This window comes from Streptomyces sp. 796.1, assembly GCF_047525675.1.
GTDB lineage: Bacteria > Actinomycetota > Actinomycetes > Streptomycetales > Streptomycetaceae > Streptomyces.
Genome location: NZ_JBLIWA010000011.1, coordinates 57,221 through 114,891, shown reverse-complemented (window position 1 = coordinate 114,891; position 57,671 = coordinate 57,221). Strand labels below are relative to the sequence as shown.

At 72.1% G+C, this 57,671-nt stretch carries 39 protein-coding genes, 1 tRNA gene and 1 pseudogene (2 of these 41 running past the window's edge); 27 read left to right on the top strand and 14 right to left on the bottom strand.

Translation table 11 applies throughout. The features are described from left to right. Positions 1 to 846, top strand: the 3' portion of a protein-coding gene (locus ACMA1D_RS10080) for an ABC transporter permease (RefSeq protein WP_414723528.1). Its footprint begins 336 nt before the window's first position; only the last 846 of its 1,182 coding nucleotides appear in the window; its start codon lies off the left edge, out of view; the stop codon is at positions 844 to 846. A 434-nt stretch (positions 847 to 1,280) separates the two neighbouring features. Here ACMA1D_RS10080 and ACMA1D_RS10075 read toward each other — a convergent pair whose 3' ends face one another. Continuing rightward, on the bottom strand, positions 1,281 to 1,955 hold the full coding sequence (locus ACMA1D_RS10075) for a Crp/Fnr family transcriptional regulator (RefSeq protein ID WP_030027155.1): 675 nt from the start codon (positions 1,953 to 1,955) through the stop codon (positions 1,281 to 1,283). A gap of 273 nt (positions 1,956 to 2,228) precedes the next feature. On the opposite strand from ACMA1D_RS10075, the gene nth reads away from it, so the two are divergent. The 3 genes from nth to ACMA1D_RS10060 all read left to right on the top strand — a co-directional run bounded on the left by nth (position 2,229) and on the right by ACMA1D_RS10060 (position 5,623). Further along, positions 2,229 to 3,053 (top strand): endonuclease III, encoded by an 825-nt coding sequence (nth, locus tag ACMA1D_RS10070; RefSeq protein WP_414723527.1) that lies wholly within the window; start codon positions 2,229 to 2,231, stop codon positions 3,051 to 3,053. 524 nt (positions 3,054 to 3,577) lie between these two features. After that, positions 3,578 to 4,411, top strand: coding sequence for an NUDIX hydrolase (locus tag ACMA1D_RS10065; protein WP_414723566.1), 834 nt, complete (start codon positions 3,578 to 3,580; stop codon positions 4,409 to 4,411). A 12-nt stretch (positions 4,412 to 4,423) separates the two neighbouring features. Continuing rightward, entirely contained in the window at positions 4,424 to 5,623 is a 1,200-nt protein-coding gene (locus ACMA1D_RS10060; RefSeq protein ID WP_414723526.1) for a MarP family serine protease, read from the top strand. Positions 5,624 to 6,252: 629 nt separating this feature from the next. Here ACMA1D_RS10060 and ACMA1D_RS10055 read toward each other — a convergent pair. The 6 genes from ACMA1D_RS10055 to ACMA1D_RS10030 form a co-directional block, all read right to left on the bottom strand. Then, positions 6,253 to 6,438, bottom strand: coding sequence for a hypothetical protein (locus tag ACMA1D_RS10055; RefSeq protein WP_349994400.1), 186 nt, complete (start codon positions 6,436 to 6,438; stop codon positions 6,253 to 6,255). Positions 6,439 to 6,832: 394 nt separating this feature from the next. Further along, on the bottom strand, positions 6,833 to 7,768 hold the full coding sequence (locus ACMA1D_RS10050; protein WP_414723525.1) for an alpha/beta fold hydrolase: 936 nt from the start codon (positions 7,766 to 7,768) through the stop codon (positions 6,833 to 6,835). Then, positions 7,765 to 8,229 (bottom strand): phage holin family protein, encoded by a 465-nt coding sequence (locus ACMA1D_RS10045; RefSeq protein ID WP_414723524.1) that lies wholly within the window; start codon positions 8,227 to 8,229, stop codon positions 7,765 to 7,767. Before ACMA1D_RS10045 ends, ACMA1D_RS10050 begins: the two co-directional genes overlap by 4 nt. Before the next feature lie 103 nt (positions 8,230 to 8,332). Then, positions 8,333 to 9,727 (bottom strand): Na+/H+ antiporter NhaA, encoded by a 1,395-nt coding sequence (gene nhaA / locus ACMA1D_RS10040; RefSeq protein ID WP_414723523.1) that lies wholly within the window; start codon positions 9,725 to 9,727, stop codon positions 8,333 to 8,335. Positions 9,728 to 10,116: 389 nt separating this feature from the next. Further along, entirely contained in the window at positions 10,117 to 12,078 is a 1,962-nt protein-coding gene (acs, locus tag ACMA1D_RS10035) for an acetate--CoA ligase (protein ID WP_414723522.1), read from the bottom strand. Between the two features lie 481 nt (positions 12,079 to 12,559). Next, complete coding sequence (locus ACMA1D_RS10030) at positions 12,560 to 15,208, bottom strand: bifunctional SulP family inorganic anion transporter/carbonic anhydrase (protein ID WP_414723521.1); 2,649 nt, start codon at positions 15,206 to 15,208, stop codon at positions 12,560 to 12,562. 474 nt (positions 15,209 to 15,682) lie between these two features. On the opposite strand from ACMA1D_RS10030, the gene ACMA1D_RS10025 reads away from it, so the two are divergent. Next, positions 15,683 to 17,116, top strand: a complete 1,434-nt coding sequence (locus ACMA1D_RS10025) for a hypothetical protein (RefSeq protein ID WP_414723520.1) — start codon at positions 15,683 to 15,685, stop codon at positions 17,114 to 17,116. Here ACMA1D_RS10025 and ACMA1D_RS10020 read toward each other — a convergent pair. Next, positions 17,097 to 18,086 (bottom strand): ATP-binding protein, encoded by a 990-nt coding sequence (locus tag ACMA1D_RS10020; protein ID WP_414723519.1) that lies wholly within the window; start codon positions 18,084 to 18,086, stop codon positions 17,097 to 17,099. The two genes, ACMA1D_RS10025 and ACMA1D_RS10020, sit on opposite strands and share 20 nt — an antisense overlap. 102 nt (positions 18,087 to 18,188) lie before the next feature. On the opposite strand from ACMA1D_RS10020, the gene ACMA1D_RS10015 reads away from it, so the two are divergent. After that, complete coding sequence (locus tag ACMA1D_RS10015; protein ID WP_414723518.1) at positions 18,189 to 19,034, top strand: oxidoreductase; 846 nt, start codon at positions 18,189 to 18,191, stop codon at positions 19,032 to 19,034. A 369-nt stretch (positions 19,035 to 19,403) separates the two neighbouring features. On the opposite strand, the gene ACMA1D_RS10010 is transcribed toward ACMA1D_RS10015, so the two are convergent. Next, positions 19,404 to 20,261 carry an HAD family hydrolase gene (locus tag ACMA1D_RS10010; RefSeq protein WP_414723517.1) on the bottom strand — a complete coding sequence of 286 codons (858 nt, stop codon included), beginning with the start codon at positions 20,259 to 20,261 and terminating at the stop codon, positions 19,404 to 19,406. A gap of 453 nt (positions 20,262 to 20,714) precedes the next feature. On the opposite strand from ACMA1D_RS10010, the gene ssd reads away from it, so the two are divergent. From ssd to ACMA1D_RS09975, 7 genes are all read left to right on the top strand, one after another. After that, positions 20,715 to 21,824: a septum site-determining protein Ssd gene (gene ssd / locus ACMA1D_RS10005; RefSeq protein WP_414723516.1), complete on the top strand. Its 1,110-nt coding sequence runs from the start codon at positions 20,715 to 20,717 to the stop codon at positions 21,822 to 21,824. Next, the gene (locus ACMA1D_RS10000) at positions 21,821 to 22,978 is read left to right on the top strand and encodes a TadA family conjugal transfer-associated ATPase (protein ID WP_414723515.1); all 1,158 of its coding nucleotides are present in this window, start codon (positions 21,821 to 21,823) and stop codon (positions 22,976 to 22,978) included. The genes ssd and ACMA1D_RS10000 overlap by 4 nt, the downstream gene beginning before the upstream one ends. Then, positions 22,975 to 23,985 carry a type II secretion system F family protein gene (locus tag ACMA1D_RS09995; protein ID WP_414723514.1) on the top strand — a complete coding sequence of 337 codons (1,011 nt, stop codon included), beginning with the start codon at positions 22,975 to 22,977 and terminating at the stop codon, positions 23,983 to 23,985. Before ACMA1D_RS10000 ends, ACMA1D_RS09995 begins: the two co-directional genes overlap by 4 nt. 338 nt (positions 23,986 to 24,323) lie before the next feature. Beyond that, positions 24,324 to 24,836 (top strand): type II secretion system F family protein, encoded by a 513-nt coding sequence (locus ACMA1D_RS09990; RefSeq protein ID WP_414723513.1) that lies wholly within the window; start codon positions 24,324 to 24,326, stop codon positions 24,834 to 24,836. 164 nt (positions 24,837 to 25,000) lie between these two features. Continuing rightward, on the top strand, positions 25,001 to 25,138 hold the full coding sequence (locus ACMA1D_RS09985) for a DUF4244 domain-containing protein (protein WP_414723512.1): 138 nt from the start codon (positions 25,001 to 25,003) through the stop codon (positions 25,136 to 25,138). Positions 25,139 to 25,235: 97 nt separating this feature from the next. Then, positions 25,236 to 25,562: a TadE family type IV pilus minor pilin gene (locus tag ACMA1D_RS09980; protein WP_414723511.1), complete on the top strand. Its 327-nt coding sequence runs from the start codon at positions 25,236 to 25,238 to the stop codon at positions 25,560 to 25,562. 70 nt (positions 25,563 to 25,632) lie between these two features. Continuing rightward, entirely contained in the window at positions 25,633 to 26,250 is a 618-nt protein-coding gene (locus ACMA1D_RS09975; protein ID WP_414723510.1) for an Rv3654c family TadE-like protein, read from the top strand. Here the strand turns inward: ACMA1D_RS09975 and ACMA1D_RS09970 are convergent. Continuing rightward, positions 26,210 to 29,023, bottom strand: a complete 2,814-nt coding sequence (locus ACMA1D_RS09970; protein ID WP_414723509.1) for a DEAD/DEAH box helicase — start codon at positions 29,021 to 29,023, stop codon at positions 26,210 to 26,212. The genes ACMA1D_RS09975 and ACMA1D_RS09970 overlap by 41 nt on opposite strands. Positions 29,024 to 29,077: 54 nt before the next feature. Between ACMA1D_RS09970 and bldG the strand changes: the two genes are divergently transcribed. From bldG to ACMA1D_RS09910, 12 genes and pseudogenes are all read left to right on the top strand, one after another. Next, positions 29,078 to 29,419: an anti-sigma factor antagonist BldG gene (bldG, locus tag ACMA1D_RS09965; protein ID WP_055472740.1), complete on the top strand. Its 342-nt coding sequence runs from the start codon at positions 29,078 to 29,080 to the stop codon at positions 29,417 to 29,419. Between the two features lie 139 nt (positions 29,420 to 29,558). Continuing rightward, positions 29,559 to 30,002, top strand: a complete 444-nt coding sequence (locus ACMA1D_RS09960) for an ATP-binding protein (protein ID WP_414723565.1) — start codon at positions 29,559 to 29,561, stop codon at positions 30,000 to 30,002. A 1,285-nt stretch (positions 30,003 to 31,287) separates the two neighbouring features. Beyond that, positions 31,288 to 33,696 carry a sodium-translocating pyrophosphatase gene (locus ACMA1D_RS09955; RefSeq protein ID WP_414723508.1) on the top strand — a complete coding sequence of 803 codons (2,409 nt, stop codon included), beginning with the start codon at positions 31,288 to 31,290 and terminating at the stop codon, positions 33,694 to 33,696. Positions 33,697 to 34,416: 720 nt separating this feature from the next. Beyond that, positions 34,417 to 35,043, top strand: a complete 627-nt coding sequence (locus tag ACMA1D_RS09950; protein ID WP_414723507.1) for a small secreted protein — start codon at positions 34,417 to 34,419, stop codon at positions 35,041 to 35,043. A 570-nt stretch (positions 35,044 to 35,613) separates the two neighbouring features. Continuing rightward, positions 35,614 to 37,200, top strand: a complete 1,587-nt coding sequence (locus tag ACMA1D_RS09945; protein ID WP_414723506.1) for a methyltransferase — start codon at positions 35,614 to 35,616, stop codon at positions 37,198 to 37,200. A gap of 585 nt (positions 37,201 to 37,785) precedes the next feature. After that, positions 37,786 to 37,983, top strand: coding sequence for a hypothetical protein (locus ACMA1D_RS09940; protein ID WP_349994786.1), 198 nt, complete (start codon positions 37,786 to 37,788; stop codon positions 37,981 to 37,983). 263 nt (positions 37,984 to 38,246) lie between these two features. Further along, the gene (gene topA, locus ACMA1D_RS09935; protein ID WP_414723505.1) at positions 38,247 to 41,141 is read left to right on the top strand and encodes a type I DNA topoisomerase; all 2,895 of its coding nucleotides are present in this window, start codon (positions 38,247 to 38,249) and stop codon (positions 41,139 to 41,141) included. Between the two features lie 450 nt (positions 41,142 to 41,591). Then, a pseudogene (gene tmk / locus ACMA1D_RS09930) lies at positions 41,592 to 45,593 on the top strand (dTMP kinase); the annotation flags it as partial. 1,205 nt (positions 45,594 to 46,798) lie between these two features. Continuing rightward, positions 46,799 to 48,136, top strand: coding sequence for a DNA polymerase III subunit delta' (locus ACMA1D_RS09925; protein ID WP_414723504.1), 1,338 nt, complete (start codon positions 46,799 to 46,801; stop codon positions 48,134 to 48,136). A gap of 594 nt (positions 48,137 to 48,730) precedes the next feature. Further along, positions 48,731 to 50,278 carry an alpha/beta fold hydrolase gene (locus ACMA1D_RS09920; RefSeq protein WP_414723564.1) on the top strand — a complete coding sequence of 516 codons (1,548 nt, stop codon included), beginning with the start codon at positions 48,731 to 48,733 and terminating at the stop codon, positions 50,276 to 50,278. A 126-nt stretch (positions 50,279 to 50,404) separates the two neighbouring features. Beyond that, positions 50,405 to 50,478 (top strand) — tRNA-Thr (locus ACMA1D_RS09915). Positions 50,479 to 50,758: 280 nt separating this feature from the next. Next, positions 50,759 to 51,889 (top strand): DUF5954 family protein, encoded by a 1,131-nt coding sequence (locus ACMA1D_RS09910; protein WP_414723503.1) that lies wholly within the window; start codon positions 50,759 to 50,761, stop codon positions 51,887 to 51,889. Between the two features lie 60 nt (positions 51,890 to 51,949). Here the strand turns inward: ACMA1D_RS09910 and ACMA1D_RS09905 are convergent, their stop codons facing one another. The 4 genes from ACMA1D_RS09905 to ACMA1D_RS09890 form a co-directional block, all read right to left on the bottom strand. Then, positions 51,950 to 52,687, bottom strand: a complete 738-nt coding sequence (locus tag ACMA1D_RS09905; RefSeq protein WP_414723502.1) for a hypothetical protein — start codon at positions 52,685 to 52,687, stop codon at positions 51,950 to 51,952. A gap of 194 nt (positions 52,688 to 52,881) precedes the next feature. Next, complete coding sequence (locus ACMA1D_RS09900) at positions 52,882 to 53,277, bottom strand: STAS domain-containing protein (protein ID WP_414723501.1); 396 nt, start codon at positions 53,275 to 53,277, stop codon at positions 52,882 to 52,884. A gap of 142 nt (positions 53,278 to 53,419) precedes the next feature. Continuing rightward, positions 53,420 to 55,357 carry a SulP family inorganic anion transporter gene (locus ACMA1D_RS09895; protein WP_414723563.1) on the bottom strand — a complete coding sequence of 646 codons (1,938 nt, stop codon included), beginning with the start codon at positions 55,355 to 55,357 and terminating at the stop codon, positions 53,420 to 53,422. Continuing rightward, the gene (locus ACMA1D_RS09890) at positions 55,354 to 55,695 is read right to left on the bottom strand and encodes a metalloregulator ArsR/SmtB family transcription factor (protein ID WP_349992122.1); all 342 of its coding nucleotides are present in this window, start codon (positions 55,693 to 55,695) and stop codon (positions 55,354 to 55,356) included. The genes ACMA1D_RS09895 and ACMA1D_RS09890 overlap by 4 nt, the downstream gene beginning before the upstream one ends. Positions 55,696 to 55,942: 247 nt before the next feature. Between ACMA1D_RS09890 and ACMA1D_RS09885 the strand changes: the two genes are divergently transcribed. Beyond that, a complete protein-coding gene (locus ACMA1D_RS09885) occupies positions 55,943 to 56,302 on the top strand; it encodes a zinc ribbon domain-containing protein YjdM (RefSeq protein ID WP_414723500.1) in 360 nt (119 codons plus the stop codon). A 933-nt stretch (positions 56,303 to 57,235) separates the two neighbouring features. After that, positions 57,236 to 57,671: the 5' portion of a DJ-1/PfpI family protein gene (locus tag ACMA1D_RS09880; protein ID WP_414723499.1), read on the top strand. 275 nt of this gene lie beyond the right edge of the window; 436 of the gene's 711 nt are visible here — the first part of the coding sequence; its start codon is at positions 57,236 to 57,238; its stop codon lies beyond the right edge, outside the window.

The window sequence follows — 57,671 nt, the reverse complement described above, 5'->3', positions numbered from 1 at the left end:
GTGGTGCCCAGGGAACGAGCCGCCGGGGTGACCACCCAGGCGGCCCGTACGGACCTGCTCCGTGCGCTCGGCGGCAAGGTCGCCAAGGGGACCTGGCTGAACCCGGCCAGCGAGCACCTGCCCGTCACGGTCCTCGGCGCGGTCGCCGCCGAGCGCCTCGGCATCACCGAGCCGGGCGAGAAGATCATGCTGGACGACGAGTACGTGGTGGTCATCGGCATCCTGCGGCCGATCGAACTGGTGCCGAACCTGGACCGGGTGGCGATGGTCGGCTTCCCCGCGGCCGAGAAGTACTTCCACTCCGACGGCCACCCGTCGACGGTCTTCGAGCGTTCCCCGGACGGGACGGTGGAGGACGTACGCGCCGTCCTGGCCCGTACGGTCAGTCCCGGCGCCGAGAGCCACGTCAAGGTCTCCCGGCCGTCGGACGCGCTCGCCGCGAAGGCCGCGACGGACGAGAGCCTGACCACGCTGATGCTCGGGCTCGGCGCCGTGGCGCTCCTGGTGGGCGGCATCGGGGTGGCCAACACCATGATCATCTCGGTCCTCGAACGCCGTCAGGAGATCGGCCTGCGCCGGGCGATCGGTGCCACCAGGGGCGCCGTCCGGCTCCAGTTCCTCACCGAATCGCTGCTGCTCTCCGCCCTGGGCGGGGCGACCGGCGCCGCCCTCGGCACCGCGGCCACCCACGCCTTCGCCCGCGCCCAGGGCTGGACCGCGGTGGTCCCTCCGTGGTCCATCGCGGCGGGCATCGCGGCCACCCTCGTCATCGGCGTACTGGCCGGTCTCTACCCTGCGGTCCGCGCCTCCCGCCTGCATCCGACGGTCGCCCTGGCAGCGGCGTAGACGGGCTCGGGCCGCTGCGGCGACCGGGGCGCCGGGACGGGTGTGGCGGGCGTGGTCTGCGGGGCGCGGCGCGCGCGTGCGCCGGGTCGGTACGGGCCCGCCGCGCGCGCTGGGTCGGCCGCGTACGGGATCGGCCGTGCGGGACGCCAGCGACGCTGGTACGGGCTCGGCGCGCGCAGGGGTTCAGCACGGGCCCGGCCCGTACGAGATCGGCCCGAACGTCCCGCGCGTCAACGCCCCACCACCCGTCAACGCCCCACCCGTCAATGCCCCACCCGTGACCGTCGGCCGGGCGGGGCGGAGGTTTCGACCGGCGCGGTGTGCGAACGCGTAAGGCGGCCCGGTGCGGCCAACGCATCAGTCGGCCCCGGCACCGCAAACGCATCGGGCGGCCCGGAGCCGTACTCGGCCGGGCCGCCCGTGGCGAAACTCGTTCAGCGGCTCCGCTTGGCCAGCCGCTCCACGTCGAGCAGGATCACCGCACGGGCCTCAAGCCGCAGCCAGCCGCGGCCGGCGAAGTCGGCGAGGGCCTTGTTGACGGTCTCCCGGGAGGCGCCGACGAGTTGGGCCAGCTCCTCCTGCGTGAGGTCGTGGACGACGTGGATGCCCTCTTCGGACTGCACGCCGAAGCGGCGCGAGAGGTCCAGGAGGGCCCGGGCCACGCGGCCGGGGACGTCGGAGAAGACCAGGTCGGACATCTGGTCATTGGTCTTGCGCAGCCGGCGCGCCACCGCACGCAGCAGCGCCGTGGCCACCTCGGGCCTGGCGTTGAGCCAGGGCTGGAGGTCGCCGTGGCCGAGGCCGAGCAGCTTCACCTCGGTGAGCGCGGTCGCCGTGGCGGTGCGCGGGCCGGGGTCGAACAGCGACAGCTCGCCGATCAACTCGCCGGGGCCGAGCACGGCCAGCATGTTCTCGCGGCCGTCGGGCGAGGTGCGGTGGAGCTTCACCTTGCCGTCCGTGACCACGTACAGGCGGTCGCCCGGGTCTCCTTCGTGGAAGAGCGCGTCACCCCGCGCGAGGGTGACCTCCCCCATGGAGGCGCGCAGCTCAGCGGCCTGCTCGTCATCGAGCGCCGCGAAGAGCGGGGCGCGCCGCAGAACGTCGTCCACGAGATCTCTCCTTGTCGACATGCACAGGGGACCGTCGTCCCCATGATGCCGGACGGTAAAACAGTGCGATCAATCACAAGTTTGACGCACCGGCATCAAGGACCCTACGGCAGGGGTCCGATCGTGCAGTGGTTTTCCTGCGCTCGGGGCGGATGTCGGTGGCTGGCCTTACGCTGGCCGAGTGTCCAATACGCCGGTGAGAGCACAGGGCAAGGGGTCCGTCGGGCCCTCCGTCGGAGGTAGGGGAGTCCGTCCGCATCAGGTGGTTCTGCTGTGAGCGAACAGTCCTCGACCCCGGTAGCGAAAGCCGCCAAAGCCGTGAAAGCGGGCAAGCCCGAATCGCACCTCGCCCTGGTCCGTCGCGCCCGGCGGATCAACCGCGAGCTGGCCGAGGTCTATCCGTACGCCCACCCGGAGCTCGACTTCGAGAACCCGTTCCAGCTCCTGGTGGCCACGGTGCTCTCGGCGCAGACCACTGACCTGCGGGTGAACCAGACGACGCCGGCCCTCTTCCGCGCCTACCCGACGCCCGACGAGATGGCCGCCGCCGATCCGGAGGCGCTGGAACAGCTCATCCGGCCGACCGGCTTCTTCCGGGCCAAGGCGCGCTCCCTGCTCGGCCTCTCCGCCGCGCTGCGGGACCGTTTCGACGGCGAGGTGCCCGGCCGGCTCGACGACCTGGTGACGCTGCCCGGGGTCGGCCGCAAGACGGCCAACGTCGTTTTGGGCAATGCGTTCGGAGTGCCTGGCGTCACTGTCGACACCCACTTCGGCCGGCTGGTGCGGCGCTGGAAGTGGACCACCCAGGAGGACCCGGAGAAGGTCGAGACCGAGGTCTGCGCGCTCTTCCCGAAGAGCGACTGGACGATGCTCTCGCACCGCATCATCTTCCACGGCCGCCGCATCTGCCACGCCCGCAAGCCCGCCTGCGGCGCCTGCCCGATCGCCCCGCTCTGCCCGTCGTACGGGGAGGGCGAGACCGACCCGGAGAAGGCGCAGAAGCTGCTCAAGTACGAGATGGGCGGCCAGCCGGGGCAGCGCCTGAAGCCCCCGCCCGACTTCCCGGGCAAGGCCGCCCCGGCGCTGGGCACGCCGTGACCGGCTCCGGCGGCGCCGTCGGCGGTGGGGCGACGGGCGACCGGCCGGCCGGCGACGACGCCCCGTACGGCGCGCTCCCCGCGCCCTCGCCGCACGCCCCTGCCGCCCCCCGTCCGGCTGCTGCTGACAGGCCCCGAGCGGGGTTCCAGACGCCGTCCCGGGCGGCGCCCCAAGCCTCGCCCCAGGCGTCGTCCCCCGTGCGCGGTGGCGCGGGCGCGGCGGCCGACCGCGGCACGGGCCCGGATGGGGCGAGCGGTGCGGTATCCGCCAGGGCGAACGGAGCGGCTGGTGGCGCCGCAACCGGTGCGGCCGGTGGTACGGCAACCGGCGCCGCGAGCGGCGCGGTGAGCGGTGCGGAATTCGGCGTGGCGAACGGTGCGGGGAACGGCGCCACGAGCGGCGCGGAAGACAGCGTGGTGAACGGCGCGTCCCACCGCGCACCGAACGGCGCTGCGCACCAGCCGGGCGCCGGGCACGGCCCCGCCCGCCCCGCGCCACCGCAGCCCGCCGCGGACGGCGCCCGGCTGGCGTACGGCGCGGGCGCGGGGCGTGCGGCTGGCGGCGAGGGCGCCGGCGGCGCGCCGGCGGTCCACGTCACCGAGCAGGGCCTGCCGGACTGGCTGCGCCCGGTCGCCGAAGCGGCCCGCACCATAGAGCCGCACCAACTCAGCCGCTTCCTGCCGCCGAAGAACGGCTCGGGCCGGCAGTCGGCCGTACTGGTCCTGTTCGGCGAGGGGACGGCGGCGGCGCAGACCGGAGAGCCCGCGCGAACCGGCGCACGCGCAGCGGACCCCGTACGCCCCGGCAGCCCCGCTAATCCCCATGCCCCCGGCGGTCTCCACGCCCCCGGCGGCCCCGAACTGCTCCTCATGGAACGCGCCGGCACGTTGCGCTCGCACGCGGGGCAGCCCTCCTTCCCCGGCGGCGCGCTCGACCCCGAGGACGGCGACCCGGCGGGCGACGGCCCGCTGCGCGCCGCGTTGCGCGAGGCGGAGGAGGAAACCGGACTCGACCCCTCCGGCGTGCAGCTCTTCGGCGTGCTGCCCCGGCTGTACATCCCGGTGAGCGAGTTCGTGGTGACGCCGGTCCTCGGCTGGTGGCGCCGCCCGAGCCCGGTCGCGCCGGTCGACCCGGCCGAGACGGCGCGGGTGTTCACGGTCCCGGTGGCGGAGTTGACGGACCCCGCCAACCGGGCCCTGGCGCTCCACCCGAGCGGCCACCGCGGCCCCGCCTTCCTCGTCGGCGGCGCCCTGGTCTGGGGTTTCACCGCCGGAGTGATCGATCGCATCCTGCACTTCGCCGGCTGGGAACGGCCGTGGGACCGGGACCGCCACGTCCCGCTGGACTGGCGTGCGTGAGACGGTGACTTCGTGAACGTGCTGGACATCCTGCTGCTGGTCGCCGCCGCCTGGTTCGCCGTAGTGGGCTACCGCCAGGGCTTCGTCGTCGGCGTGTTGTCGGTGACCGGTTTCCTCGGCGGCGGCCTGGTCGCCGTCTACCTGCTGCCGGTGATCTGGGACCAGGCGACCGACAACGCCGCGCCCGGCTCCTTCGGCGCGCTTTCGGCCGTCGTGATCGTGATCCTGTGCGCCAGCGTGGGGCAGGCGTGCACCACCCACCTGGGCAACAAGCTGCGCCGCCACATCACCTGGCAGCCCGCGCGCGCCATCGACGCCACCGGCGGTGCGCTGGTCAACGTGGTGGCGATGCTGCTGGTCGCCTGGCTGATCGGGTCCGCCATCGCCGGCACCTCGCTGCCCACGCTGGGCAAGGAGGTCCGCAACTCCAAGGTGCTGCTCGGGGTGGCCCGGGTGGTTCCCGAGGAGGCCAACACCTGGTTCGCCGACTTCAGCTCGGTCCTCGCGGAGAACCGGTTCCCGCAGGTCTTCGCGCCGTTCGCGGAGGAGCCGATCACCTCCGTACCGGCCCCCGACCCGAAGCTCGCGCACAGCCCCGTCGTCGACCAGGCGCGCCGCAGCATCGTCAAGGTGGTGGGCACCGCGTCCGGCTGCGGCAAGGTTCTTGAGGGCACCGGCTTCGTCTACGCGCCGCACCGCGTGATGACCAACGCCCACGTCGTCGGCGGCGTCGACGAGCCGACGGTGCAGATCGGCGGCGAGGGCCGGCTGTACGACGCGGAGGTCGTCCTCTACGACTGGAAGCGCGACATCGCCGTGCTCGACGTCCCCGCCCTGCGCGCGCCCGCGCTCCGGTTCGCCGAGGGCGACGCGGGCAGCGGCGACGGCGCGATCGTGGCGGGCTTCCCGGAGAACGGCGACTTCGACGTGCGCGCCGCCCGCGTACGCGGCCGTATCGAGGCCAACGGCCCGGACATCTACCACCGCGGCACCGTCCGCCGCGACGTCTACTCCCTCTACACCACCGTCCGCCAGGGCAACTCCGGCGGCCCGCTGCTCACCCCCGAGGGCCGCGTCTACGGCGTCGTCTTCGCCCGCTCCCTGGACGACGCGAACACCGGCTACGCACTGACCGCGAGCGAGGTGCAGCAGAACATCAAGGAGGGCCGCACGGCCACCACCCAGGCGGACACGCAGGGCTGCGCGATGTAGCGGAGGCGGGGCGCGGCGCGGACCTTTCCGGAGCACGGGGCTCGCCCGGCCCCGCTCGCGCGGTGCCGCCTGGGCGTACGGTCCCGGAGTCTGGGCGTACGGTCCCGGTCCAGACGTCGCCCCGGAGCTGGGGCGTACGGCCCTGGCCCAGACGCCCGTGCGCCGGAGCCGGGGCGTACGACACCCGCCCCGCGCGCACGGCGACGGGATTCCGCGGGCCCCACCGCCCTCGAAGGCCCGGCCCGAGCAACTCCCCGTACGCCGGCGCGCAAGGCCCGGAACACGAGGCCAAGTACGGCGTGACCCGGCGCGCCGAGGCCAAGCACGCGAGGCTCAGCACGCGTGACCCGGCACGCGCGGGCCACGGCCGTAACCCGCCCCGTACGGTCCCGTACACCCCGTCAGCCCGCCGCGCCGCGCGCAGCCGCGCAGCCGTGCACGGGCGGACGCAGATGTCCGCAGATGCACACCGACGTACGCTCGCGTGCGCCCGCAGCCCGGCCCCGCAGGCAGCACAAACCCCTGCGGCATGAGCGCCGCGAGGCGTGCGCCGGGCGGCAAGGGGTGCGGGGGAGCGGGCAGCGGAGGTCACCGCGCGCCGGGGCGGGTGGACCGGGTGCCGGAGGGTGCTAGCGGCTACGTGGATGGCGCAATCGCGCCGACACCCAGCGGGCGCGGCGTCGAATGATGCGGGGAATGCCGATATGAGGGTCGTGCCCCGGTGCGTGTCCGGAGCCACCTCGCTCGGAGACGGTCAGCGCGGCGTCGGGGCCGCGGTCGTTCGCTGCGTCACGGTAGTCGTGCGTCCAGCCCATACCCCGGACTCTGCCCCTGGCCCAAGGTCGGTAATCACCTGCGGGTCCGTCAATTGGCCTATGCGAGCGGCAAGTGGAAGCCGCTGGCCACAGCCCCGCCGCGGTATCTGGCCCGAGGCCCGACCCGGTGCCGGGAAGGGACGGTGCGCCGGCGCACACCAGCGCTTCAGCAACCCGAACGGCGCACGGAAACGCTACCCGGTGCGCTCGCCCCGCGTACCCCTCTTGGGCATCTCCGCTTCGACAGCCCTTCCGAAAACCCGTCAGGCCCGCGGCGCGCCCACCGGCCGGCGCTCGAACCCGCGCCCGTGGTGGGGCGCACGCCCGGCGCCGCCCCGTACGGGCCCGCCCGCGCACACACCCGCGCGGGCCGGGCAGCGAGGCATCGGCCGCGTCAGCGGTCGGGCTCGGGGTCCTGCAACCAGTTGATCAGCTCGGCCGAGAACGCCATCGGGTCCTCCTCGGGCGGGAAGTGGCCGAGCCCGTCGAAGAGCCGCCAGCGGTACGGCGCCTCGACGTACTCCCCCGAACCCGCCGCGCTGCGCACCCGGGCCACCGGGTCGAGCGAGCCGTGCAGATGCAGGGTCGGCACCCGGATCGGGCGCTTCATCCGCCGGTAGAACTGCGCCCCGTCGGGACGGGCCAGCGAACGCACCAGCCATCGGTAGGGCTCGATCGAACAGTGCGCCGTCGAGGGGATGCTCATCGCCCGCCGGTAGACGTCCACGTCCTCGACCTCCGGCAGCCGCGGCCCCGACCAGTCCTTGATCAGCCGCCCGACCAGTTCCGCGTCGCCGGCGACCAGTTGCCGCTCCGGCAGCCAGGGACGCTGGAAGCTCCACACGTGACTGCTGGCCCGGCTCTGTCTGACGTCCCCGAGCATGGCCGAGCGCCAGCGCCGCGGATGGGGCATGGAGCACACCACCAGCCGGCGCACCAGCTTCGGCCGCATCACCGCGGCCGTCCACGCCAGGTAGCCGCCGAGGTCGTGCCCGACGACGGCGGCGTCCGGTTCGCCGAGCGAGCGGATGACGCCGGTGACGTCGAGCGCGAGGTTGGCCGGGTCGTAGCCGCGCGGCGTGCGGTCACTGCCGCCGACGCCCCGCAGGTCCATCGCCACCGCGCGGAACCCGGCCTCCGCCAGCCGGGGCAACTGGTGCCGCCACGCCCACCAGAACTGCGGAAAGCCGTGCAACAGCAGGACCAGCGGCCCCTCGCCCATCTCGGCGATGTGGAACCTGGCGCCGTTCGCTGCGACGTCCCGATGGGTCCAGGGACCGTCGGGACGTACGACGGACGCGAGCCGAGCAGGGGGTTCGGGAGCCGTCATGCAGTCGAGCGTGACACAACGTGGGCGCCGGCGGGGACGGCCTCGCCCGGCGCGCGCGGGTGAGGCTTGACGTTGCCCAGCACGGCGGCCGTCTCCTTCGCCGACGCGATGGACTTCTGCGGCGGCTTGACCTTCTTGAACTTGGCCAGCGCCAGCAGACCGAGCGTCAGCGCGAACAGCCAGTAGATGCCGCCGACGATCAGGAAGCACCAGGCCAGACCGAGGTCGGTCCAGGCGTGGAACCCGTAGGCGAGGGCGAAGCTCAGCACCGGCAGCGAGAAGAGCAGCAGCACACCGGCCACGATCCCCGCGGTGCTGCCCATCACGACGCGCTTGACGTCCTGCCGGATCTCGGCCTTGGCCAGCGCGATCTCGTCGTGGACCAACGCGGACAGCTCGCTGGTGGCCGTGGACACCAGTTGTCCGAGGCTACGGTTCCCGCCCTCGTCGGCTGCGCTCATCGCCTGTCTCCCTCGTGTCTTCTGCTGTGCTGGCCCGCGGGGGCCGCATACGGACGTGCTTCGGAGCTTCTACCAGCCTGCCGCGGATCTGAAGCCACTTAGATCATGCCGGACCGTCGCTGTCGGTGCTGTGCGATGCAGTGGCGGCTTCCGCCAGTCTGCGGTGCTCAGCGGCCTTCCTCTCGTGGATCGCCGCCATCCGCAGGTGGTATTCGGGCTGGTCCCGCTCGTAGACGTCGGGGATGCCGTCCTCGTCCTCGTCGAGTTCCTCCGCGTCGTACAACTTCTTGTACTTGTTGTTACGCAGCTTGAGCAGGACACTCGCGCAGACCGCGGCCAGCACCGAGCCGATCAGGACGGCGGCCTTGACCTCGTCGGCCAGCAGCGGGTCGTCGGGGAAGGCCAGCTCGCCGATCAGCAGCGAGACGGTGAAGCCGATGCCCGCGAGCGAGGCCACGGCGAGTACGTCGGCCCAGGCCAGCTCCTCGTTCAGCTCCGCCTTGGTGAACCTGGCGGCCAGCCACGAGCCGCCGAACACCCCTATGGTCTTGCCGACCACCAGGCCGAGCACCACGCCCAGCGTCTCCGGCTTGGTGAACACGTCGGCGACCGCCCCGCCGGAGATGGACACCCCGGCCGCGAACAGCGCGAACAGCGGCACCGCGAGCCCCGCCGACAGCGGGCGCACCAGGTGCTCGATGTGCTCGGCGGGGGAGTGCTCCTCACCCTCCCGTACGGTGCACCGCAGCATCAGCCCCATGGCCACCCCGGCGACCGTGGCGTGCACCCCGCTCGCGTGCATCAACGCCCAGATCACCACGGCCAGTGGCACGTACACGTACCAGCCGCGCACGCCCAGGCGCAGCAACCCCCAGAACAGCGCGAGCCCCACGAACGACAGCACCAGCGCCATGACGTTGATGTCCGTCGTGAAGAAGATCGCGATGATCAGGATCGCGAACAGGTCGTCGACGACGGCGAGCGTCAGCAGGAACGCGCGCAGTGCGGCGGGCAGCGCGGTACCGATGACGGCCAGCACTGCGAGGGCGAACGCGATGTCGGTCGCCGTCGGCACCGCCCAACCGGCCAGGCTGCCACCGCCGCTCAGCGAGATCGCGGTGTAGACGAGGGCGGGCACCGCCATGCCGCACACGGCCGCGATCACCGGCAGCGCGGCGGCCTTCGGATCGCGCAACTCACCCGAGACCAACTCGCGCTTGAGCTCGATGCCGGCCACGAAGAAGAAGATGGTCAGCAAGCCGTCCTGGGCCCAGGCACCGACACTGAGGTGCAGGTGGAGCGAGTCGGGGCCGAAGGAGAAGTTCTTGACGTCGTCGTAGGTGTCGCCGAGCGGCGTATTGACGAGCAGCAGCGCCGAGATGGCCGCGACGAGCAACAACACCCCGCCGACCGTCTCCGTACGGAGCGCTTCCGCAACGTAGTTGCGCTCCGGCAGGGACAGTCTTCCAAGGAACGTACGCTTGCTGGGTGCGGCCACGACGGGCTGACCTCCGGGGGCGGGACGGACGGTGGATACACCTGTGGTGTATGCCGACCAGACTTCCCGGCGCGCCCTGTGATTTTGTCGCTAAATTTACGCGACGGCCCCTAGCTTAACTGGAACGGCCCAACTCCGCCCCACCCCGGCTCGCCCTTTCCTCCCGACAACACTCGCCAAACAGGTCGCTGCGCACCTTCTGACCTGCGGTTTTCAACAGGTGCCCGATGGGCCGGGGTGCGGTGGTGGGGCTGCGGGCCTGAGGGCGAAGGCAGGGCGTGCGGCGTGCGGGTGAGGGGCTGGCACCGGGAAGCCGGGGGCCAGCCGACGCGCCGGGCCGGGCGGGCCCGGCGCGTCGTCACTTCGGGAGGCGGTCCGTCCGCCGCGGATCAGTCGTCGCTGGCCGCCCCCGGGAGCTGGGTCTGGATGAGGTCCATGACCGAGGAGTCGGTCAGCGTGGTCACGTCGCCGAGCGCACGGTTCTCGGCGACGTCCCGCAGCAGCCGCCGCATGATCTTCCCGGAACGGGTCTTGGGCAGCTCCGCCACCGGCAGGATGCGCTTCGGCTTGGCGATCGGGCCGAGCGCCTTGGCGACGTGCGCCCGCAACTCGTCCACCAGTCCCTCGTCCTCCGTCGCCCCACCGCGCAGGATCACGAAGGCACAGATGGCCTGGGTGGTCTGCGGGTCGGCCGCGCCGACCACGGCCGCCTCGGCGACCTTCGGGTGCGAGACGAGCGCCGACTCCACCTCGGTGGTGGAGATGTTGTGGCCCGACACGAGCATGACGTCATCCACTCGGCCCAGCAGCCAAATGTCGCCGTCCTCGTCCTTCTTCGCACCGTCACCGGCGAAGTACCGGTTCTCGAAGCGGGACCAGTACGTGTCCAGGTAGCGCTGGTCGTCGCCCCAGATGGTGCGCAGCATCGACGGCCACGGCTCGGTGAGGACCAGGTACCCGCCGGCCCCGTTCGGCACCTCGTTGGCGTCGTCGTCGACCACGGTGGCCGCGATGCCGGGCAGCGGCACCTGGGCCGACCCCGGCTTGGTCGCGGTGACGCCGGGCAGCGGGCTGATCATGATGCCGCCGGTCTCGGTCTGCCACCAGGTGTCGACGATCGGCGTCCGCTCGGCACCGATGTGCTTCCGGTACCACATCCACGCCTCCGGGTTGATCGGCTCGCCGACCGAACCCAGCACCCGCAGCGACGACAGGTCGAACTTGGCCGGGATGTCGTCGCCCCACTTCATGCACGCCCGGATGGCGGTGGGGGCGGTGTACAGGATCGTCACCCCGTACTTCTGCACGATCTCCCACCAGCGCCCCTGGTGCGGCGAGTCCGGCGTGCCCTCGTACAGCACCTCCGTGGCGCCGTTGGAGAGCGGCCCGTAGACGATGTACGAGTGGCCGGTCACCCAGCCGACGTCGGCCGTGCACCAGAACACGTCCGACTCCGGCTTCAGGTCGAACACCGCGTTGTGCGTGTACGAGATCTGCGTCAGGTAGCCACCGGTGGTGTGCAGGATGCCCTTGGGCTTACCCGTGGTGCCGGAGGTGTAGAGGATGAACAGCGGGTGCTCGGCGTCGAACGCCTGCGGCGTGTGCTGGTCGGACTGGCGACCGACCAGGTCGTGCCACCACACGTCGCGGCCCTCGGTCCACGCCGTGTCCTCGCCGGTGCGCCGCACCACGAGCACGCTGCGGACGTCCTCGGTGCCCGGGCGGGTCAGCGCCTCATCGACGGCGGGCTTGAGCGCCGACGGCTTGCCGCGCCGGTAGCCGCCGTCGGCGGTGATCACGACGCGGGCGTCGGCGTCCTTGATCCGGGTCGCCAGCGCGTCGGCCGAGAAACCGCCGAAGACCAGCGAGTGCGGCGCCCCGATGCGGGCACACGCCAGCATCGAGATCACGGCCTCGGGGATCATCGGCAGGTAGATCGCGACCCGGTCGCCGGCCTGCACGCCCAACTCGGTCAGCGCGTTGGCCGCCTGCGACACCTCACGCTGCAACTCGGCGTAGGTGATGGCACGCGAGTCGCCCGGCTCACCCTCGAAGTGGATGGCGACGCGGTCTCCGAGCCCGTTCTCGACGTGCCGGTCGACGCAGTTGTACGCGACGTTCAGCTTGCCGTCGGCGAACCACTTCGCGAAGGGCGGGTTCGACCAGTCCAGCGTCTCGGTCGGCTCGGTGTCCCAGCTCAGCCGACGAGCCTGCTCGGCCCAGAAGCCCAGCCGATCAGCCTTCGCCTGCTCGTACGCCTCCGCAGTGACGTTGGCGTTCGCGGCCAGGTCGGCGGGTGGCGCAAAACGCCGCTCCTCACGAAGCAGGTTGGCCAGGCTTTCGTTGCTCACGACTTCTCCCATTCCCAGGGTGCCCGTTGTGTCCCAGGTCATAGCTCATCAGCCGGCGGCACGCTCTGACAAGGGTTGTTGGTAAAAATTGGTGTAGACCTCTACTGGGTGACGTTCCTCGTGCTGTATGCGTGACCCTCCCTGTCTTTCCACGGCAGGTCCTGATCAGCACGAATGTCGGTACGCCGGTCCCAGGTGCGCTCCTCCATATCTCGTCTCACCGCTCCCGCGGCGGGGCGGCAGGGTGGAGTCTGACGCCCAGCGGCTTCGAGCGGAAGTCGCTTTTTCAGTGATTCGGGTGACTACCGGCCCTGCGACACCGGCCCTGCGACACCGGCCCTGCGACACCGGCCCACCGACATCGGTCCGGCGGACGATCGGGTGGCTCGGGTGGCCCAGGCGGCCGAGCGAGCCCGTGGTCCGGGTGCGCCCGCGACCTGGGGAAGCCCGTGGCCCAGACAAGTACCCGGTGACTAGGTGACTAAGGGCACTCCTCCCTCGGCATCGGGCGCTTCGGGTCCAGAGCCCTCGGTGCGGCGCCCGCTGCGGTCTCGGAGCGGGTGACCCGCGTGGCTCCGGGGGCGTCGACATCCGTGAGCCGGTCCCCGCGACGGCCGAGACGGTCCTCACCCAGATGCCGAGCTTCGGGCCGCGGGACGACGGTCCCCGCTCGCGCCAGCTCTGGAGTCCGAGCGGGCGCCCGCCGGTCACCGTGGCCCGGCCCCTCGGGTCCGAGGCAGTCGTGCCCGGGGTGTTCCGCGGCCAGCGCCGCGCCTGCCGGCGGCGCCGGCGCCCGGTGGTGGCCGCCGTCCTGATACTCGACCAGCGGTGTGCTCTCGGCCGGGATGGCGGAGAACACCCCGGACGCCGGATCCATCACATAGGCCTGGGCCTCCGCCACATGGAAGTACATCCCGTGCAGCGCCAAGGCGCCCTCCCGAACCCTGCGCGCCACACAGGGTTGTGCCAGCAGGTGGTCGAGCTGCTGCCGTACGTTCAACAGGGCCAGCAACTCCGTGTCGTCCGCCACCTGACGGCCACTCAGCCCCACGCCTTCGCCACCGATTCCATGGCCAGGCCCCAGGTGCCTGGCCTCAAGGTCCGGGCCCGCCGGCCGGTCGGACTGCTCCTTGAACCGACGTAGACGCTCCAGGCTCGGCCCTCCGTGGCGCAGCCAACGGGAGAGGGGCGTGTTGTCCGACGGCGCACCGCCAGAGGCGAGCAGTGCCTGCATCGCACCACACCCCGAGTGGCCGCACACCGTCAGCGAACTCACCTGGAGCACCTCCACCGCGTACTCGATCGCGGCGGCCACCGAATCGCAGCCGCTTTCGTCGTGCGGCGGCGGCGCCAGGTTGCCGACATTGCGCACCGTGAACAGGTCACCCGGGCCACTTGAGGTGATCATGCTGGTGACGAGCCGTGAATCGGCGCAGGTCAGAAAGAGTTGGCCGGGCCGCTGCCCCTCGCTCGCCAGGCGCGCCAACTCATCCCGTACCAGTGGAGCCGTGTGTCGCTGGAAGGCACTGAGCCCACCCAGGAGCTGCCCTCTGCCGGACTCTCCTCTGTGTAGCTGTGCCGCCGGGCGGGTGCAGTGGTGGTTGCGCCAAGGCGTCCAAGGGCGGCACGGCGGCGCGTGGGCGTGTACGCCAGCCGGCTCCACGAGGGCCCGCCCGGCGCGCCCGCCCAGTTGCACCCACCCGCCTGCTGCCCGGTACCTCCGGGCCCAGGACTGGATCGCGTCATAGGCGGCGTGGTCCATGAACGACCCGTGCAGCTCGACCACGACACCGCGCTGGGGCGGGAGCTGACCGAGTGTCCGGCTCAGCATGGGCACGGCGAGGAAGGTGAGCTGGCCATTCACCCGTACCCGCAGGCAGTCGGCCTCGCCGGCGGTGGTGACCTGGATGTGGGTGAGCCGACGGAAGGCGATGCCGATGGCGACCACTCCGCCGATCGCCACTCCCGGCAGCACGCCGCAGCAGACGACCGACGTCACGGTGACCGCGTACACCGGGAACTCCCGGTGCTGCCGTACGTGCTTGATGTGGGCGAAGCTCACCATCCGCACGCCGACCATCATCACCAGCGCGGCGAGGGCCGCCACCGGAATCCATTCGAGTGCCCCAGCCAACAGCCCGGCACACAGCAGCACCCAGCAGCCGTGCAGCACGGTGGACCAGCGGCTGGCCGCCCCGGCCTTCACGTTCGCCGAACTGCGCATGGCCCCACCCGCCACCGGTAGCCCGCCGAGGAGCCCGGAGGCCACGTTGGCCACGCCCTGCCCGGACAACTCCCGGTCCAGCCTGGTGGGCGCGGCCCTGGCGCCGGGGTCAGGGCCTTGCATGCGGTCGATCGCCACGGCGGACAGCAGCGACTCCATGCTGGCGACCAGGGTGACCGTGAGGACGGCGGCGACCACCCCGAGCACCGGCCCGTCCGGCATCTGCGGGAGCCCGTGGAGGCGGAGGGCGGGCAGGTCCACTCGGGGGACGGTCAGCATGCTGCTCAGGGCCGTGCCCGCAACCACTGCGGCCAGCGGTGCCGGCACCAGCCGAACGAGCTGCCCGGCCCGGCCCGGCAGCCTGGGCCATGCCACGAGCACGGCCAGGGTGGCCAGGCCAACCACGAGCGCCGACACGTGCGGGTGGAGCAGTTCACCTGGCAGGGCGGTGAGGTTGTCGACGGTTGAGCCGTCCGGGTGCTCGCCGAGGAGGACACGCAATTGGCCGATGGCGATGACGATGCCGATCCCCGCCAGCATCCCGTGCACGATGGCCGGGCTGATCGCGAGCGCGGCGCGGGCGACGCGCAGGGCTCCCAGCGCGATCTGGACCAGGCCGGCGAGCACGGTGATTGCACACGTGGCCGGCCAGCCGTACCGCCCGACCAGGTCGGCCGTGACCACGACCAGTCCGGTGGCCGCCCCGCTTACCTGGAGCGGTGCGCCACCGAGCAGTCCGGCCAGGATGCCGCCGACCACGGCCGCGATCAGGCCGGCTTGTGGTGGGGCTCCGGTGGCGAGGGCGAGTCCGAGCGAGAGGGGGATGGCGATGAGGAAGATGACGACGGAGGCGGACAGGTCGCGGCGTGCGGTGGTGCGGTCGAAGTGACTCCAGGGTGGCAACATTCCCGTCTCCTCCGGGGTCGCGCGGATTCTGAACGAGGCCGTGGTGGTGGGACGCGGTCTACCGAGGTGGGCTGCTGGGCGTTCACGGGAGCAGCGCACGGGTGATGGGCGGTCCGGGCCGAGGCCACCGAAGGGGCTGTGGACGTGGCGAGGCCGAGTCGATGCTTGTGCGCCGGGCCATGGGTGAGAGACCGGCAGCGACGCGAGGGCTCGGCCAAGGCGTGGTGCTGTGAAGGGGCGAGCCCGCCGGGAGTGATGACGATGCGTACTCGGGTCGTCACTCTCAAGCATCGGTAAACGAATCGTAATGCTAGGTAAAGGCCACCGGAAGGGGTTCTGGTCGGTGGCGCCAGTCATTCCACCTATCGAGTGAGCGCCGGTTTAGAAAGGCGTGTCATTTCTTACCTATTTACTGACTTGTGGGAAATTTGTCCGCTTCTCGGCGGGCGCTCGCGGTCGGGAACGAGGTGGAACATGGCAGCGGCACGGAAGGCCACGGCAGGGCTAGCGCTGACGGCCATACTCGTCGGCATAGCCGGCTGTTCCGGCGGCTCGGACGGTTCGGGCGCGGACAGCGAGGAGAAGGCCCCGGCGCCGAAGGCCGCCAAGCCGTTTCGCCTGATAGGCGACGGTTCGACCGCGTACACCGGAGTCCAACCCCGGCAGCCGAACCCCCAGCCGTTGCGGCCGGGACAGCGTCCACCGCAGTTCGTCGTCTTCTCGTGGGACGGCGCCGGAGAGGACGGACAACGGCTCTTCTCCCGGTTCCGCAAGGTGGGGGAGAAGTACGACGCGACGATGACGTACTTCCTCAGCGGGGTGTACATGCTCCCCGGCGCCAAGAAGGACCTGTACCACCCGCCGCAGCACGCTCCCGGTGCGTCGGACATCGGGTTCAACGACGTCAAGGGCATCCGTGACACCGCCGAACAGCTCGCCGGCGCCTGGCGGGACGGCAACGAGATAGGCACCCACTTCAACGGCCACTTCTGCGGGCCCGACCGCGGCGTCGGCACCTGGTCGGTCGAGGAGTGGCGGAGTGAGATCCGACAGGCCGAATCGTTCGTCAAGAACTGGAAGACCAACACCGGGCTGCGCGACGCGCAGCCGCTGCCGTTCGACTACAGCGCCGAGCTGGTCGGCGGCCGGGCGCCGTGCCTCGAAGGCCAGCGCAACCTGATACCCGCCGCGCGTTCCATGGGCTTCCGCTACGACGCCAGTGCGTCCGGGGGCCGGCAGGTCTGGCCCGCCAAGCGGGGCGGCATCTGGGACTTCCCGCTCCAGCAGGTCCCGATGCCGGGACGGGCCTTCGAAACGTTGTCGATGGACTACAACTTCCTCGTCAACCAGTCCGGGACCACGCGCGGGGACCGCGCCAAACACGCCGCGTGGGGCAACCAGATGCGCGATGGGTTGCTCGCGGCGTTCAACCGCGCCTACCGCGGCAACCGGGCGCCGTTGCTGATCGGCAACCACTTCGAGTCGTGGAACGGCGGAACGTACATGCGCGCCGTCGAGGAGACCATCAAGCAGGTATGCCCGCGCCCCGACGTGCGCTGCGTGTCGTTCAAGCAACTGGCCGACTGGATGGACGCCCAGGACCCACGGGTGCTCGACAAACTGCGCAAGCTCGACGTTGGTGAGCGTCCCAAGGGCGGCTGGGCCAACTACCTCGCGACCCCTGCTGCGCCAGCCGTGGGCAAGGCCCCCAGCGGGCGGACGCCCGGCGCCGCGCCCGCGGAGGAGCAGGGCACTCGTCCGGACACCCGGGCGTCCCACGCCTTGGGCGTACTGCTCGGCACTGAGCGGGCAGGCGCCGCTCCGCGCGCCGCAGCACAGTCACCCAGGGACGTGAGACAGCCGTTCGGCAGCGAACTGATCGGGCGACTCAGGCCGGTTGCGGGCTAGCGACGGGCTGCTCGCTCAGGACGAACGCCGGGTCCACCTGGGCGGCCAGATCCGCCCCGGTACGTGCATTGCCCCAGCTCTCGGCGTTCTTGAGGTGGAAGTGGACCATCTGGCGGGTGTAGCGCTCCCAGTCGCGTGCGGCGTACGCGGCGTCCGCGGTCTCGTGGAGGGTGCGCAGCGCCTGCCGGTTGGTCCCTTCCAGCGCGTCGAACCGGGGCGGGCGGCCCTTCTCCATCGCCCGCACCCACTCGGAGTGGCCCACGGTGACGAGCAGGTCGTCGCCGACCTCGTCGCGGAGGAAGTCGAGGTCGTCGGGGCCCTGCACCTTGTTGCCCACCACGCGCAACGCAACCCCGAAGTCCCGCGCGTACTCCTTGTACTGCCGGTAGACCGCGGTGCCCTTCCTGGTCGGCTCCGCCACCAGGAACGTCATGTCGAAGCGGGTGAACATACCCGAAGCGAAGGAGTCGCTGCCGGCCGTCATGTCCACCACCACGAATTCGTCCCGGCCGTCGACCAGGTGGTTCAGGCACAGCTCCACGGCGCCGACCTTGGAGTGGTAGCAGGCCACGCCGAGGTCCGACTCGGTGAACGGACCGGTCGCCATGAGCTGGACCTCGCCGTCGTCGAGGCGGACCGTACGGGCGCACGTGGCGAAGACGGGATTGCCGTCGCCGATGCGTAGCAGCCGTGACCCGGTCCCGGGCGGGGTGGTCTTGATCATGGTCTCGGCTGAGGCGATGCGCGGGTTCGTGCCGCGCAAGTAGTTCTTGATGAGCGGGAGTTGGCCGCCCATAGCGGGTGGGATGGTGTCCGCACCGTCTTCCAGCCCGAGTGCGGCTCCTAGGTGTTGGTTGATGTCCGCGTCGATGGCGACGACCGGAACGCGGCTGGCGGCGAGATGACGGATGAAGAGCGATGACAGCGTGGTCTTGCCGCTGCCACCCTTGCCTACGAACGCGATTTTCATGTTCATAAAGCGTAGGGGAGGGCGTGGGGCTGATGGCTGCTCCTGGTGAAGAAGACCACTCCAATGAGGGGCGGGGGCGGTGATGTGCGTAGTGTCTTACTCATGAGTAGTGCGACCTCCGATCCGCTGTCCGCTTTGGTGGCCCTGCCTGGGGTGCCTGACGCAGTCGATGCCGTACGCAAGGCCGTGGACCGGGTCTACGGCCACCGCGTCATGCGGCGCCGCAGCAACGAGGTCACCTCGGAGGCCGCGCTCCGCGGGGCGCGCGCGTCTGCGGCGCTCGCCGGCGCCGATTGGTCGCTGGAGGAGGTGCGGCGACGTACCGACTTCGGCGGTGAGGGCGAGCCGCGTGCGGTCGGCGCCGCACTGCGTCTGACGGCCGAGGCGGGGCAACTGCTCAGTGTCTGGCGGCAGTCGCCTCTGCGGGTGCTGGCCCGGCTGCATCTGGTGGCGGCCGGTGACGGGATGCCGGGGCGGGCAGACGAGGGCGGGACGGACAGGGTTGGCCGGCCGCGGCTGGCCGGTGAGGGTGTGACGGAACCCCTCATCGAATTGCCGGCGCCGGATGCGGACGAGGTCGCTGGTCGACTGGACGGCCTGGCTCGGTTGCTGCTCGCCGGCACCGAAGCGCCCGCGCTGGTGGTGGCGGCCGTGGTGCACGGCGAACTGCTGGCCCTGCGCCCCTTCGGCTCACACAACGGGCTCGTCGCGCGCGCCGCGGAACGCATCGTGCTGGTGGGCGGCGGCCTGGACCCCAAGTCCATCTGCCCGGCCGAGGTCGGCTGGTCGGAGCAGGGGCGGGCCTCTTACGTGGGAGCCCTGGAGGGCTATGTCTCCGGTACGCCGGAGGGGGTGGCCGGCTGGATCGCGCAGTGCGGCCGGTCGGTCGAGCTGGGCGTACGGGAGACGACCGCGGTCTGCGAAGCCTTGCAGCGCGGCGCAGCCTGACGGAATGGAATGCGCGGTGAGCGCCGGGCCCGGGCCTTCAGTCGGCGCTGGCCGGGGAGGCTCTGGGGGGGGGGGGGGGGGGGGGGGGGTGCCAGATGGAGATGGCACCGCCGCTGGCACATTCGCCCGGTTACCATGCGTGCTCAACAGATGCCCATCAGGTCGGGACTTTGCCCGTTTCCTGGTGCGGCTGGCCCGTAATCGACGGGTCGGCGTCGCGTGGGTGCCTGGCGTTTGTGCGCGGTCCGTGGGGCCTTGCTGCGTAAGGGCTTCCGTCTCGGATGTCCCTGGTCTCGCGGGCCGTTGACTCCTTTCTACCCCATCACTCGGGCAAGTGGAACCCTTCGCCATAGATATTTACTTTCGTCATCAAACTCGGGCATATCGATCGATCTGCTGAAGGGCGTCGAGACCGCGCGGAGGCGTGCGTCGCCGGGCGACATACCAGACCAGGCCGGCGGCGGCTGCGGCTGCGCTGGCGGCGGCTATGGCGAGGACGGGCCGCGGGGGCATGGAGAGGGCGGGTAGGCGCTGCTTGAGGCGGACCGGGCGATTGAAATTGAGGACCGGCCAGCCGCGGGTCGTCGCTTCTCGACGCAGTGCGCGATCGGGGTTGACCGCATGGGGGTGGCCGACCGACTCCAGCATGGGGATGTCGGTTACGGAGTCGCTGTAGGCGAAGCAGCGGGTCAGGTCGTAGCCCTCGGACTCGGCCAGCTCGGCAATGGCTTGGGCCTTGGTGGGGCCGTACGCGTAATACTCCACCTCGCCGGTGAAGCATCCGTCCTCGACGACCATTCGGGTGGCGACGACCCGGTCGGCGCCGAGGAGGGCGCCGATGGGTTCGACGACCTCTGCCCCGGAAGTGCTGACGATCACGACGTCGCGGCCCGCCAGGTGGTGCTCCTCGATGAGGGAGGCCGCTTCGTCGTAGATGATGGGGTCGATCAGGTCATGCAGAGTTTCGGCCACTATCTCCCGTACCTGTTGTACGTTCCAGCCACGGCAGAGGTCGGAAAGGTATTTACGCATCCGCTCCATCTGGTCGTGGTCGACGCCCCCGGCGAGGAAGACGAACTGCGCATATGCAGTGCGTAGTACGGCCCGGCGGTTGATCAGACCGCCTTGGTAGAAGGACTTGCTGAACGTGAGAGTGCTCGACTTCGCAATGACCGTCTTGTCCAGGTCAAAGAAGGCGGCTGTGCGCGGCAAGGAGTGGTTTTCCACGGGTTGAGCATAGGGCCCGCCATTCGGCGTAAGGTCCGGCGTGCGGGTTTGCCTGAGAAGGCTCTCGGGTACACCATGGAAGTCACGGATCGTTCGCGACCGTGCTAACCCGGTCCGGCTCCTCCCCCCCCGAGTCGGCCGTGGGGACGACCCCCGCTCTCCCCCCCCGGCGGGGGTCGTCGCATGTCCGGACGCCTTTTGGTCCGTCGCCCTTGATCATTTTTCTCCCCCGGTGCCCGTTCGGCTCGCTTCCGGCACGAGTCTGCACTGTAACCGTGCGTAATCGCCAGGGGGAGTCGTGGAAGTCGCCGGTTTAGGTGACGGAGTTATTCACAGCCCACGAGTTGTCCACAGTTTTGGACCATGATCCCCGAGATTTCTCGGATCGCTGCACGGTCGAATCCTCGCGATGTTCGCGGGACTCGGAGCGCGTAGCGAGATGAGGAGGGGACCTTGGCTGGAACTAATGCCTCCGGTCAGTCGGAATCGGGCACCGAGCAGTGCCGTAGTCCACTGATCGTGACGGAAGACGAAGAGCTTCTCGACGACTTGTTGAGGTTGTGTGCAGCCGCCGGTTCCGCACCGGAAGTCGCACACGGAACACTGTCCGGCAGTAGCGGTTGGGAAGGCGCCCCGCTGGTTCTCGTCGGTGATGACTGCGCCGCGCGATTGGCGGGCGTACCGCGCCGCCCGGGCGTGCTCCTCATCGGGCGGGATCTTGATGACCCGGGTGTCTGGCGGCGCGGGGTCGAGCTGGGGGCCGAGCACGTCCTCTTCCTCCCCGACGCGGAGACCTGGCTGGTGGACCGGGTGGCCGACGTCGTCGAAGGCACGGGCGGGCAGGCCCTCACGGTCGGGGTCATCGGCGGCCGGGGCGGAGCCGGGGCCAGCACCTTGGCCTGCGCGCTCGCCCTGTCGGCCGCTCGCGCGGGACACCGCACGATGCTCATCGACGGCGACCCGCTGGGCGGCGGCATCGACGTACTGCTGGGTGGCGAGGCCGTCGACGGGTTGCGCTGGCCCGCCTTCGCCCAGTCGCAGGGGCGGGTGGCCGCCGGGGCGCTGGAGGAGTCGCTGCCGGCGTTGCATGCGCTGCGCGTACTGAGTTGGGACCGCGGCAGCCCGGTGACCATCCCGTCGGCAGCGGCTCGCTCGGTGCTCGCCGCGGCCCGTCGACGTGGCGGCGCCGTCGTCGTCGACCTGCCACGACGCGTGGACGAGCCGGCGGCCGAGGTGCTCGCGCAACTCGACGTGGGCCTGCTGGTCGTCCCCGCCGAACTGCGGGCGGTTGCGGCGGCCCACCGGGTCTCCTCGCGCGTGCGCATGGTGCTCGGCGATCTGCGGGTGGTCGTTCGGGGCCCCACGGGGGACGGTCTGGACGACGAGGAGATCGCCCGATTGCTCGAACTGCCGCTGGCCGGCGAACTGCCACCCGAACCTGGGCTGCTGGCCGCACTGGCCGCGGGCGAGCCGCCGGGCGCCAGCGAACGCGGCCCCCTCGCACGGTTCTGCACCGACTTCTGGGGTCGGGCGCTGCCGGCCCGGGGGAGCGCCGCCGCATGAGCGACACCTTGCTGAATGCGGTCCGTACGCGGCTGGCGGGCAGCGGCGCCGACCCGACACCGGCCCGGGTGGCGGCAGCGCTACGGGCCGAGGGCCGGCTGCTGGGCGATACGGAAGTGCTGGGCGTCGTGCACGCCCTACGCTCCGAATTGATCGGCAGCGGTCCCCTCGATCCGCTCCTCGCCCTCCCCGACGTCACCGACGTGCTGGTCACCGCGCCCGACCGGGTGTGGATCGACCGGGGGCGCGGGCTGGAGCTCACCGAGGTCCAGTTCGCCGACGCGGCAGCCGTGCGCAGGCTCGCGCAACGGCTGGCGGCCGTCGCCGGGCGACGCCTCGACGACGCCAAGCCGTGGGTGGACGCGCGGCTGCCCGACGGCACCAGGCTGCACGCGGTGTTGCCCCCGGTCGCCGTGGCGAGCACATGTCTGTCGCTGCGCGTGGTGCGCCCGCGAGCGTTCACGCTGGCGGAGCTGGTGGCAGCGGGCACGGTGCCGGCCGGGGGCGCCGGGCTGCTCCGGTCGGTCCTGGACGCCCGCCTGTCCTTCGTCATCAGCGGCGGAACGGGATCTGGCAAGACGACCCTGCTGAGCACGTTGCTCGGGCTGGTCGGGCCGGGCGAGCGGATCGTGCTGGCGGAGGACTCGGCGGAACTGCGGCCCGACCACCCCCATGTCGTACGACTGGAAACCCGCCCGGCCAACCAGGAGGGGCGCGGCCTGGTGACCCTGCGGGACCTGGTGCGGCAGGCGCTGCGCATGAGGCCCGACCGGCTCGTGGTCGGTGAGGTGCGAGGGGCCGAGGTGACGGACCTTCTGGCGGCGTTGAACACCGGCCACGAGGGCGGGTGCGGGACGGTGCACGCCAATGCGGCGGGCGACGTTCCCGCCCGGCTGGAGGCGTTGGGGTCGACGGCGGGGTTGGGGCGGGCGGCGCTGCACAGCCAGCTCGCCGCCGCGCTCTCCCTGGTCATCCATCTGGCGCGCGACCGCAGCGGTAACCGGCGGTTGGCCGAGCTCCATGTGCTGGAGCGCGATGCGAACGGCCTGGTCAGCACCGTGCCCGCGGCCGTTTGGGGGCCGCAGGAATTTCACCGCGAGGTGGGCTGGCCGCGGTTGCAGCGGCTGTGTGCACGAGGGCGTGATGAGACATGACGGGCGGTCTGCGGGAGGTGCAGCCGATGGCCGCTTGCACCGCGCTCCTCTGCCTGGTCGCAGCCCTGTGGTACGGCCTGGGGGCGGGGCGCACGCCCCGGCGCACCAGGTTGCTCTTCGCCCCCGCCGGTGCGGGGTCGGCGCCATCGGCGATCCCGGGGGCGGATGAGCGGGCGGCGGGAACTCCCGGCCTGTTCGCCGCGCTGGGGCAGGGTCGTGCGTGGCGGCGTTGGTGGCAGCGCGGGCGGGCTGAGGTGCGGCGCCGGGACCTTGGTGGGGAAGTGGCGTGCCTGCCGGCCGGGATGGCGCTCGCCCTGGCGACGGGCTCCGCATTACCGCTGGTCGGCGCGCTGGCGGCGGCTCTGGCGGGGCGGCGTTGGCGGCGGGGCCGGGCCGAGGAACGGGAACGGGAGCGTAGGCGGGCGGCCGTGATCGGGTTGTGTGCGGCGATCGCCGGCGAGCTGCGGGCCGGCCGACAGCCGGGACCTGCGCTGTGCGCCGTGGAAGTGGCACAGTTCCCCGACGCATGGCGGGCGGTCACGACGGCGGCGCGTTTCGGCGGGGACGTACCGGGGGCGCTGCGCGAGGCCGCCAGGTTGCCGGGCGCTGAGGGGTTGGCCGGTGTCGCCGCCTGTTGGCGGGCGGCGGTCGACGGTGGCGCGGGGCTGGCCGTCGGGCTCGACCGGGTCGCCGTGGCGCTGCGCGCGGAAAGTGACCAACGAGCTGAGCTGACAGCACAGTTGGCGGGCGTTCGGGCAACGGCCGTGATGCTCGCCCTGTTGCCGGTGTTCGGCCTCGTCATGGGCAGCGCACTCGGGGCCGAACCGCTGCGCATCCTGCTGGAAACGCCTGCCGGGCTGGGCTGTCTGGCCCTGGGCGTGTTGCTGGAGTGGGCCGGCCTGATCTGGACCGCGCGGATCGCGCGGCGGGCCGCGGCTCCGACGGCCCACCCACCCCGGAAGGCCGGTTCTGGCAAGGCTGAAGGGGTGAGCGAGTGCTGTCCGTAGAAGTTATCCACAGGCTGGGGACGGCTCTTTCGCTCACGTGCTTTGCTGGAGGCATCGCGCTGCTGGTCGGCGCGGCGCGAGGGCGGCGGTCCGCCCGCCGTCGCCGTGCGGCCCTGTGGCCCGACTGTGAGCAGACGCCGCCGTCGGGCCGAGGACGGCTACCGCACCGGCAGCAGCACAGCCGCGCCCGAGTGGGCCGAGTCGGAATCGTACGGATCGGGTTGAGCGCACTCGGCTGCGGGTGCCTGCCACCCCTGGTCATCCAGGGGTGGGCTGGTTACGGCGCGGGGCTCGCCCTGGCGTACGGCGCCTGGAGATGGCAACGCGTACACGCCGACATGATCGGAAAGGAGACGAGGAAGGCCGCGCCCGGTACCGGAGACGGGGTACTGGACGCGCGCGAGGCGGCCGTTGCGGCAGCCCAACTTCCCTTGGCCGCAGACCTCTTGAGCGCCTGCCTGGCCGCAGGCGCCGGGCCCTGCGAGGCGGCCGACGCGGTGGGGGACTCGCTGGACGGACCGGTGGGGCGCCGTCTCGGTCAGGTGGCCGCGGAACTGCGCCTCGGCGGGGAGCCCGCCGTGGTCTGGCACCGGCTGGGCGCGCTGCCCGGGGCGGCCGGGCTCGCCCGAGTGTTGAGCAGGGCCATGGAGACCGGGGCACCCGTCGTCGAACCCGTTGCACGCCTGGCCGCGGACTGCCGCGCCGACCGCGGCCGACAGGCCACGGCCCGGGCCAGACGCGCCGGCGCACTGGCCACCGCCCCCCTCGGCCTGTGCTTTCTACCGGCCTTCCTGCTGATCGGTGTGGCGCCGGTGGTGATCGGACTGGCGGAGGGGCTCCTGGCCACCTGAGACACGGCAAGGACCGGGGCGGATCGATGCCCATGACAAGCATCAGACACGTACGAAGCATCGAGGGAATGGGGAACGAAGTGGTGAACAACGAGGTTGTGCAGAGGCGGACGCGCCGGGTGTCGCATGGGCGCGGTGCGCTGCGGGGCAGGTGGGACGCGGGGATGGCGACCGCCGAGTACGCCGTGGGAACGATCGCCGCGTGTGCCTTCGCCGCGGTCCTGTACAAGGTGGTCACGAGTGGGGCCGTGAACGGCGCGCTCCAGTCGGTCATCGAGAAGGCGCTCCATGCGAATTTCTAGAGCGCGGGGCGAGCAGGCGCGCTGTAGCAGAGCACGGGCGCCGGGGGCGCACAGCCGGCCTCGGTTGGGCCGCTCACGCCGGTGCGACCGAGGCTCCGTGAGCGCCGAGGCCGCAGTGGTGCTACCGACGTTGGCGCTGTTCGCAGTGGCACTGCTGTGGGGTCTGACCGCCGCATCGGCGCACATCCAGTGCGTCGACGCGGCCCGGGCCGGCGCGCGGGCCGCGGCCCGATCGGAGTCGCCGCAGGCCACTCTGGCCGCGGCCCGCGCGGCGGCACCGCACGGCGCGAAGATCACCGTGCACCACGACGGCGACCTCGTACGCGTACGGGTGGAGGCCCGTACGGCAGGGCCCGGCCCGCTGGCCGTTCGATTGCAGGGGGAGGCGGTTGCCCTTGCGGAGGAGACGATCGCAGCGCACTGAACCGCGGCGGCTGCCCGGCCTCGTGACGCGACCCCGCACTGAGGGCCGGCGGTGGAGGGGCGACCGGGGGATGGCCACGGTCTGGGCCGCGGTGGCGGCCACGGCCCTGTGCGCGGTGTTCGCCGCACTGCTGACCATGGGTTCCGTGGTGACCGCCCGGCACCGGGCCGGCGGCGCGGCGGACCTGGCGGCCCTGGCCGCGGCCGACCACGCGCTGGAGGGCGAACGGGCAGCCTGCACCCTGGCCGGCCGCGTCGCACGGGCCCAAGGGGCACATCTGGTCCGCTGTGCGGTACGGGGTGAGATCGCCGACCTCACCGTGGAGGTGCCGGCGGCAGGCGTGATGTCAGCCCTGCCGGCGGGGGTATCGGGGAAGTTCGTGCCCCGCGTACGGGCTCGCGCCGGGCCGCCCACCAGCGACCTGCCCGGCCCCACGGCGGGCGACCCCGACCGGGCGCGGACCGCGGGGACCGGGGCGGTCGGCCCCACCCGGAGCCGGGACACACCCCCGCCGGGGCGCGTGGGCGCGCGCAGAGTGGTGGCGCTCGCGGCGGACCCGATACCGGCGCCGGACCGACGGCCCGTCCGGGGACAGCCGGTGCCGCGGGGGAACGAGGGCTCGTCGGCCACTCGTCGAGGGCCGGACGTTACGCCGACGGCGGGTCCACAGCGGATGGCGCCTGGGTGAGGAGTTCGGTGAGGAGCCGTACGGCGGCCTTCTTGTCCAGCGGGTCGTTGCCGTTGCCGCACTTGGGCGACTGGATGCAGGACGGGCAGCCGGAGGCGCACTCGCAGGAGGCGATCGCCTCGCGGGTGGCCGTCAGCCAACGCGCGGCGGTGTGGAAAGCCCGCTCGGCGAAGCCGGCGCCGCCCGGGTGCCCGTCGTAGACGAACACCGTGGGCAGCAGGGTGTCGGGATGCAGGGGCACCGAGACGCCGCCGATGTCCAGGCGGTCGCACGTGGCGAACAGCGGCAACATGCCGATCGAGGCGTGCTCCGCGGCGTGCAGCGCGCCGCCGAGGGCCTCTGCCGTCACCTCGGCACGCTCCAACTGGTCCTCGGTGACGGTCCACCACACGGCTCGGGTCCGCAGCGTGCGCGGCGGCAGGTCGAGCTTCGTCTCACCCAGGACCTCACCGGTGATGAGCTTGCGACGGAGAAAGGAGACGACCTGGTTGGTGACCTCAACTGACCCGAAGCACAGCCTGGCATCGCCCCACGGGATCTCCGCGCTGGTTTCCAGGATGGCGATGCCGGTGGTGTCGCGGGCCGTCGTCGAGTACGGCGGGTTGGCCTGGTCGACGAGGGCGGCCGAGTCCTCCAGATCGAGGTGGCGGACGAGGTACGTACGGCCCTGGTGGAGGTGGACGGCCCCCTCGTGGACGGTGGTGTGCGCTGCGGCGGCGTCCACGGTGCCGAGGAGCCGGCCCGTCGCGGCCTCCACGATCTGGACGGGCTTGCCGCCGCCACCGCGGATGTCGGTGAGGTCCGCGGCGCGCTCCCGGCGGGTCCAGTGCCAGCCGGTGGCGCGGCGGCGCAGCAGCTTCCGCTGTTCCAACTGCGGCAGCAGTCCGGGGGCGGCCGGGCCGAAGAGGTCGAGATCGGCCTCGGTCAGCGGCAGTTCGGCCGCTGCTGCGCACAGGTGCGGAGCGAGCACGTAGGGGTTGTCGGGGTCGAGCACGGTGGATTCGACCGGTTGTTGGAAGAGGGCTTCGGGGTGGTGAACGAGATAGGTGTCCAGCGGATCGTCGCGGGCGACGAGAACGGCCAGCGCGCCCTGACCGGCGCGCCCGGCCCGGCCCGCCTGCTGCCACAGCGAGGCACGGGTGCCCGGATAGCCGGCGAGCAGCACGGCGTCCAACCCGGCGACGTCGACGCCAAGTTCCAGCGCGGTGGTGGCGGCCAGGCCCAACAGTTCGCCGCTGTGCAGGGCGCGCTCCAACGCTCGGCGCTCCTCCGGGAGGTAGCCGCCGCGATAGGCGGCGACACGGTGCCGCAGGCCGGCGGAGACCTCGGCGAGGCGTTCCTGGGCGATGAGCGCGATGAGTTCGGCGCCGCGTCGTGAGCGTACGAAGGCGACCGTACGGGTGCCTTGGACGGCCAGGTCGGTCAGCAGGTCGGCGGTCTCGGCGGTGGCGGTGCGGCGGACGGGGGCGCCACGTTCGCCGTGCAGTTCGGTCAGCGGCGGCTCCCAGAGGGCGAAGACGAGTTCGCCCCGCGGCGAACCGTCCTCGGTGATCTCGACGGGAGTGACGCCGGTGAGACGGGCGGCCGACCGCGCGGGGTCCGCGGAGGTGGCGGAGGCGAGGAGGAAGACGGGCTGTGCGCCGTAGCGGGCGCAGACGCGGCGCAACCTGCGCAGCACCTGGGCGACGTGCGAGCCGAAGACACCGCGGTAGGTGTGGCACTCGTCGATGACGACGTAGCGCAGTGCGCGCAGGAAGGAGGACCAGCGTGGATGGCCGGGCAGGATGCCGCGGTGCAGCATGTCCGGGTTGGTGAGGACGTAGTTGGCGTAGCCGCGGATCCACTCGCGTTCCTCGACGGGCGTGTCGCCGTCGTAGACCGCGGCGCGGACCCGGGTACCGAGCGGCGCGGCGAGTTCGCTCACCGCCCGGCGCTGGTCGGCGGCGAGCGCCTTGGTGGGGGCGAGGTAGAGGGCGGTGGCCCGCCGGACGCCCGTCTGCTTGCCGCCGCGGGCGGTCGCGCCGGCGCGTGCGCCCTGCCGGGCGGCGGCCGTGGTGCGGGGCTGGCCGGGTCGCGGTGGCGCGGCTGCCTGGGCGGGCCGGGCGCCGTCGGCGGGGCCCGGACCTGACTCCGGTTCGGCCTCCGACGCAGGGGCCGGCGTTGCCGCGGCGTGGCCAACGGAGGGGGCACCGGAGCGGGAAACGCCGGAAGCGGGGCGGGAAACGGCATCGGGGCCCGCTGCGCCGGCCTGGCCGCCGGAGGTGGAGGTGGAGGTGGAGGTGGGTGGGGAGGGGGCGGGGGCTGGGAGGCCGGGGGGAGCCGAAGGGCCCGTCTCCGCAGCCTCCGCCCCGACCTCGCCGCCGTCGAGGAGTGCGCTGAGTACGGGCGCGAGGTAGGCGAGCGACTTGCCCGAAGCCGTGCCCGTGGCGACGATCACAGAATCGCCGCGCAGCGCGTGCTCCGCCATCTGGGCCTGATGGCTCCAGGGGCGGTCGATGCCGGTTGCGGAGATGGCGTCGATCACTTCTGGCCGGATCTCCGGAGGCCAGTCGGCATGCCTGCCCGTATGCGGGGGCAAGTGCTCCGTATGAGTGATGCGCGCTGCCCGGTCCACCCCGGCGGCGAGCTGATCCAGCACGGCTCGCGGGGAGCGACGTATCCCGGCGGGTCGCGGGAGTTGATTGTGGGCCATTGACCCAGAGTCTGTCACTGGCGTGGCGGACAATGGGCTCAAGGCGTCGTGCGCGCCTACTGGTAAGTGATTGAATGCCATCGCGGCTGCCGATCCATGGGGGGCGACCGCTCGATGCAAGGTGCTGGAGGTTCCGTGGACCTGTCCCTGTCGACCCGGACCGTTGGCGACCGTACGGTCGTCGAGGTCGGTGGCGAGATTGATGTATACACCGCGCCCAAACTGCGGGAGCAGTTGGTCGAGCTTGTGAACGACGGCAGCTACCACCTGGTCGTCGACATGGAGGGCGTCGACTTTCTCGACTCCACCGGGCTCGGCGTGCTGGTCGGCGGGCTGAAGCGGGTGCGCGCCCACGAGGGTTCGCTGCGCTTGGTCTGCAACCAGGAGCGCATTCTGAAGATCTTCCGTATTACCGGCCTGACCAAGGTGTTTCCCATTCACACCTCGGTTGATGACGCCGTCGCCGCCACCGACTGAGGGTGCCGGTCGCCCCGCCCTCAGGGCGCGGGGTGGAAGATCGTCGTGGCGGGGGGAACCGGGCTGATGGCCCGGCCCCTCCGCGAGTTCGCCCTTTTTGGCTGAGTGGAAGAGGGCAGGTATGACCGAGGGGGATGGCATGGCCACCGTCGAACTTCGTTTCAGTGCCCTTCCGGAGCACGTCCGTACGGCCCGGCTGGTGGCAGCCGCTGTGGCGCGCCGGGCCGGGGTCGACGAGGCAGTGCTGGACGAGGTGCGGCTCGCCGTTGGTGAGGCGTGCTCCCGGGCCGTCGGTCTGCACGTCAGCCATGGCGTGACGGCGCCGGTGCGGGTGGCGCTCACCGAGGAGGAGAAGAGGTTCTCCATCGAGGTGGGCGACGAGGCGCCGCGGGCCGTGACCGCCGGGGACGGCGACGCCACGGCGGGCGGTCCGTCCGGTGAGGACGCCGCGGCCGAGGCTGACGACGAGATGGGCCTCGCGGTGATCAGTGGCCTGGTCGACGACGTCGAGGTGACCTCGGACGAGACGGGCGGCGTCATCCGGATGAGCTGGCCGACGGCCAACGCGTCCGACGCCCTTTGATCCGTACGCCGCTGGCCACTGGCCCTGAGCTGAAGAACTGAGCCGCTCCCGTTGTCGGGTGCGGCTTTTCAGCTTTCTGTACGGGTTTTCTGCGTGAGTGTTTGGGTGGCTGTGGCTGTGGCTGTGGCTGTGGCTGTGGCTGTGCTCTGGCTCTGAAGCTGGCGTGCGTTGTATTGCCTTGGGGTTGTTCGTCGGGATGTGACCGGGTTGGTGGGCGGGGGGCAGTGGAGCGGGGTGTGGCGGGTGATGGCTGGGTTCGTATGTGGGGTGGGTGACTGTTCGGGCGGGCTGGGCGTGTGGTCGTGGTGCTGTGTGGTGCGGGTGTGGGCGGTGGTACGCCTCAGCGTGGGGCGATGGCGTGCTTCGGTGTGGTGATGTGGCCGGTTGGGTGGGGAGTGGGGCGTGGGCCTGCCTGTTTCTGGCCGTTCTTGGTCGTCTTTCTGCCGTTGAGGGGCAGGGCTCGCCCGGGGGCTGGGCGGGGGTGGGGCGAGGTGCGTTGCGCGGGTCGTGGCGTGGTGGAGCCTCGTGTTCGGGACTGCTCGTAGGCGGGGTCAATGCGGCAGTGACGAACGTGGTGGAGGGGTGAGTTGCAGCCGATGTCGGTGCCGCAGGGGGCATAGGGGCGGGTGTGACGCGGGGGGCGCCGTAAGCGTTGCCGAGGCGTGCGTGGTGGCACGGCTGTGCGGCGTGCGGCGTGCGGCTGTGCGTACGGGCTTCGCGGGCCCGTGTGGCCCGGTTGGGTGTTCTTCGCTGAGGTTGCGGGGAAAGGCCCTGCGGCGGCCGGTGGGGCGTGCGGGCGGCGGGCGCGGGGAGGAGAGGGCGCGCGGGAGTGGGGGCCGGCGTGGACGGGTGCGCGGGGTGGGGAGCGGTGGGCGGCGACTGCGCTGACTTCGCGCCCTCTTGAGCCAGGATCATTTCTGGCAAATACGGTCCCGGCGCGGTCGAAGAGCGGACTTTGTGCACGAGTTAGCGTAATGCTTTCAAGCTGTTTGGCTCTGCCATCGGAGCCCTGGGTAAAGCTCTGAGCAGGGGAGTTAATAGGACTCTGAGATCATTTCTCGAAGGTCAGCTTGCATGCTTCTTTCCTTCGTATGGGGGAAATTGTGGCGGCCGAACCATTCGATCACCACTGATGCAGGCGAATTCCCTTTGAGGGGCCCTGTTTTGATCTCGTGTTGATCCCTACAATCCGTCCACATCTTGAGCTCAGGACGCCTGAGCGTGGCGGCTGTTTCGCGGTCGCGAAACGGCTGCGCGCCCATGTGCCAAACGTCAAGGAGGACGAATGGCGGGGCCTGCTACCCCTCATCAGCTAGACCTATCCCCAACCCTGGCTGCTGCCGAGCTGACCGACGGCAACCGGGTGATCGTCCTGGTGATCGCCGCCGTAGCGGTGGCGGCGCTGGCCGTGGCGATGGTGCTCGTACGGCAAGTGCTCGCGGCCGGCGAGGGCACGGACAACATGAAGAAGATCGCGGCTGCGGTGCAGGAGGGCGCGAATGCCTACTTGGCCCGGCAGTTGCGCACCCTCGGCGGATTCGCGGTGGTGGTGTTCTTCCTGCTCCTGCTGTTGCCGGCCGACGACTGGTCGCAACGCATCGGGCGTTCGCTGTTCTTCTTGATCGGTGCCGGATTCTCGGCGGCGACCGGCTATATCGGCATGTGGCTCGCGGTTCGCAGTAATGTGCGGGTCGCGGCTGCGGCGCGGGCGGCGACGCCGGAAGAAGGGCAGCCGAGTAAGGACCTCACCGAGGTTTCGCACACGGCCATGAAGATCGCTTTTCGTACTGGCGGAGTGGTCGGCATGTTTACCGTCGGCCTCGGTCTGCTGGGCGCCGCATCCGTGGTGTTGGTATACGCCGCCGACGCGCCGAAGGTGCTGGAAGGTTTCGGCCTGGGGGCCGCCCTCATCGCCATGTTCATGCGAGTGGGTGGTGGAATCTTCACCAAGGCCGCCGACGTCGGCGCCGACCTCGTGGGCAAGGTCGAGCAGGGCATCCCGGAGGACGACCCGCGCAACGCCGCCACGATCGCCGACAACGTGGGCGACAACGTCGGTGACTGTGCGGGCATGGCCGCCGACCTCTTCGAGTCGTACGCCGTGACCCTGGTGGCGGCGCTGATCCTCGGCAAGGTCGCGTTCGGCGACTCGGGGCTGGCCTTCCCGCTGATCGTGCCGGCCATCGGCGTGGTCACGGCGATGATCGGGATCTTCGCGGTGGCGCCGCGGCGCACCGACCGCAGCGGCATGGCGGCGATCAACCGGGGCTTCTTCATCTCCGCGGTGATCTCGCTGGTGCTGGTGGCCGGCGCGGTCTTCGCGTACCTGCCGTCCTCGTACGCCGATCTGGACGGCATCACGGACCGGGAGATCCTGGCGCACGACGGTGACCCGCGGCTGCTCGCGCTGGTCGCGGTGGCCATCGGCATCCTGCTGGCCGCGCTGATCCAGCAGCTCACCGGCTACTTCACCGAGACCACCAGGCGCCCGGTGCGCGACGTGGGCAAGACGTCGCTGACCGGGCCCGCGACGGTGGTCCTGTCCGGCATCTCGCTCGGGCTTGAGTCGGCGGTGTACTCGGCGGGGCTGATCGGGCTGAGCGTGTACGGGGCGTTCCTGCTCGGTGGTTCGTCGATCATGTTGGCGCTGTTCGCGGTGGCGTTGGCCGGTACCGGGTTGCTCACCACTGTCGGTGTCATCGTTGCCATGGACACCTTCGGTCCGGTGTCCGACAACGCGCAGGGCATCGCGGAGATGTCCGGTGACGTCCGGGACGAGGGCGCCCAGGTGCTCACCGACCTGGACGCGGTGGGCAACACCACGAAGGCGATCACCAAGGGCATCGCGATCGCCACGGCCGTACTGGCCGCAGCGGCGCTGTTCGGCTCGTACCGGGACGCCATCGCCGAGGCGGTGGACGACGTGCACGCCAACGTGGCCGGCGAGATGAACCTGAGCATGGACATCTCACAACCGAACAACCTGGTGGGGCTGGTCTTCGGCGCCGCGGTCGTCTTCCTCTTCTCCGGGCTCGCGGTCAACGCGGTTTCGCGTTCGGCCGGTTCCGTGGTCTACGAGGTGCGGCGGCAGTTCCGCGAGAAGCCGGGGATCATGGACTACTCGGAGACCCCCGACTACGGCCGGGTGGTGGACATCTGCACCAAGGACGCGCTGCGCGAACTCGCCACTCCGGGGCTGCTCGCGGTGCTCGCGCCCATCGCCGTCGGGTTCTCGCTGGGGGTCGGCGCGCTGGGCGCCTTCCTCGCCGGCGCGATCGGTGCCGGCACCCTGATGGCCGTCTTCCTGGCCAACTCCGGGGGCGCCTGGGACAACGCGAAGAAGCTGGTGGAGGACGGTCACCACGGCGGCAAGGGCAGTGAGGCGCATGCCGCGACCGTCATCGGCGACACCGTGGGCGACCCGTTCAAGGACACGGCAGGGCCGGCGATCAACCCGCTGCTGAAGGTGATGAACCTGGTTGCGCTGCTGATCGCGCCGGCCGTCGTCAAGTTCAGTTACGGGGACGACGCGAGCCCGGGGCTGCGCGCCGGCATCGCCGTGCTGGCGAGCCTGGCCATCGTCCTCGCGGTCTACCTCTCCAAGCGCCGCGGCATCGCGGTCGGCGACGAGAGCAGTACCAGCAACAACGCCGAACGCACGGCGAAGAGCGCCGATCCCGCGGTGGCTTCCTGAAGCACGCGGCGCACACCGGCTCGGGCCCGCGGAGCGCGATCGGGGCTCGTGCGCCGGGCCGGCGCGTGCAGGGTGTACGGGGCGTGCGCCTCGTATGCGTGTGAGTGTCGCGTACGCCGTGTCCGCCCGTGCGTTCGCCGGGCATCTCGCCCCCGGTGCCCGGTCGCTGCGGTGGCGGGGCGGCGGCTCTGCCCGGCGGGGCGCCGGGGGAGTGGCGTAGGTGGTGGCCCGGCCCGCGTGGAGCGGGGTCGGGCCACTGCCAGTTGGGCTGCGCCGCCTGGTCGGCCGCGCGGCGGAGGGCTGTGTGGGCCGCCGGCGGCCCGGGCGGCCCGTTCTCCGCCACCGCACTGGCAGTCCGGCGGTGCTCGGCGCGGTGCGGAGCTGTGGCGGTGTGATGGGGTGGCGGGTTGGTGTCATGGCGGTTTGACGCCACCTCGTAGCGGGGTGGCGTTGGTACCGGCGTAACGGGAGGGCGGGTCGCGCGCGTTGGCGTGGGCCCGCCCCCGTTGCTGTTGGCGGAGGTGGCGGCGGGGCGCGGCAGTACGTCGGTGGCGGGTGGGGTGGTAAGGCGGTACGGGAACGTACGGGGCCGGTCGGCCGTCCGTATGGCGAGGCGAACGCCACGCCCAGTGCGGTGGAAATAGCCGTAATAGGGTGCATAAGGGATGCTCGACTCGTAGCTCTCGCTGTGGGGGCGTGTAAGTTCCGGGGCCGAGGGCCATGGAAGGGACCAATCCGGTGAACAAGAAGCTTGTGGCGGCACTGTCCGGCGGTGCGGCACTGGTACTGGCGCTGACCGGCTGCGGCGGTGATGACGGCGACGACAGTAAGAAAAAGGTCGAAAGCTGGGCCGAAAAGGTCTGTAACGGAGCGCAGCCACAGCTCAAGAAGATCAAGGATGCCAACGCGGCGATCCAGGGCGCAGCGGACGAGCCGGACTCCCTGAAGCTCCAGCGGACGGACTCCATGGCCTTCCAGCAGATCTCCGACGCGTACCGGGCGCTGGGCACCCTGGTCAAGGACGTTGGCGCGCCTCCGGTGGACGGCGGGGACAAGTCGCAGACCGACGCGGTCAAGGAGCTCAACGCCACGTCCCGCGCGTACGCGGACCTGAAGAAGACCGTCGACGAGTTGGACACGAAGAACAAGTCGAAGTTCGCCGAGGGCCTCAACGGCATCGCCGCACAGCTCGACAAGCTGAGCAAGAGCGGCGACGGCGCGTTGAAGCGGCTGCAAGAGGGCAAGGTCGGCGAGGCCATGGCCAAGCAGGAGGGGTGCAAGCGCGTGAACACCGGCGCGTCGGCTCCGTCCGTCACCACCAACGAGCCGGCCGGCGAATCGTCCTGACGGCGTCTCGGCGTCTCGGGGCCCCGGGACATGGGGGGCTTGCGGTCCTGGTTTCTCGGCGTTCGGGTCTCGCCGCGTTCCGCTGTTCCGCGTTCTGGTGACTCGGCGGCCGACGGCCCGCCGGAGCGCCTGGCAGCCCCGCCGGAGCGACGTGCCGGCGCGCTGCGGGCGCCCGGAACGGCGCTGTGCCGGACGCCCCGCGCCCCCGGACTCCTGCGGAAGCCCGGCGTGCGCGGGCGGCGCCCAGCCGGTGCGGCGCCCCTGTGGCGCCCCTACGGTGACCGTGCGGCACCGGCCCACCCGCCAGGTGGCGTGCGGAATCCGCAGCTCACCCATGGTCCGCGGGCCGGCCCACGCGCCGCCGGCTGCTGAACCTCGATGCCGCCCTGCGCTCGCCGCGAGCGCGGGCGAGGGCCCTGCGCGTGCGGATTGACGGTCCGTACGAACGCGGAACGACGGTCGTACGGGCGGCATCGACGCCCCGCGAGAGCGGCGGCACCACGGGCCCGGCGCCCCGCCACACCCGGCGCGGCGCCGGGCCTTCCTCGATTGTCAGTGGTTGCCCTGACAATGGGGACCGTGAGTACGCACCACTTGCCGACCGTCCATCCGCAGCGCATCGAACGCCTCCGCGGCGCGCTGCTCTCCGCCGACTTCACCGCCGATGGTCTCCTCGACCTGCTGGGCGCCCCGGCCTACGCCGCCCTGGGGCGCAGCGAGACCGTTCCCGCGCTGCGGGCCACCGGCGGGGACGGGGCGCTGGAGACGCTGGTCCGACTCTTCCTGCTGCAACGCCCGGTGGCGGCCGAGCGGGCCGCGGCCGTGCTCCCGGTCGACGACTGCCTCACCGACGGCTGGTTGGTGCGTGCCGGGAGCGGCGGTGCGGTGCGGGCCAGCGTGGACGTGCGGCCGTACGGCGGTCCTGACGGCGAGGACTGGTGGATCGTCTCCGACCTCGGCTGCGCGGTCGGGGGCGCCGGCGGAATCGCCGCCCACTCGGGGGCGCACGCCGGCGGGACCGAGGCCGTTGATACAGGTCAGGGCGGTGTGCCCCGCTCGGAGCTGGTGTTGGGCGTGGGTGGCGCCTCCACCACGCTCGCCGGGATCACGGTGCGCGGGCCGGTGGGCCGGGTGCTCGACCTGGGCACCGGGTCCGGCATTCAGGCGTTGCACGCCGCGCAACACGCCACGAGCGTGACGGTGACGGACCGCAATCCGCGCGCCCTTCAGTGCGCGCTGCTCACGCTCGCCCTGTCCGGTGCCGCCGCGCCGGACGCGCGCGAGGGTTCGCTGTTCGAGCCGGTGCGCGGCGAGGCGTACGACCTGATCGTCTCCAATCCGCCGTTCGTCATCTCGCCCGGCGCCCGGTTCACCTATCGGGACGGTGGCATGGGCGGCGACGACCTGTGCCGGACGCTGGTGGAAGGGGCCGCCGAGCACCTGACGGACGGCGGGTACTGCCAGTTGCTGGCGAACTGGCAGCACGTGGCGGGCCAGGACTGGCGGGACCGGGTCGCCGGCTGGGTGCCGCAGGGGTGCGACGCCTGGATCATCCAGCGCGAGGTGCAGGACGTGACGCAGTACGCGGAGCTGTGGCTGCGCGACGGCGGTGACCACCAGGGCGACCCGCAGGCGTACGCGGAGCGGTACGACGCCTGGCTGGACGAGTTCGCGGCCCGTAAGACCACGGCCGTCGGCTTCGGCTGGATCACGCTGCGCAAGTCCGGCGCCGACCGCCCCTCGGTGATCGCCGAGGAGTGGCCGCACCCGGTGGAGCAGCCGCTGGGCGGGGCCGTCCGGGCGCACTTCCAGCGCCAGGACTTCCTGCGGGCCACGGATGACGCGGGGCTGTTGGCGACCCGCTTCCGGCTGGCGCCCGAGGTGGTGCAGGAGCAGGTCGGGCTGCCGGGTGCGGAGGACCCGGAGCACGTGGTGCTGCGGCAGAACCGCGGGGTGCGGCGGGCGACGAAGGTGGACACGGTGGGGGCTGGCTTCGCCGGGGTCTGTGACGGCTCGCTGAGCGCCGGCCGAATCCTGGACGCCATCGCCCAACTGCTCGGGGAGGACCCGGTGCAACTGCGCGACCGTACGCCGGAGGCCATTCGGCTGCTGGTGGAGCAGGGCTTTCTGGAACCGGTGGGGGAAGCGGGGGCGTAGGGGGAGGGGCGCGGCGGGCGCGTTGGGGGACGGTTGGGGCGGCAGGGAGCACGGTGGGGGCGGAGCCGGAGCACGCCGCCGAGGCCGGGAGCGGCCGGCGGGCTCGGGCCGGCACGAAGGCGCTCCGGAAGACGACGGGCAGCGGGCTCCCGGGCGAGCCTGACGGAGGGGGCGGGATGGGGCACGGACCCGAGGACGATGAAGAAAACCCCAGGTGGGGAGAGGAGGAGAGGGCGTGGCAGCCGTCGTAGGCGGGGCGGCGGGGACCTGCTCGGCGGCGGGGGCGGGGTTGCGACCGGAGCCGCGATCGGGGCCGTGGCCGATGCCGGTGGGTGCGCGGCCCGCTGCCCGGTCGGGGCGGCGGCCCGGCGGTCGGTGCGGCGTCTCGGTGATGGGCGGCATAGCCGTCCCTGGCGGAAGGTGATCGTCGACGGGGCGCGGCGGGCGCGTGGAGCCAGGGGCTGGACCCGGCCGAGGCTCGGCCGAAAATGAGCGGCGGCCGGCTCGGGCGCGGCAGCGGGCTGCGTGTGAGGACGTTCACGTGGCGTTCGTGCGAAAGCCGCGCTCGCGTGCCACCCTCCTCGTATGGAGAGTGGACCCGCAGTCTTCGCCGGTACAGCATTCGCGCTGTTCGGCGTCGGGCTGCTGCTGTGGACGGCAGTCCGGCTGCGGCAGCGCCGGCCCGTTCTCGACGGTTCGCATCCGACGACCGCAGCGGTCCTCTCCACTGTTCTCGGTGCCGCCGCGCTCACCGGCGGAATCTGGTGCCTCGGCTCGATCTGAGCGGCTCATCGACCCGGCGGAGTGCTGGCCCGTGCGGCATGCAGCACGCTTGTCGGGTTACCGTGACAGCGCCTAGGCGGTGCGCGGCTGAGGAGTGGCGAGGCGACCATCGGCTTACCCTTCGAGTGGCGTTGCGGGCTTTTTCCGTTTGACACCGGGGCGGGAGGTACCGTCACACTCCGCAGCGTCACCGTATTGCCACTGCGAGCACCGTACGCGTGGTAGCCCAGGCCACCGAGCGTCGACCGGAGAGAAGAGCGAAGTTGTCCCCGACCAGCGAGACCGCGAAGGGCGGCAGGCGACTCGTGATCGTCGAGTCTCCTGCCAAAGCGAAGACGATCAAGGGCTACCTCGGCCCTGGATACGTGGTCGAGGCGAGCGTCGGACACATTCGAGACCTGCCGAACGGCGCTGCCGAGGTCCCCGCGAAGTACAAGGGTGAACCCTGGGCGCGCCTCGGTGTGAACGTCGACGCCGACTTCCAGCCCATCTATGTCGTCAACCACGACAAGAAGGACCAGGTCAAGAAGCTCAAGGAGCTGCTGGCCGAGTCGGACGAACTCTTCCTCGCCACCGATGAGGACCGCGAGGGCGAAGCCATCGCGTGGCATCTGCAAGAGGTCCTCAAGCCCAAGGTCCCGGTGCGCCGGATGGTCTTCCACGAGATCACCAAGGACGCCATCCGGGCCGCCGTGGCCAACCCGCGCGAGCTCAACCAGCGGCTGGTCGACGCCCAGGAAACCCGCCGCATCCTCGACCGCCTCTACGGCTACGAGGTCTCGCCGGTGCTGTGGAAGAAGGTCATGCCGCGGCTGTCGGCGGGCCGTGTGCAGTCGGTGGCCACCCGGTTGGTCGTGGAGCGGGAGCGGGAGCGCATCGCGTTCCGCTCCGCCGAGTACTGGGACCTGACCGGCACCTTCGCCACCGGGCGGACCGGCGACGCGAGCGACCCCGGCACGCTGGCCGCGCGGCTCGCCTCGGTGGACGGCCGCCGGGTCGCGCAGGGCCGTGACTTCTCCTCGACCGGGCAGCTCAAGGACGGTTCCGCCGTACTGCACCTGGACGAGGCGCAGGCCCGCGCGCTTGCCGCGGCGCTCGCCGACACCCAGTTCGCGGTGCGCTCGGTCGAGTCCAAGCCGTACCGCCGCGCCCCGTACGCCCCGTTCCGTACGACCACACTCCAGCAGGAGGCCAGCCGCAAGCTGGGCTTCGGTGCCAAGGCGACCATGCAGGTGGCGCAGAAGCTGTACGAAAACGGCTTCATCACCTATATGCGTACCGACTCCACGACGCTCTCCGACACGGCGATCAACGCCGCGCGGGCGCAGGTCACGCAGTTGTACGGGGCGAACTACCTGCCCGACAAGCCGCGCAGCTACGCGGGCAAGGTGAAGAACGCGCAGGAGGCGCACGAGGCGATCCGCCCGTCGGGCGACCGGTTCCGCACGCCCGCGGAGACCGGGCTGACCGGTGACCAGTTCCGGCTCTACGAGCTCATCTGGAAGCGGACCGTCGCCTCGCAGATGAAGGACGCGGTCGGCAACTCGGTGACGGTGCGCATCGGCGGACTGGCCAGCGACGGCCGGGACACCGAGTTCACCGCGTCCGGCAAGACGATCACCTTCCACGGCTTCATGAAGGCGTACGTCGAGGGCGCCGACGACCCGAACGCCGAGCTCGATGACCGCGAGCGCCGGCTGCCGCAGGTCGCCGAGGGCGACCGGCTGACCGCCGAGGAGATCTCGGTCGACGGCCACGCGACCAAGCCGCCGGCCCGCTACACCGAAGCGTCGCTGGTCAAGGAGTTGGAAGAGCGCGAGATCGGCCGCCCGTCCACGTACGCGTCCATCATCGGGACCATCCTGGACCGGGGCTACGTGTTCAAGAAGGGCACCGCGCTGGTGCCGTCCTTCCTGAGCTTCGCCGTGGTCGGACTGCTGGAGAAGCACTTCGGTCGGCTGGTCGACTATGACTTCACGGCCAAGATGGAGGACGATCTCGACCGCATTGCGGCCGGTCAGGCCCAGTCCGTGCCGTGGTTGCGACGCTTTTACTTCGGTACTGATCAGGACGCCGGTCAGATCGCGGGCGACGCCGCTGCGACGCCCGGCACCGGTGCGGACGGCGACCACCTGGGCGGGCTGAAGGAGCTGGTCACCGACCTCGGTGCGATCGACGCCCGCGAGGTCTCCTCGTTCCCGGTCGGCAACGGCGTGGTGCTGCGGGTCGGCCGGTACGGCCCGTACGTGGAGAAGCCCTCCGACGTCGAGGGCGAGCCGGGCCAGCGCGCGGACGTGCCCGCCGACATGCCGCCGGACGAGCTCACGGTCGAGTACGCGGAGGAGCTGCTGGCCAAGCCCAGCGGCGACTTCGAACTCGGTACGGACCCGGACACCGGGCGTCAGATCGTGGCCAAGGACGGTCGGTACGGACCGTATGTGACCGAGGTGCTGCCCGAGGGCACTCCGAAGACCGGCAAGAACGCGGTCAAGCCGCGCACGGCATCGTTGTTCAAGTCGATGTCGCTGGACACGGTCACGTTGCAGGATGCGCTGAAGCTGATGTCGCTTCCGCGGGTCGTCGGCGTCGACCCGCAGGGCGGCGAGGAGATCACCGCGCAGAACGGACGCTACGGCCCGTATCTGAAGAAGGGCACCGATTCGCGGTCGATCGAGTCCGAAGACCAGATCTTCTCGATCACGCTCGATCAGGCGCTGGCCATTTACGCACAGCCCAAGCAGCGCGGCCGGGCCGCGGCCAAGCCGCCGCTGAAGGAGTTGGGTACCGACCCGGTGAGCGAGCGGCCCGTGGTGGTGAAGGACGGCCGGTTCGGCCCGTACGTCACCGATGGCGAGACCAACGCCACGCTGCGCCGCGACGACGATGTCGAGACCATCTCGCCCGAGCGCGGTTACGAGCTCCTCGCGGAGAAGCGTGCCAAGGGGCCGGTGAAGAAGACGGCCAAGAAGGCGCCGGCGAAGAAGGCCGCCGCCAAGAAGGCCCCGGCGAAGAAGACTGCGGCCAAGAAGACGACGGCGGCCAAGAAGACCACCGCGAAGAAGACGACCGCCAAGAAGACGACGGCGTCGGCGACGAAGGCCACGGCGGCGAAGAAGACCGCGGCGGCGGCGAAGTCGTCGGGCGAGGCGGCCGAGTAGTCCACCCGTACGGCGCGGCCCCGCCGCTGCTCGCAGCGCTGCCGGCACTTCCGGCGCCTGCGCCGCATCGCCTCCGGCCCCCGCCCGCGCGTTCCGACGCGTGGGCGGGGGCTTCGGGTTGGTTGGGCTTGGGGTTGGGCGTGTGGGGTGGCTGGGCCCGGCGGGCCGCCCTCGTCAACGGCCCGGGTGCTGATGTGCGTGTGGGTGGGGGCGGGGCGGGAGTGGCCGGAGGCGCGCGGACGGCGCGGCGCGCGACGCCGTACCGCGTTCGAACGGGCGTTCGCGGCGGGTTCGGGGCGTGCGATGTGCCGTCGCGCCCCTTCGCGGAGGGTTTGCGCGACGGTTTTGTTGCTTTGTGGGCGACTTGTTCCACGCAAATCCGTGACGGAGCCCCGGGCGTGTGTTCGGGCGCGGGCACGGCAATTCGTGTGACCCCGATAGGCTGGCTGGATGACGCGAACCGAGCAGCCAACGGCCGTCAACCCCTCAGCCGACGCTCTCGTCACGGACTCCCGCGAGCGCGCCGTACGAGCGTTGCTGCATTTCCCGCCGCTGCGCCGACTGTGGAGCGCGCAGTTCGTCAGCGGCATCGGCGATGCGCTCTCCGTACTGGTGCTGCTGGCGCTGTCGTTCCAGGCGGCCGTCGCGGCCGGCTCGTTCGGCGGCGGCTACCGTGGCGTGGCGCTGGCCGTGGCCGCGGTGTTCGGCGCCAGGCTGCTGGCGACGCTACTGTTCGGCGCGGTCCTGCTCGGGCCGCTGGCCTCGCTCATCGGCCCGGCCGGGCCGCTCGACCGCCGCTGGACCATGATCGGCGCCGACGGCGTACGGCTGGCGCTGCTCGTGATCGCCCCGCTGTGGATCGACTGGATGCCCTCCGACGCCCTGGCGTCGTTGCTGGTCACGGCGTTCGTGGTGGGGGTTGCCGAGCGGCTGTGGACGGTGGCCAAGGACGGAGCGGCACCCGCGCTGCTGCCCGCGCCGCCGCCCGAGGGCGCCGCGGTCCGACCGCTTCCCGACCATCTCGACGCGCTGCGCAGGCTCTCGCTCCGCACCACCGCGGTGACGCTGCCGATCGCCGCCGCGGGCATGATCGCCATCACCCTGGTCAGCAATCTGCTGGGCTCCGGCATCGACTGGTTCCACCAGCACCAGCCCGCGCTCGCCTCGTACGTGGCCGCCGGGCTCTTCGCCGCCTCCGTGACCGTCCTCTACTTCATCGAACTGCCCGGCGCGCAGGCCACGCGTGCGCGCTCCCCGCTGGAGGGGCTGCGCCGGCCCAAGGCGCCGGTGCGCGGGGCGGCCGACGCCGGCGGTGTCCGCGCCACCGCGCCCGACAAGGGGCGCACGGGAGCGCTCGGGGTCCTGGTGGCGGCCTGCGCCGCGGTGGCCGGGGCGATGGCTGCGGCCTTCGGCGTCACGCCGCTGCAAGCCGCTGACCTCGGTGGCGGGCCCGTCGGGTTCGCCCTGCTGGCGCTCATGATCGCGGGCGGCCCGGTGATCGGGGTGCGCTGCGCGCCGCGGGTGCTGCCCACGCTCTCCCGTCGCCGGCTGTTCGCCTTCGCGATCGCGGCAACCGGACTCGCGCTGCTCGCCACCGGCCTGGTCCCGGACCCGGCGACCGTACTGGCGCTCGCGCTGCTCGCCGGCGTCGCGGCCGGCATCGCGGCCAATACCGGCCACACGCTGCTCGACCAGGAGACGGAGGAGACGCGCCGGCTGCGGACGACCGAGCACCTGCACGCGGTCGTCCGGGTCGCGCTCGCGCTCGGCGTCATCAGCGCCCCGCTGCTGGCCGCTGCGATCGGCCCGCACCGTTTGCAGAACGGCGACTTCGTGTTTGCGCACGGTGGCGCGGCGTTCACGCTGATGCTGGTCGGCGCGCTGCTGTTGCCGGTCGCGGCGCTGGTGCTGGGCAAGACCGACGACCGGCAGGGCGTACCGCTCCGCCGTGACCTGCGCGATGCGGTGCTCGGTGGCGAGCCCGCCCAGGCCCCCGCCGCGAGCGGCTTCTTCCTCGCCTTCGAGGGCGGCGACGGGGCGGGCAAGTCCACCCAGGTGGCGGCGGTCGCGGAGTGGATCCGCAGCAAGGGCCACGAGGTGGTGGTGACGCGCGAGCCCGGCGCCACCGCGATCGGCAAGCGGCTGCGGTCGATCCTGCTCGACGTCGCCAGCGCGGGCCTGTCCCACCGCGCGGAGGCCCTGCTGTACGCGGCGGACCGCGCGGAGCACGTGGACTCCGTCGTACGGCCGGCCCTGGAGCGCGGCGCGGTCGTCATCTCGGACCGCTACATCGACTCGTCGGTGGCCTACCAGGGTGCCGGCCGTGACCTGTCTCCGACCGAGATCGCCCGCATCTCCCGATGGGCGACGGACGGCCTCGTTCCGCATCTGACGGTGCTGCTGGATGTCTCCCCCGAGGCCGCCCGCGAGCGGTTCACGGAGGCGCCCGACCGGCTGGAGTCGGAGCCGGCCGAGTTCCACCAGCGGGTACGGGCCGGCTTCCTCGCCCTGGCCGCGGCCGACCCCGCGCGCTACCTGGTGGTCGACGGCGGCCAGGAACCGGAAGCGGTCAGTACGGTCGTACGGCACCGCCTCGACCACGTCCTGCCGCTCTCCGAGGCCGAGATCCAGGCCCGCGAGGAGGCCCGCAGGAAGGCCGAGGAAGAGGCCCGCCGCAAGGCCGAGGAGGAGGCTGCGCGCAAGGCCGAGCAAGAGCGGCTGGAGCGCGAGCGCGAGGAGCAGTTGGCCAAGCTGCGGGCCGAGGAAGCGGAGCGCAAGCGCCGCGAAGCCGAGGAGGCCGAGCGCCGGGAGGCGGAGCGGCAGGCGGAGGAGGCGCGGCAGCGGGCCGAGGAGGCGCGCCGGCTCGCCGATGAGGAGCGCGAGCGCCGGGAGGAAGAAGAGCGCGTCCGCCAAGCGGAGGAGCGGGTTCGGCAGGCGGAGGAAGCGCGTCGCCGCAGGCAGGAGGCGGAGGAGGCCCGGCTGCGTGCCGAGGCCGAGGAGCGCCGGCTGGAGAAGCAGCGCAAGGCCGAGGAGGCGTTGCTGCGCGCGGAGCGGAGCCGGCTGGCCGCGGAGGCCGCGGCGTTCCAGGAGTCGGGCGTGGGGCAGCCCGCGGCGGGGGCACCGTCGGCGCCGCCGGAAGCGCGGTCGCAGTCGGGCACGGGCGCGGCGCCTGCGGGCGATGCGCCGAACGTGCCGACGCCGACCGTGCACCTCGCCGGCTTGCGCGGGGAGAAGGCGGCGCGGAGCGCGGCGGAGCCGGTGCGTGAACCGGAGGGTGAGCCGGCGAGCGAGCCGGTCCGGCGGTCGGCCGGTGGCCGGGAGACCGCTGCGGCGGATGCGCCTGTTGATGGTTCTGCGGAGGCCGGGGCTGGGGCTGGGGCGTCAGGTTCGGCTGCGCCGACTGCTCCGGCTGGGGCGGACGAGGCCGGCGCGACGGCCGAGACGACCGGCGACGCGGACGCGACGACTGGTTCCACGGGTACGGGTACGGGCGCTGGTACGGCCGAGGGCGCCGCGGGCCGTGCGGGCGCGCAGGCGCGCAAGGCCGCGCGCGGGGGATCCGCCCCCGATGCGACGGACACGGTGGAGACGCCGCGGGTGGACCCGCGGGTGCCGCGTGCGGAGGCCCCAGCCCCGCGGACCACAACCGATACGGACGACGCGACGTGGCTGCTGCCGCGCGTACGCCCCGATGAGCCCGCCCCGGCGCGCGACGCGGATAAGGCGCGCCCTGCCGCAGCCGTGCGGGACGACAGCGGCGCCGAGGATTCCGGCGAGACGCGCGTGACCGCAGGGGCAGGGCACTCCGACGGGTCGCCGGATGCACGCGCGGCGGAAGAGCGGCAGGAGCGGACTCGGGAGGTAAGCGAGGCACGCGAGGCAGGCGAGCCCGAGCAGGCGGCCGGCGGCTGGGACGGTGAGGAGACCACGCAGCTCCCGACGCCGTCCCGAGCGGACGCACCCGCGCCGGAGGACGCCGCGCAGGGCACGGGGGCGGATGCCGCTGCGGGCGCCACGGACGAGACGACCGTGCTGCCGCTGCTGGGCGCGGAGGAGACGACCGTCCTGCCCATGCCGGGCTCCGACGAAACCGCCGTACTCCCGGTGCTGGGCGCGGGGGGCCCGGAGCGGCGCACCGAGCGCCCTGCGGATCCCGCGGACCGCGTGCCCTCGTGGCTGTTCCGCCCCGAGTCCGCGACCGATGCACCCCGCCCGCCCGTTGCGGATTCCGGCAACGAGCGCACCCGTGAGCTGCCGAAGTACGACCCGACGCGGGCCGAAGCCGGCCGGGCCACCGAGCCCGACGCGTACCAGCGGCCGGCAGATACGGGCCAGGCCGGGCGGTCGGACGCGCCGCGCCCCGGGCGCCCGCGGCCCCGCCCCGAGTGGGCCGAGGAGACCCCGTTGGACGACCTGCCGTCGCTGGCTGACGAACTGCTCGGCCCGCACGACGGCCCCGACGGCGGCTACGACGTCCACTACGGCACCCCGCACCAGCCCGGTTACGGCAGCGGCGGCCACGACCCGGCACCCGAGGCACCGCGGGCGCCGCAGCCGGGCCCGGACGGAAGCAGTGGCGCTGGCAGCTCTGGCGGGTCGGGTGGTTCCGGGAACGCGCCGCGTACCGGCCGCAAGGGCTGGGGCCGCAAGCGCTGATCCGCCGGACCGAACAGCCACATCGGACCCGGACGCCGACCGCGTCCGGGTCCGATGTGCGAGGTGGGGACGGGGCGCGGGTTGCCCAAGGCCGGGGTCGGGGCCGGGGCTGCGCGCCGGTCCGGCCGGGGTGGGGGCGCGGCGGCGCCCGCGGGCGTCATGCGACGTGCCCGCGCGCCAAGCCGCCAGTGTCGTCTCACGCGGGGCGGCGTGCTGTGGCGTGCCAGGGCGCCGCAGCGGCAGGCAGCGGATTGGCCGACCACGTCGCAAGGGACGCGCCGCGGGCGCCGTAACGGACTGCGCCAAGGGACTGCGCCGGCCAGGCTGCGCCACGACGGCCCGCGCCCCGGCGCAGCGCACCGCCGTGCGGCGAAATGCGACCTGGTCCGGGCGCGGGCCCGAAGAGCCTCCGCAGTAATGGGCGAGAACCATGTGCCGTCATGCGCGCACCGTCATGGTGGCGGCCCGCCGGCCCCGTACGGCGCGCCAAGAGATGCCGCTCCGGCCCCGCCCCGGCCCGCACCGCCGTCGATCACCGACCGTTCTCGCAGGTCACCGCCGCGCCGGCGGAATTGTCAGTGCCGTACTCCACAATGGTGGGCGTACCGGGCGACCAGGTGCCGCAGGCCGGGGGCGACGCCCCGTCGGCCGGCCGTGGGCGTCCGGCGCGGCAGGGGAATCGGCCGGGGCGGGGAGGCGGGCATGAGTGCGGTGGTGTGGGGTGCGGCCCCCGCAGGCTGCGGTTGCGAGGCTGCGCCGAGGGGCGGCGGCCACCGGGCGCCGGGTGCGTACGGGATGGGGCGTGCGGCGGTGGAGGACGGCGGAAGTCGGAGCGGAAGAGGGCGTGGGCGCGGTGCGGGAGTTGAGGGAGGAACGACAGTGATACGACGGGATAGGTACGGCGCGTAGCGCGAGCGCGGTACGGAGCGGGTGGCGGGCGAGCCGGCGGCAACGGGCCGGCAGCAGCGGACAACGGGGTACGGCAGGCAGGGAGAGGCGTCATGGCGGTGTGGGACGACCTGGTGGGGCAGGACCGGGTCGCTGAGCAACTCGCTGCCGCCGCGCGCGATGCGGACGTGCTGGTCACGGAGGCGGAGCGGGCGGGGGCCGGCGCTGCGGGCGCCGCTGCTCCGGCGGCTGACGCGACCGGTGCGGGCGAGGCCGGCGAGGCGGTTGCGGACGGGGCGGGCATGGAAGGGGTGGTCGGCGGGGCTGGTGGGGCCGGGGGCGGCCGGCGGCCGTCGGGCGCGAAGATGACGCACGCCTGGCTGTTCACGGGCCCGCCCGGTTCGGGGCGGGCGACGGCGGCCCGCGCGTTCGCGGCGGCCCTCCAGTGCGTCAGCCCGGACCGCGCGCTGGGCGGCGCGCCCGGCTGCGGCTTCTGCGACGGCTGCCACACCGCGCTGATCGGGACGCACGCGGACGTCGAGGTGGTCCGCACCGACCTGCTGAGCATCGGTGTGAAGGAGACCCGCGACCTGGTGCGCCGGGCCCAGCTCGCGCCCGCGGTCGGGCGCTGGCAGGTCATCGTCCTGGAGGACGCCGACCGGCTGACCGAGGGCGCGGGCAACGTGCTGCTGAAGGCCATCGAGGAGCCGGCTCCCCGCACGGTGTGGTTGCTCTGCGCCCCGTCCCTGGAGGACGTGCTGCCGACGATCAGGTCCCGCTGCCGGCACCTCACCCTGCGCACACCGCCGGTGGCCGCCGTCGCCGACGTGCTCGTACGCCGCGACGGCATCGACCCCGACCAGGCGGCAGCCGCCGCCCAGGCCACCCAGGGGCACATCGACCGGGCCCGCCGGCTGGCCACGGACGAGCGGGCCAGGAAGCGGCGCGCGGCGGTCCTGTCGCTGCCCCTGCGGGTCGATGGCATCGGCGGCTGCCTGAAGGCCGCCCAGGAGCTCGTCGACGCGGCGACCGAGGAGGCCAAGCAACTCGCGGAGGAAGTCGACACCAAGGAGACCGAGGAGTTGCGCGCGGCGCTCGGCGCGGCGGCGGGCACCGGCGGCCGGCTGCCCCGCGGCACGGCCGGGGCGATGAAGGAGTTGCAGGACCGCCAGAAGCGCCGCTCGACCCGTACCCAGCGGGACAGCCTGGACCTCGCCCTGACCGACCTCACCGCGTTCTACCGCGACGTGCTGGCGCTCCAGTTCGGTTCCCAGGTGGCCATGGCCAATGCCGACCTCCGCGACGCGTTGGAGCGCATCGCGGAGAACTCCAGACCCGAGGCGACCCTGCGCCGGATAGAAGCGATCACCGCCTGCCGTGGCGCGCTCGACCGCAACGTGGCCCCGCTGCTGGCAGTCGAAGCGATGACGCTGGCCCTGCGCGCGGGCTGAGCGCCCCGACGGCAGGCCGCGCCGCCGCACCCTGCCCGCGGGCCGGCGAATGGCTCGGGCCACGTCCGGGACGAGTACGTCGCGACGACGCGTTCACCCGTACGGCGCCAGCGATGGCAACGCTCCGTACATCCCTCGATACGCTCCGATCTCGACGTGCGGGCGGATTCGCTCGATGCCCGCCGCGTGGGGCCGTGACGAACGACTGAGGGGTCGCCGATGGATACGAGCCGCCTGTTCCGTACCGCCGGGGTGCTGGCCGTCGCCGCGGCCGTGTTGGCCTCGGGGTGTTCGGCGGACGAGTCGTCGACCGCCGAGGGTGCGGCGGCGGCCACCGCGCGGGAGCCGGCGGCGCGGGCGACCGGTTCCGGCGGCGTGGCAGGCGACCGCCCGCGCGGCAGCGGCGCCACCGACGGGCCCGGCAGCCAGGCGCGCGACGGCGCCACGTGGCCACAGGGCGGTGCCCGACCGGCGGCCCCACTGCGCCCGCTGCCCCGTGCGATCCCGGCGAAGCTGGAGCGTTACTACGAGCAGCGACTGCGCTGGCGGCCCTGCCAGGAGCCGGCCGCGGCCGGTGGCCCCGGCCCCGCCGACGTGTCGAACGCGAGGGGATCATCAAAACCGGCCGGATCCGGCGGACCGGCCGGACCGGCCGAAACAGCAGGAGCGCCGGGCGCATCGGGAACACCGGGCGAGTCGGGCGCGCGGAAACCCGCAGGCTCCTCGGCGACACCCCCGGCCGAGCCGAACACGCCAGCCGCTCCAGCCGCCCCCGCCCAACCCGCAGACTTCGAATGCACCACCCTGCTCGTGCCGCTCGACTACGCGCACCCGGACGCGGGCGGCGGCGACGTCCGCCTCAGCGTCTCCCGCAAGCGAGCCACGGACAAGGCCAAGCGGTTGGGATCGCTGCTGGTCAACCCGGGTGGACCGGGCGGTTCGGCGGTCGGCTACCTCCAGGCGTACGCGGCGCTCGGCTACCCCGCACCGGTGCGAGCGCGGTACGACATGGTGGCCGTCGACCCACGCGGCGTGGCCCGCAGCGAACCGGTGACCTGCCTGCCCGGCCGCGACATGGACGCCTACGTACGGGTCGACCAGACCCCGGACGACGCCACGGAACGCCACCGCCTGGTCCGCTCGTACCAGGAACACGCCCGCGGTTGCCAGCGCCGTTCCGGGCGGCTGCTCGGGCACATGTCGACGGTCGAGGCGGCGCGCGACATGGACGTGCTGCGCGCGGCGCTCGGCGACCGCAGGCTGACGTACGTGGGCGCGTCGTACGGCACGTTCCTCGGCGCCACCTACGCCGGGCTGTTCCCGACCCGCGTCGGGCGCCTGGTCCTGGACGGCGCGATGGACCCGACGCTGACCGCCAGGCAGATGAACCTGGACCAGACGGGCGGCTTCGAGACGGCGGTCACGGCGTTCCTGGCGGACTGCGTACGGCGGGCGGGCTGCCCGCTGGGAACCCGCGACCGGGCCACGGCCGTACGCCGCCTCGCCGAACTGTTCCAGCGCATCGACGCCAGGCCGCTGCCCACGCGCGAACGCCGCACGCTGACGGAGTCGCTGGCCACCACCGGGGTGCTCTCGGCGATGTACGACGAGGGCGCCTGGCCCCTGCTGCGCACCGGGCTCGCGGCGGCGGGGAAGGGCGACGGCACGGGGCTGCTGCAACTCGCGGACGCGTACTACGAGCGGTCGGCGGACGGTACGTACAGCAACCTGATGGCCGCGAACCAGGCCGTGAACTGCCTCGACCTACCGCCGTCCTTCCGCCGCCCGGCCGACGTCACAAGGGCACTGCCCGCCTTCGAGAAGGCGTCGCCGCTCTTCGGCGGCGGCCTGGCCTGGGCGGCCCTGAGCTGCACGTACTGGCCGGTGGAGGCGACCGGCGGCCCACACCGCATCGAAGCCGCGGGCGCACCCCCCATCCTGGTCGTCGGCACCACCCGCGACCCCGCCACCCCCTACCGCTGGGCCCGCGCGCTGGCGGCCCAGCTCTCCTCGGGCCACCTGCTGACGTACGAGGGCGACGGCCACACGGCGTACGGACGCGGCAGCACCTGCATCGACACCACGATCAACACGTACCTCCTCACAGGCCACCCACCCACCCCCGCCAAGCGCTGCTCCTAACCCCCTCCACCCCCCACCCACCCCACTGACCTGCGCAAACACCCCAGGAACAACCTCGTACAGAGCACCCCGCGAAACTGTGTAAACTTGGCTCCGCTGTCACCGCCAATCAGGCGCCCACAGCATGCCGCCTTAGCTCAGTTGGCCAGAGCAACGCACTCGTAATGCGTAGGTCTCGGGTTCGAATCCCGAAGGCGGCTCCGTGAAACCCCAGGTCAGAGAAACTTCTGACCTGGGGTTTTGGCGTTGGTGGAGGCGGTGCCGGTGGCGGGCGCGCTCCGGGTGGCTGTCTGCGGTCTCTGTTGTGGTCCTGGGGGGCCTGGGGGCTGCATGGTCGGGGGCGTGAGGGGGCGTGTGAGTGGGGTGTGGGGGTTGTTGCAGTGGGGGGTGGGGGTGTTGGTGGGACGGGGCGCTTGCACGGGAGAGGGGGATTCCTCGGATTGCCGGCGGGGGCGTTGCGGGTTCGGGCACATTGAGTACATGAACGGTTACGAAGACCAGGTGCCCGCCTATCTCACGTTCCGGATCACCGCGCAGGAAGGGCCCGTCGCAGCGCTGGCCAACCAGGAGGCGTGGACGGCGCGGGAGTTGTACCCCGAGCTCATGGGGGTCGGGATGCCCGAGTTCTTCTATGCGAGAGAGTGCGAGACCGGCGGTTGGGAGTTGTGCGAGTTCGGGACCAGCGAGCCGCAGGCGACCAGGGACTCCCTGGGGAGCCACTTCCGGCGGCGGGCCAAGGGGGCTGAGGACGCCGGGGACATGACCGCGCAGGCGGAGTGGATGGCGGCTGCGTTGCGGATGGATCGCGAGGTCGTCGACGAGATCGTGGTGTGCGGGGAGCGGTTCCGCATCGTGCGTGCGTCGAAGTTCATTCGTATGGGCAGGAGCGGGCCCGAGCCGCCGCGCCCCTCCGACCCGGACCCGGGCGAGGTGGGGGAGTCGCACCGGTTGCGGTCGCGTACCAAGGGGTTCGTCGTCGACCCGTACGTCGCGACGGGGATGTCCGACGGGCTGCTGAAGCTGGATCTCGCGCAGTTCATCGGCGCGCCCACGCCCGGGATGCCGCCCGAGATGGGGCGGGACGCCAGGGAGGCGGTGGTGCGGCATCCGGGGGGTGTGCTGCTGCCCGCGGTGTTCATGGTGTCCGAGCGGGTCGGCGGGGTGTGGAAGGCGCAGAACCCCGGGTCGTCGGACGGTACGCCGCAGGGGGCCAGGGACGGGTTGGCGTCGTGGCTGCGGGTGATGGCGCCGTTCACGATGAAGTTGTCCGAGGAGAAGCGGGCGGAGTACGCGCGCGCCGCCGATGTGCTCGATGAGAAGCGCAGCAACAGCGTGTGCGTGGACGGTCGTCGGTTCCGCATCACCCGGGTCGAGCGGCTGATGCGGATCGGCCCCGACGGGCCGGAGGGCCCGCGGCCCAGCGACTTCGAGTCGCAGGTTCCGCTGGAGGTGCAGAACCAGCAGCTCAAGGACCAGGGGCTGTGGAAGGACGAGGACGAGGAAGAGAACACGCCGATCCAACTCGATGAGCGGACCCTTGAGTTGAAGGCGTTGTGGGAGCAGGAAGAGGCCCGCCGGGCGGCGGTCAAGGAGCGTAAGAAACGCGTTTGATCCCTCTTCTCTACCTGCTCTCCACCCACCCGCTCAGCCCCCACCCAGCCCCTCGTCTCCTTACTCCTGAAGCGCGGGCTGTGGTGGGCGTGGTGACAGGGCGGCTTGCGTGACGTCCGTGACGAGTTGGACGACCTCGGCGCCGTACGCCTCGGAGTCGACGACCTTGAGCAACAGGCAGAAGGGTTGCTCACCGTGGACCTGCGCCAGGTCTGCGTGGTGGCGGTTCAAGTAGCGTGCGGCGGCGAAGTTCGCAATGGCGCGTTGGCCGCAGATGAGGAAGATCGGGCGGGCGCCCTCGTGTGCGCGCAGGCGGGCGAGGAGTACGTGTTCCACGTGGCCCGGCTCCATGCGGTACACCTCGCCGCCGACGGTGAACGCGCCGCACTGCGGCCCCGATTCCGTCTCGACGTCCATGGTGAATCCGGGGAGGAGGTTGCGCAGGTGCGCGGCCATGCGGTCGTTCGATATCGGGCCGCCGATGCAGAATTCGGTGATCTGCCCGAGGCCGGTTCCTGGCGCGTCGTGCGGCACGATCTTCGCTTCCGACCTGCACGCCTTGATCAGCATCGAGAGTTCGAGCAGGGCGAAGACGTCCTGCCGTGCGACCGTCCAACTGGCTTGGCCCGCCTTGCCGTTCACGATGAGCAGGCTTTCCTCGCCGGGGCGCAGGCCGAAGAACCGCAGTTTGCTGCGGAAGGCGCGTTTGAGGGTGTACGTGCGCACGAACCAGCCCAGCGCGGCGCTGATCCCCGAAGCCACCAGACCCAGCAGCACGTTGCGCACGTCATCGCTCATACAGGGGATCGTATGGACCGGCGGTGGTTTCGGCACGGGTGCGCCCGGCACGCTGGTCTGGGCACGCCGGGCTGGGTCGGGGCCTGGCGGCCCGCGCTGAGCTGCGGCCCGGGGCTGGGGGAGGGAGCCCCACCCTTGCCGCGACCCCGCCGCCCCGCCCCGCCCGCCGCGCCGACCGTCGTCGCCCCCTACTGCTACTCCCCCTCCCACCCCGCCGTTCGCCACTCCCGGGCCTGTTCGTCTGCGGTGGGGCTGGGGGCGTGGGCGGTGATGGCCGTGGGGAGGTCGGGGTGGACGGGGATGGTGGGGGCATCGGGGTGCGGGACCAGTGAGCCGTCGGCGGGGATGGCGGCGAGGGCCAGGGTGCGGCCGGCCAGGGACAGTTGGTGGGCCGCGGTGACGATGGCCAGTTGGCCCTCCGCCGACCAGCCGCGCAGTTCGGTCAGGTCGACGATGATCGGGCCGGTGCCGCGGGCCAGGGCCCAGCCGATCGCGCCGGTGAAGCGGTGGGCGGCGTGCGGCCCCAGATAGCCGGCGACGGAGAGCAGGCCCAGGTGCCGTTCGCTGCGGTAGCGCCATTCGATGGTCATGCTGTGGTCAGCTCCCTGTCTCTGTGCTGTGTACGGGCCGGGCAGTGCGCGGCATTCTCGCGTACGGATTCGGCGCCGTCACCGGCGCCGGCGGTGTGCCCGGGCGCCGGGGCGGGCGCCGGGTTGACGTTCGCGCCCGGAATTACGGCCGGCAGCCGGGCCCGGCCCCACCGGAAGCACTCCTAGCGGAAGCACCCCCACCGGAAGCACCCCCACCGGAAGTACCCCCACCGGAAGTACCCCCACCGGAAGCACCCCCTCCGGAGGTACCTCCGTCGGCTGCCCCACCCGACCCCGCCCCATCCGCCTTGGCCACCCCGGCGGCCACCCCGTCGATCCCACTCATCCCTTCCCCACCATCGACCCCGGCCGCCCCGTTCGCGCCCTCCGCCGCCCCGGGCAGCACCCCCGTACGGGCCAGCAGCGCACGCGCGCCGCGTACCGCTTCCGGTGTCGTCGCGTACTCGTGGCCGTCGGAGCGAAGGAGCGGGAGGGTGCCGACCGAGGTCAGGACGTGGCGGTGTTCGGGGCGGATTCCGCTGGTGAGGACCGTGACGCCGCGGCGGTTGAGCTTCTCCACCGCGTCCTTGAGCACCAGGGCGCCGGTCGCGTCGATGGTGGTCACCCGGGACATGCGCAAGATCACCACGCGTACGTCGCTGACCTCGCGCAACTCCAGGAGGAAGCGGTGTGCGGCGGCGAAGAACAGGGGGCCGTCCATGCGGTAGGCGACGATGTGCTCCGCGAGCAGTGCGTGTTCCTCGGCGGTGTGGTCGCCGGCGGACAGCGGCACCTCGTCCAGGCGGACCTGGAGGGCTATGGCGCGGAGCGCGAGGACGCCCGCCACGGCCAGGCCGATGATCACCGCGTACACCAGGTCCAGGGCGAGCGTGGCCGTGGCGGTGAGGACGAGGACGAGGGCGTCGGAGCGGGTCGCCCGGGTCATGGCGCGCAGCGAGCCGACCTCGACCATGCGGATCGCGGTGGCCAGCAGGACACCGGCGAGTGCGGCGAGCGGGACGCGGGAGACCAGTGGGGCGGCTGCGAAGACGATGCCGGCGAGTACGGCGGCGTGCGTGAGGGCGGAGAGCCGGGAGGACGCGCCGGCCCGCACGTTGACCGCGGTGCGCGCGATGGCGCCGGTGGCGGGCACGCCGCCGAAGAGCGGTGCGGCGATGTTGGCCAGGCCCTGGCCGAAGAGTTCCCGGTCGGGGTCGTGCTTCTGGCCGACGGTCATGCCGTCGGCGACGGACGCGGACAGCAGCGACTCCAGCGCGGCGAGCGCGGCGACCGCGACCGCCGACGGCAGCAGCGTGCCCAGCGCCCCCAGGTCGAGGAAGCCGAGCGAGGGGGCCGGCAGGCCGGCGGGCAGGTCGCCGATGGGGGGTGCGGCGTCCAGGTGGAACGCCTGCGCGACGAGGGTGGCCGCGATCACCGCGACGATGGAGAACGGGACGGCCGGCCGCCGGTGCGAGCCGACCAGCATCAGCGCGGCCACGCCGACGGCGAGGCCGACGGCGGTCCAGTTCGGCCCGCCGGCGAAGTCCCGGACCGCCCGCCAGGCGACGACCAGCACCTGGTCGCCCTCGGGCTTGTCCACGCCGAGGGCGTTCGGCACCTGTTGCAGGCCGATGACCGCGGCGATGCCCAGCGTGAAGCCCTCGACGACGGGTGCGGGCACGTACCGCATGTACGTACCGGCCCTGGCCAGCGCCAGCCCGACCAGCAGGACGCCGGCGACCAGGCCGACGGTGAGGACGCCGCCGGGGCCGTGTTCGGCGGCGATCGGTACGAGGACGACGGTCATGGCGCCGGTCGGGCCGGACACCTGGAGGTTGGAGCCGCCGAAGACGGCGGCGAGCGCGCCGGCGACCACCGCGGTGGCCAGGCCCGCCTCGGCGCCGAGCCCGGAGGAGACGCCGAAGCCGAGGGCGAGCGGCAGCGCGACGATGGCGACGGTGAGGCCGGCGAGCAGGTCGCGGCGCGGGTTGCGGGTGGCGTCCGCGAGGTCGGCGCGGGTCGGCAGCAGCGCGCCGAGCCGGCCGAGCACGGCTCGTGGGCCGTGGGGTGCCGTGCTCAGCACGGGACCCTCCCGCCGCCCTGCAACTCGGCCAGCAGTGCGTGCTGGCCGGTCAGCAGCTCGGTCAGGATGCGCCGCGCGGCGTGCATGAGCTCGGCGACGTCGCCGCCGGCGAGCGCGTACACCACGGTCGAGCCGTCGCGCCGCGAGCTGACGATGCCCGACCTGCGCAACATCGTGAGCTGCTGGGACAGCGCCGACGGCTCCACTTCGATCGCCGCGAGCAGCTCCCGTACCGGCATCGGGCCGTCTTGCAACAGCTCCAGGACCCGTATCCGTACGGGATGGCCGAGCATGCGGAAGAACTCGGCCTTGGCCTGGTACAGCGGAACCGACACGCGACCCTTCTCTCCGACCCGGGCGCCCGCTGGGGGCGTCGCGTACGTCTAGGCGGTCGTGCCCGGGGGAGCCGCGGCAGCCGCTGGTGCGGGTCGTCGTGGGGCGACCGCCGGGGCGGCTGCCGTGCGGCGACTGCGGGCGATGCCCGTGGGCGGGGCCCGCACACCGGCTGCGGGCACGACCCGCACACCATCTAATGAATTGCAGAATTTCGCAATTGAGATACTCGCCACTTACACTGCCGCGGTGAGCGAGAACCTTCCCCCCTGCCCCGAGTGCGCCAGCGCCTACACCTACGAGATGGGTGCGCTGCTGGTCTGCCCCGAATGCGCCCACGAGTGGTCCGTGACCTCGACCGGCGTGGCCGATGAGGCTTCCGGTGAGCGGGTCGTCAAGGACGCGGTGGGCAATGTGCTCGCCGACGGCGACACGGTCACCGTCGTCAAGACCCTCAAGGTCAAGGGCAGCCCGTCCGGCATCAAGGCCGGTACCAAGGTCCGCAATATCCGGCTGATTGCGGACGGTGTGGATGGCCACGACATCGACTGCAAGGTGGAGGGGTTCGGGCCCATGCAGCTCAAGTCGAGTGTGGTGAAGAAGGCTTGACGGCGGGCGGCTTGAATGGGCTCGGTCTGGCTCTGTCCGGTTCGGTATGAGCGGGCAGGGCTGAATTCCGGCTCGGCTGGCCTATTTCCGGGCTGGCTGGCTGATCTGCGCCGTGGGGGCGTGACGTGATTCCGCGCTGCGGGTCCGCGGCGCGAGTCCGTCGTGCGAGTCCGTCGTGCGAGTCCGCAGTACGGGCTTGCGCCGCGGCGGGTGCGGTGGCTGAACTGCGACCGGCTTCTGCGGGGGCTCGGGAGTTTCCGGCTCGGGTGGCTGCGCGGGGGACGGCGGCTCAGTGGGAGGCTGTGGCGCGGGGGGAGCGCGTCGCGGGGGAGTGGGGCGCGGGGGCCGGGAACGTTTTCACCGCCACGGACATCAATGGCGGTGTGCGGCCGGTGGAGAACGCCTTGGCCACCGCGGAAGCCCTTGTTGCGGCCCTTGATCGGTGACAGAAGTCCGATGGGGGCCTTGTTTCTGATTATGACGTACAGCTGAATGCCTTGATCGGCAATTTGGCTTTCCGAGCTGGGAGGTCCGGGCCGGGAATCCTGAGAGCGTTTTCCCGGGCGGGAGTTGGGGGCGGTTTCGCTTCGCTTTGGGTACGCCGGCCGTGCGCGGGCGCGCTGGTCGGTGCGGGGCTCGGGGCGGTGCGCCGGCGGTCCCGCCGCGCGCCGGGGGTACGCCGTGCATGGGGGCAATGCGCCCCCGCCCACCGCCCCCACCTGCGGAGTTCGCTTTCCCCCCGCCCCTGGCCGCGCCGCCCCGGCCATCCCGCGCCCCCCTCCTCCTGCTCGTCCCCCTCCCTTCGCCCCGGCCGTCCCACCGGCCCGATAAAGAGGCGGGAATCAACTCCCTTCGCATAGCGGCCAATTTGTCGCTATCCGGCTTTCAGTCCGACTGTTAGCTTGACTGTAAGTCTCGTCGGAGAGGATGACCATGACATCCGTACGCCGCAATGTGGAGATTGCCATTCTGGTGTGTCCCGGATATATGCCGGTCGACATCATCGGGTTCCACACCGCCTTCGGACTGCTGCCGGGCGTGAATGTGCATCTCGTGTGGAAGGACCGGGACGAGGTGGTGGGGATGCCGAACTTCCCCACCCGGGCCACGACGACTTTTGCCGAATGCCCGGCCGATCTCGACGTGCTGTACGCGGGAGCCGTACCGGCCGAGGTGTTCGAGGACGCAGAGGTGCTTGAGTTCCTCGCCGATCGGGGGAGTCGGGCGACGTGGGTGGCGGGCGTGTGTGCGGGGGCGCTGTTGATGGGCGCGGCCGGACTGCTACGGGGCTACCGTGCCACGACCAATTTCCAGATGCGCGACAACCTCGCCTCGTACGGCGCGATACCGGCGCACGGGAACGTCGTCG

Coding starts and splice junctions, on each gene's coding strand:
- ACMA1D_RS10055 (WP_349994400.1), bottom strand. CDS start 6,438: ATGGGCTGGACGCACGACTACCGTGACGCAGCGAACGACCGCGGCCCC.
- ACMA1D_RS10050 (WP_414723525.1), bottom strand. CDS start 7,768: ATGACGGCTCCCGAACCCCCTGCTCGGCTCGCGTCCGTCGTACGTCCC.
- ACMA1D_RS10045 (WP_414723524.1), bottom strand. CDS start 8,229: ATGAGCGCAGCCGACGAGGGCGGGAACCGTAGCCTCGGACAACTGGTG.
- ACMA1D_RS10030 (WP_414723521.1), bottom strand. CDS start 15,208: ATGTTGCCACCCTGGAGTCACTTCGACCGCACCACCGCACGCCGCGAC.
- ACMA1D_RS10025 (WP_414723520.1), top strand. CDS start 15,683: ATGGCAGCGGCACGGAAGGCCACGGCAGGGCTAGCGCTGACGGCCATA.
- ACMA1D_RS10020 (WP_414723519.1), bottom strand. CDS start 18,086: ATGAAAATCGCGTTCGTAGGCAAGGGTGGCAGCGGCAAGACCACGCTG.
- ACMA1D_RS10015 (WP_414723518.1), top strand. CDS start 18,189: ATGAGTAGTGCGACCTCCGATCCGCTGTCCGCTTTGGTGGCCCTGCCT.
- ACMA1D_RS10000 (WP_414723515.1), top strand. CDS start 21,821: ATGAGCGACACCTTGCTGAATGCGGTCCGTACGCGGCTGGCGGGCAGC.
- ACMA1D_RS09995 (WP_414723514.1), top strand. CDS start 22,975: ATGACGGGCGGTCTGCGGGAGGTGCAGCCGATGGCCGCTTGCACCGCG.
- ACMA1D_RS09990 (WP_414723513.1), top strand. CDS start 24,324: ATGATCGGAAAGGAGACGAGGAAGGCCGCGCCCGGTACCGGAGACGGG.
- ACMA1D_RS09985 (WP_414723512.1), top strand. CDS start 25,001: ATGGCGACCGCCGAGTACGCCGTGGGAACGATCGCCGCGTGTGCCTTC.
- ACMA1D_RS09975 (WP_414723510.1), top strand. CDS start 25,633: ATGGCCACGGTCTGGGCCGCGGTGGCGGCCACGGCCCTGTGCGCGGTG.
- ACMA1D_RS09970 (WP_414723509.1), bottom strand. CDS start 29,023: ATGGCATTCAATCACTTACCAGTAGGCGCGCACGACGCCTTGAGCCCA.
- ACMA1D_RS09960 (WP_414723565.1), top strand. CDS start 29,559: ATGGCCACCGTCGAACTTCGTTTCAGTGCCCTTCCGGAGCACGTCCGT.
- ACMA1D_RS09955 (WP_414723508.1), top strand. CDS start 31,288: ATGGCGGGGCCTGCTACCCCTCATCAGCTAGACCTATCCCCAACCCTG.
- ACMA1D_RS09950 (WP_414723507.1), top strand. CDS start 34,417: ATGGAAGGGACCAATCCGGTGAACAAGAAGCTTGTGGCGGCACTGTCC.
- ACMA1D_RS09945 (WP_414723506.1), top strand. CDS start 35,614: ATGGGGACCGTGAGTACGCACCACTTGCCGACCGTCCATCCGCAGCGC.
- ACMA1D_RS09940 (WP_349994786.1), top strand. CDS start 37,786: ATGGAGAGTGGACCCGCAGTCTTCGCCGGTACAGCATTCGCGCTGTTC.
- ACMA1D_RS09925 (WP_414723504.1), top strand. CDS start 46,799: ATGGCGGTGTGGGACGACCTGGTGGGGCAGGACCGGGTCGCTGAGCAA.
- ACMA1D_RS09910 (WP_414723503.1), top strand. CDS start 50,759: ATGAACGGTTACGAAGACCAGGTGCCCGCCTATCTCACGTTCCGGATC.
- ACMA1D_RS09905 (WP_414723502.1), bottom strand. CDS start 52,687: ATGAGCGATGACGTGCGCAACGTGCTGCTGGGTCTGGTGGCTTCGGGG.
- ACMA1D_RS09900 (WP_414723501.1), bottom strand. CDS start 53,277: ATGACCATCGAATGGCGCTACCGCAGCGAACGGCACCTGGGCCTGCTC.